The organism is Amorphus sp. MBR-141, assembly GCF_053628695.1.
On the sequence record NZ_JBRJGW010000011.1, the window covers coordinates 1 to 56,367 of the forward strand.

Below are 56,367 nucleotides of genomic sequence, written 5' to 3' on the forward strand. Positions count from 1 at the left end.
GTCTCCGCCGCTTGCTCAACCCGCGCCCTATGGCGTAGCAGAAACGACCGAGGCTCTAATCGCAGCTGGATGACAGTTCAGTGGCAGGTCAGCGGAACCGGATTTTGAGTGAATCGCGGATTCCAGCGGGCTGAAAATTCCACGGGCGGCGGCGCTTCAAACAAGAGCCGAAGGGTCGGCCGACGCTCCTAACCGACATTTGCCCTTTGAGACCACCCGTCCGATTTACACGCTATAGCCCGATATTACCGCACACGTTCACGCATGGGCTTCAAAGCGGAAGATCTATCGCCTTCTATCTCCACCAGATCAAAGAAGTGGAGATACGGTATGAGCGCTGCCCCGCATGTCGCCCGCAGAACAATTCGCCGGCAGCAGCTACGAGAGATCGTGCCGCTTGCCGACAGCACGATCTACGACATGGAGCAACGAGGAGAATTCCCGCAGCGCTTCTATCTCACCTCACGCTGCGTCGTCTGGGACTTGGCAGAGGTCGAAGCCTGGCTCGACGCTCGACGCCATGCCTCTCGGGCTAACACTGTTAAACGCGCTCCCAGTCCCGACGTAAGATTGCGCCGTTCGCGGCCTGTCAAACACTAGGCTCGAGCTCAAGCAACTCCATTGTGGCCGGGAGCAGAGTCGGGACATACTTCCGCCCCAAGACCCATGCTTCCACCAGATTGGACCACTCCTGCATCATATGCCGGCGCTGATGCTCGTACTCCGCCTTGTTGTAGACGCCACGCGAGGATCGGCCGTCCTCGTGCGCCAGGCACTTTTCGATCCAGTCACTGTTGAAGCCGAGCTCATTCAATAAGGTCGAGCCTGTGCGCCGAAGATCGTGAACAGTGAAGGGTTCGAGTGGCAACCCCTCCTTTTTTGCTCTGACAACGACTGCGGTCGTAATACGGTTGAACGTCGCCCGCGACATCGGCGCGTCAGCGTCATATCGCGACGGAAGGACGTAGCGCGAATTGCCTGCGCAGGTTTTCAGCGCGATGAAGATGTCGACGGCCTGCTGTGACAGATAGACGTTGTGCGCCTTCGACCGCTTCATCCGCTCCTTGGGTATCGACCAGACGGCGTTCTCGAAATCGACTTCATCCCACGTCGCGTCTTGCAGCTCGCTTTTCCTGACCATCGTTAGGAGGAAGAGCTTCATTCCCAGCCGTATAGTCGGCAACGTCGGCACATGCTCGAGCTGACCGAGCATGACGCGGATCTCCGCAGGAGACAGCGAACGGTCTTTGGGAACGAACGTCGCAATCGACGCGGGCCCAACTTCGTCCGCCGGATTCGCGACCTTCTCGCCATGCAAGATCGCGAACGCGAAGATCAGCTTCACGATATCCCGCACATGGACGGCCGTGGCTGGAGCCCCGCGCTCTTTCACTTTCCCGCACATCATGCGGAGATCGTCAGGCGTGATCTCTGTCAGAAGCCTGTTTCGGAACGTTGGCAAGATGTCGCGCTCGTAGATCGAGCGCCGCATGGCGCGCGTGCTGTCCGCCATACGCGACTCCTGGAACCACTTCTCGCCGAACTCGCCGAACCGCTTCGCCTCCTTCAGCCGCCGCTTGTCGTGCTGCTTCTCTTGAGCAGGCGACCGGCCCTCAGAAATGACCCGCTTCGCATCGATCAGCTTCTCGCGAGCCCTGGCAAGCGAGAGGCCATCTGGGCCGTATCGGCCGAGCGTCAGCGTCTCGCGACGTCCGTTGAGGCGGTAGTCGTACCGGAACACGACCGCCCCCGACGGCTGCACCACCACGTACATACCGTCACGATCGCTCACCTTGTACAATTTCTTCTGTGATCTCAGGGCCTTAATCGCAGTATCAGTAAGCATGAGTGCCTCCAAACCGTCTTAAAAACCGGGGAGAGGCGCCGATTATACCGTCAGGCAAAAACAGGCGATGCTGGAAGCACGATTCCCGTTATGAATCAGCCTGTTAACACCAAAAATAATACCGTCATCAGCTCTCTCAGCTGTGACGGTATAGAGAAATTCGCGATCGAACAAGTTGGCCCGTACCGTCTGCTATACCGTCAAATCGGAGCGCTGCCCCTCGATAGACGGCGATAGATGGCATCATAATTATCCTGATATTTCAATGCGTTATAGCGTATCGGAGCGTACAAACGGATACTGTCGGAGGGGTAAAAATCATTCCCACTCGATCGTCCCCGGCGGCTTCGACGTGACGTCGTAGACGACGCGGTTGATGCCTTTGACCTCGTTGATGATGCGGGTGGCGGCGCGGCCGAGGAAGGCCATGTCGTAGGGGTAGAAGTCCGCCGTCATGCCGTCCACCGACGTCACCGCGCGCAGCGCGCAGACGAAGTCGTAGGTGCGGCCGTCGCCCATCACGCCGACGGTCTGCACCGGCAGCAGCACGGCGAAGGCCTGCCAGATCGCGTCGTAGAGCCCCGCCTTGCGGATCTCGTCCAGATAGACCGCGTCGGCGTTCTTCAGGATCTCCAGCTTCTCGCGGGTGATGCCGCCCGGGCAGCGGATGGCGAGCCCCGGCCCCGGGAACGGATGCCGGCCGACGAAGCTGTCGGGCAGGCCGAGCGTGCGACCGAGCGCCCTCACCTCGTCCTTGAAGAGTTCGCGCAGCGGCTCCACCAGCTTCATGTTCATGCGGTCCGGCAGGCCGCCGACGTTGTGGTGGGACTTGATGGTCACCGACGGACCGCCGGCGAACGACACGCTTTCGATCACGTCCGGATAGAGCGTGCCCTGGGCGAGGAAGTCCGCACCGCCCAGCTTCTTCGCCTCGGCCTCGAACACGTCGATGAACAGCCGGCCGATGGTCTTGCGCTTCTGCTCGGGGTCGGAAACGCCCTCGAGCGCACCGATGAACAGGTCGGCCGCGTCCACGTGCACCAGCGGGATGTTGTAGTGCTCGCGGAACATCGACACGACCTCCTCGGCCTCGCCCTTCCGGAGCAGGCCGTGGTCGACGAAGATGCAGGTCAGCTGGTCGCCGATCGCCTCGTGCAGCAGCACCGCGGCGACGGAGGAATCGACGCCGCCGGACAGCCCGCAGATGACCCGCGACGTGCCGACCTGCTCGCGGATCTTCTCCTTGGCCTCGTCGCGGAACGCCGCCATCGTCCAGTCGCCCGAGCAGTTGGCGATCTTGCGGACGAAGTTCTCCAGCAGCTTCGCGCCGTCGGGGGTGTGAACGACCTCCGGGTGGAACATCAGCCCGTAGGCCTTGCGCTCCGGGTTCGCCAGCACCGCATAGGGCGCGCCGTCGGACCTGGCATAGACCGAGAACCCCTCCGGCAGGCGCACGACGCGATCGCCGTGGCTCATCCACACCTGGTGGTGCTCGCCGGTCTCCCAGACGCCCTCGAACAGCGGGCAGTCGGCGACCACCTCCACCGTGGCCCGGCCGAACTCGCGATGGTCGGACGGCTCCGCCTCGCCGCCCATCTGCACGCACATGGTCATCTGGCCGTAGCAGATGCCGAGGATGGGGATGCCGGCATCGAACACCGCCTGGGGCGCGCGCGGGCTGCCGATCTCGGCGGTGGAGGCCGGACCGCCGGACAGGATCACGGCGTTCGGCTGCGTCCGCTGGAACGCCTCCTCGGCGGACTGGAACGGCGCGATCTCGCAATAGACGCCCGCCTCGCGCACCCGGCGCGCGATCAGCTGGGTCACCTGGCTGCCGAAGTCGATGATGAGGATGAAGTCGTGGCGGTCGGCGGGGCGTTCGGTCATGAGCGGGTCATCCCGTAGGCGGGTCGCGGGGAGATCGGATGTTATCCTTCGCGCCGTTCCATCACGGCAACGAAAAAGCCGTCGGTGCCGGTGGTCGCCGGCGAAAGCACCATGCCGAACGGCACCTCGCGGGCCGGCACCGCGGTCAGCGCTTCGCCCTTCGCCCGGTCGGTGGTGAGCGGTGCGAAGGCGGGCGCCCGGGCCAGGAACGCCTCGATCTGGCGGCTGTTCTCATCGGCGAACAGCGAGCAGGTCACGTAGACCAGCCGGCCGCCGGGCCGCACGTAGGCCGCGCCCTGATCGAGCACGCCGGCCTGTTCGGCGATGCGGGTGGCCAGCGCCTCCGGCGAAAGCCGCCACTTGGCGTCGGGCCGGCGCCGCCAGACCCCCGAACCGGAGCACGGCGCATCGACCAGCACCCGGTCCATCTTGCCCGCAAGCCCCGACAGGTCCCCGTCGGCGGCGTGGACCTGGACGTTGCGGGTGCCGGCCCGGCGCAGGCGCTCGAAGATCGGCTGCAGGCGGGAGCGGTCGCTGTCGAAGGCGTGGACCTGGCCGCGGTTGTCCATCTCGGCGGCCAGCGCCAGCGTCTTGCCGCCGGCGCCGGCGCAGAAATCCAGGATCTGCTCGCCGGGCGTGGCCCCGGCCAGCATCACGGCGAGCTGGCTCGCCTCGTCCTGCACCTCATACCAGCCCTTCTGGTAGCCCGGCTCGCGAATGACGTTCGCCTGGCGCTCGAACTCGCGGCCGACGCCGATGCGCACGCCGAGTGTCGAATGGGGTGTCGGCACGGCGCCGAAGCGCGACAGCGCCTTCAGCACCTTGTCCCGGGAAGACTTCAAGGCATTGGCGCGCAGGTCGATCGGCGCCCGGGCGGCAAGGGTCGCCGCCTCGATGATCCAGTCGCCGCCGAAGGTGGCTTCCAGATGCGGCACGGCCCACTCGGGAACGTCGGCGTGGGCGGCTTCCGGCGCGGTGCTCAGATCGACGTTGGCAAGGGCCGCGCGTTCGTCGGCGTCGAGCGCACCTGGTCCGAAATCGCCATCCTGCAGGATCGCGTCGAGGGCCTCGATGTCCCAGCCCCAGCGGCGCACCAGCACCGACAGCACCACGGCGCGGGCGCTGGAAGCCCCCATCAGCCAGGACGAGGACGCCCGCCAGCGCAGCGCGTCGAACACCAGATTGGCAATCGCCGCCCGGTCGCCGGAGCCCGCGAACCGATGGGCGTTGCCCCAGTCCTTCAGGACCTCCGTCACCGGCCGATGCTGGGTTTCGATGGTCTCTAGAACGTCGATCGCAGCCTGGATGCGTCCGCCAGCGCGCATTGAACCTCAGCTCTGGTTGTCCGGGCCGTCGGCCCGCACGGACCGCGCGGGCTCAGCCAGTGGGGTAGCGCGCCGTCGCTCAGGCGTCCGTCGGATAGTTCGGGCTCTGGCGGACGATGGCGACGTCGTGGACGTGGCTTTCGCGCAGGCCGGCATTGGTGATGCGCACGAACCGGGCGCGTTCCTGCAGGAGCGGGATCGTCTCGGCGCCGACATAGCCCATCGCCGAGCGCAGGCCGCCGGCCAGCTGATGGAGGACGCTGGCGATCGGCCCCTTGTAGGGCACCTGCCCCTCGATGCCCTCGGGCACGAGCTTCAGGGTGTCGCGCACCTCCGCCTGGAAGTAGCGGTCGGCGGAGCCGCGGGCCATGGCGCCCACCGATCCCATGCCGCGATAGGCCTTATAGGAACGGCCCTGGTGCAGGTAGACCTCACCCGGGCTTTCGTCGGTGCCGGCGAGCAGCGAGCCGATCATGGCGCAGGAGGCGCCGGCGGCGAGCGCCTTGGCCAGATCGCCGGAATACTTGATGCCGCCGTCGGCGACGACCGGAACGCCCAGGGCGGAGGCGACTTCCGCCGCCCCCATCACCGCGGTGAGCTGCGGCATGCCGACGCCGGCAACGACGCGGGTGGTGCAGATGGAGCCCGGTCCGATGCCGACCTTGACGGCGTCCGCCCCGGCGTCGATCAGCGCCCGGGTGGCCTCCGGCGTGGCGACGTTGCCGGCCAGCACCTGGACCGAATTGGAGAGCTTCTTCACCCGGCGGACCGTGTCGAGCACGCGTTCGGAGTGGCCGTGGGCGGTGTCGACGACGATCAGGTCGACCCCGGCATCGATCAGGCGCTCGGAGCGCTCCATCGCCGCATCCTCGACAGAGGTCGCCGCGGCGGCCCTGAGCCGTCCCTGCTCGTCCTTCGAGGCGTTGGGGTTCAACTGCGCCTTCTCGATGTCCTTGACGGTGATCAGGCCGATGCACTTCTGCGCGTCGTCGACCACCACCAGCTTCTCGATCCGGTGCTGATGCAGGAGCCGCTTGGCCTCGGCCTGGGTGACGCCATCGCGCACCGTGATCAGGTTTTCCTTGGTCATCAGTTCGTGGATGGGCGTGTCCGGGTCGGAGGCGAAGCGCACGTCGCGGTTGGTGAGAATGCCGACCAGCCGGCCGACGATCTGGCCTCCGGTCTCGCCGTTCTCGACCACCGGGATGCCCGAGATGTGAAAGCGCTCCATCAAGGCGAGCGCATCCTTCAGGCGGGCGTTCGGGCCGATCACCACCGGATTGACCACCATGCCGGATTCGAACTTCTTGACCTGGCGGACCTGCTCGGCCTGCTCTTCCGGGGTCATGTTCCGGTGGATCACGCCGAGGCCGCCGGCCTGGGCCATGGCGATGGCCAGCTTGGCCTCGGTCACGGTGTCCATCGCCGCGGAGATGATCGGCAGCGACAGGGCGAGCGACCTGGTGACGTAGGTCGACAGGTTCGTCGCGTTCGGCATCACCTCCGAGTGCCCCGGAATCAGGAGCACGTCGTCAAAGGTGAGCGCCTCGCGCCCGCTGTGGGTCTCAATGATTTGTGCCATCCGCCGCCTCGACGATCAGGGAGGAAAGGGGCGCACATCGAGCGGGCAATGAGCCCGCCCGCGTGAACAGTTCACGCTTCTATGCGGTGGCGCAGGTCTTTACCATGACGGAACGCGCCACGCAAAATGCCGATCACGCATAGCTGCCAATTGTCCCCCGCTCTCCACATTCGGGGTAGACTGTATGGGTTTGTTGGCTTCGACGGCGCGGCACGCCTCCCTGCCCGGCTCAAAAATCCCTTCAAAATCAATCAGCTGGAATTGCCTCTCGTGGCCCGCCCCAATGTCACTGCCCTGATCGTCGCCTCGGCGCTGTTCATGGAGAACATCGATTCCACGGTGATCGCCACGTCGCTTCCGGCTGTCGCGGCCGATCTCGGCACCGATCCGATTCGCCTCAAGCTGGCGCTGACCTCCTATCTCCTCAGCCTCGCCGTGTTCATTCCGATATCTGGCTGGGCGGCCGACCGGTTCGGCGCCAAGACGATCTTCCGGTCGGCCATCGGCGTGTTCCTGCTCGGCTCGATCTGCTGCAGTCTGTCGTCCACGCTGCCAGAATTCGTGCTGGCGCGGATCCTCCAGGGCGCCGGCGGCGCGATGATGACGCCGGTCGGCCGCCTAGTCGTTCTGCGGACCACGCCCAAGGACCAGATCCTGTCGGCGCTGGCGTGGCTGTCGATTCCGGCCCTCATCGGCCCGATGATCGGGCCGCCGCTCGGCGGCTTCATCACCACCTATTTCGACTGGCGCTGGATCTTCTGGATCAACGTGCCGGTGGGCGCGGTCGGCGTCCTGCTGGTCACCTTTCTCATCGACAACATCCGCATGCCCGAGGTGGTGCCGCTCGACCGCACCGGCTTCGCCCTGTCCGGGGTTGGCCTGTCGGCGCTGATCTTCGGGCTGTCGGTGATGGGCCAGCGCATGATGCCGTTGCCGGCCTCGCTCGCGCTCGTCCTCGGCGGGCTCGCCTGCATCGCCCTCTATGTGCGCCACGCGCGGCAGGTGGCGCACCCGCTGCTGGACCTCGACCTGCTGAAAGTGCCGACCTTCCGGGCCAGCGTGTTCGGCGGGTTCTTCTTCCGGGTGGGCGTCGGCGCGATCCCGTTCCTGCTGCCCCTCACCCTGCAGCTCGGGCTGGGGATGAACCCGTTCCAGGCGGGCTCGCTGGTGTTCGTGACGACCATCGGCGCGCTGCTGATGAAGTTCACCGCGCAGCCGATCGTCCGCCGCTTCGGCTTCCGCCGGGTCCTCATCGTCAACGGGCTGGTCAGCGCCACGATCCTCGGCAGCATGGGGCTGTTCGCGCTCGGTCCGGCCACCGCCGTGATCATCACGGTGCTGCTCGTGGGCGGCTTCTTCCGCTCGCTGCAGTTCTCCTGCATCAGCGCGCTGGCCTATGCCGACATCCCCCAGAAGCACATGAGCCGCGCCACCAGCTTCGCCAGCGTCGCCCAGCAGGTCGGCCTGTCGACGGGTGTCACCGCGTCGGCCTTCATCCTGGAATTCCAGCGCGCCGGCCGGCCAGACGGCGCGATCATCCCCGGCGATTTCCTGACCGCGTTCGTCGTCGTCGCCGGAATTGCAGCCCTGTCCATCCTGGTGTTCCGGCAGCTGTCGCCAGCCGCCGGCGGACAGATGTCCGGCCATGTCGCACGTACCCCGGCACCGGCACGGCCCTGAGACCCAGCGCTACACGGTCCGTGGGTCTTCGCGGTCCCAGTCCTCCGGGTCGCGCGGATCGCTGTCGGCCTCGTCGTCCTGCGCCTGGCCGTGCGGCCGGGCAGCGAGACCGCGGAAGCCAGTCGCCAGCACGTACTGCTCCGCCGATTCCGAGCGGCTCGCCTTCGGCTTGATGTGCCGCACCTTCTCGAAGTTGCGGTGCAGTTCGGCCAGCAGCGTCGCCTCGGTGCCGCCCTGGAACACCTTGGCCAGGAAGCTGCCGCCCGGGTCCAGCACGGTGCTGGCGAAGTCGGCCGCGACCTCGCACAGATGCATGATGCGGATGTGGTCGGTCTGGCGGTGTCCGGTGGTGGGTGCCGCCATATCGGAGAGCACGCAGTCGGCCTTGCGGCCGCCGAGGGCGGCGATCAGCGCCGCCGGCGCATCGTCGTCCAGGAAGTCCTTCTCCAGCAGCGTCACGCCCGGCAGGTGGTCGACGTGCAGATAGTCGATGCCGACGACGCTCGGCGCCTCGGGCCGCGAGCCGACGCGCGCCGCCGCAATCTGCGACCAGCTGCCCGGCGCGGCCCCCAGATCGACGACCCGCATGCCGAGCTTCAACAGGCCGTAGCGGTCGTCGATCTCCAGCAGCTTGTAGGCCGCGCGCGAGCGGTAGCCCTCCGCCTGGGCGCGGCGGACGTAGGGATCGTTGAGCTGGCGCTCGAGCCAGCGCACCGACGAGGCCCGCCGTCCCCGCGCGGTCTTCACGCGGGTCTTGAGGCCGCGGCTGCCATCGCCGCCGGAATTGCGGGTCATCGGGCCGGCCCGGCCGAAGAGGTTGCCGGCGTCGGTGGGCGGCCGGTGCGATCCTGCGCCATCAGTTCCATCAGTATTCCTTCACGCAGGCCCCGGTCGGCAACGCGCAGCCGCCGGCAGGGCCAGCGGCGTCGGATCGCCTCCAGGATTGCACAGCCGGCCAACACGAGGTCGGCCCGGTCCGCGCCAATGCAGGGATTGGCGACGCGCTCGTGGAACGGCATCGCCAGGATGCGTCCGATCATCGCGTCCACATCCCGCTCATGGAGCCAGGTGCCGTCGACGCGGCGTCGGTCGTAGCGCTCGAGCCCGAGGTGGACCCCGGCGAGCGTGGTGACCGTACCCGAGGTGCCGAGAAGATGCACGCGCCCGCGACCGACCACCTGGTCGAGGGCGCCGCCCTGATCGAGCCGCTCGAGCAGGCTCGAGACGTCGTCGACCATCGCCTCGAACTTGGCGGCATCCACCTCGACCCCGCCGTGGCGCTCGGCGAGCGACACGACGCCGACCGGCAGCGAGGTCCACGCCCGGATGCAACGGGTGATCGCCACGCCGGTCAGCCGGTGACGGCCCGACAGGTCGACCCAGACGATCTCCGACGAGCCGCCGCCGATGTCGAACAGGACGACGCCCTCGGAGCCGCGGTCGATCAGCGTTGAGCAGCCGGCCACCGCGAGCCTCGCCTCTGTCTCGCGGCTGACGATCTCCAGGCTGAGACCGGTCTCGCGCTCCACCCGGTCGACGAACTCAGGGCCGTTGGCAGCCATGCGGCAGGCTTCGGTGGCGATCAGGCGAAACCGGTCGACCCGGGCATGCTCGAGCTTGCGGGCGCAGACTTCCAGGGCTTCCATCGCCCGCGCCATCGCCGGCTCGCTGATCCGTCCGCAGCCGGACACCCCCTCGCCCAGCCGGATGATCCGCGAAAACGCGTCGATGACGCGGTAGCCGCCGCCGCGCGCTTCGGCGACCAGCAGCCGGCAATTGTTGGTGCCGAGATCGAGCGCGGCGTAGCGCCGCCCCGACGCCGCCCCGGGCGCGCCGTGGCGGGCAGCCGGTCCTGCAGCCGGTTGCTGGTCCCTGTCACGCTTGTATCCGCGACGGCGACGCGTCCCGCCCTGATCGGGATCGGCCGGAACGCTGCAGTGGCGAAGCTCCGCCTCGCGCGAGGGCATATCCGTCGCGCACGGCCTCTCGGCAGGTCCCTGCGGCCCCGCCACCCGCAATCTTGCGGGAGGCGCGCCGACGTCGTCCGTGCCATCCATCCTTCATCCGCTCCCGGCGGAGCAGTGCGCCCGTTCCCCACCGGCAAGGAGACCGCAACCGACACGGCCGGTTCCGGCGGCTCCTTGCAGCACGGCGCTGCGTGTTCCGCCTTTTGTTGGAACAAGTGTAGCAATCCGCGGGCCAACGGCCAAACGTTGCTTGCATGGCGACCTGGCGGCAGAGGCGCACCAGGCGCGGCCGCGCTGCGACCCGCCCGGATGCGGGGCCGGGTATTGCACCCGTTTCGTCCCAGGCCCTGGTCCGGCCTCCGGACGGCGAAGCGGTCACCAATCGGCAGGAAACCTGCCTACGCTGGCCGGCCCGGCGGGCCGCTGGTCAGATGGTCGATGAGGATGCCCAGCGCACGCCCGCCCTCGCTCGCCTCGCGGCGGATCACGCACAGCTGCCGGTCCGCCCATGGCTCCGCCAGCGGCCGCCCTTCGATCTCCAGCGCGGCGAGATAGCGGGTCACGCCGCTTTCGCGGATGAAGCCGATGCCGAGGCCGACTTCCACGAGGCGCCGCAGCGAATCGTAGCGCGACACCTCGAAGTGCTTGCGCACCGAGCGCTCGATGGTGGTGGCCGCGGCCGCCAGCAGCGATTCCGTCGAGGCGCCGCCCATCATGGAGATCACGTCGTACTCGATCGCGCGCTCGAAGCGGATGCCTTCGCCGGGCGCGACGCCGTCGAACAGCGGATGGCCCTTGCGGCCGATCACCCAGACCGGATCGCTGGCATAGGGAAACTTCAGAAGGCCGGGCGGCAGATGATGGTCGACGACCACGCCCACCCCGGCGGTTCCGTCGGCGACGGCGCGCGCCGCGTCGAAGTTCATCCCTTCGGCCAGCATGATGCGGATGCCGGGGTAGGTCCGCTCGAAGACGGCAAGGTCGTCGGCAAGCCGTCCGCTGACGGCCGCGGCGACGGCGGCCAGCCGGATCTCGCCGCGTTCGCCGGCCGCGTGGGCATCGAGGTCGGCGCTCAGCGACTTGGCGATTTCCAGCATGTGCTCGGCGCGGCGCAGCACGGTCTCGCCTGCCGACGTCAGCCGCACGCCCGCCGCGCCCCGCTCCAGAAGGGTCTGACCGACGGAGGCTTCCAGGTCGGCGAGACGCTTGGAGACGGCAGAGGTCGCCAGGTCGAGTCGGCGCGCGCCGGCGGCGATGCCACCGGCATGGGCAACCGCGACGAAGCAGCGAAGGGTGGTGAAGTCGGGATCTCTCACGGCGCAGGACTATTGAACGCGCGCGACAAAAAATCCAGCCGGAAGGACCGTTTTCGGCCCGGCACGCCCGCCCGGTCGATCCGAAGCGACCCCACGTCGGAACGGCCGGGTGCATTCGTGCCCGGACGGATCGGGATGGCCGTAGGTATTGATCTGGTGCGAACGCCTGCGGATCGACCCGACCGGTGCGCCAGGGACGCACCGGTCGGGGATGCAGCTCGGGCTTGGGAGGAACCGGAGCGGCGTGGCGGCAGCCGGCCGGGCGGGGCCGGGCTTACAAGGTCGTAGAGTATGGGAGCCGGCAGATGCCGTGATCCGGCATCCTCGGCAGAAACGTGTCAGCGGCGCAGGTAGGCGCGCTTCCCCATCACCACTTCGATCGCGTCCTGGGGCAGCGCGTCGCCTTGGTCGGCGGCCACCGACAGGCGCCGCGCCGCGCGGAGAATCTCGAAGAACGAGGCTTCGGTGCGCGGGGTGGTGGCGGACCGGGTGTCGGCGATGGGAGCGGTGTCGGTGATGAAAGCCATGGTGCGTCTCGTGCGTGGGAGGCCGGTGCGATTGCTGTGACCCCAAGATGGGCAGGAATTTTGCATCGCACAATGCGAAGTCTGTGAAAGCCCCTTTCTCCATTCGCGATGGCATGACATCCGACCCGGGAGAGATGGCATCCGACCCGGGAGGGGCTGGCTGCGGTCAGGTCGAACATCTCCCCGGTCGGCAATGGCTTCAGGGTCAGGCCCTCGAGTGATCCCGCGGCGCGACCGCGGGACATCTCCGGTGCGCCGCAGCGGCCCGTCCACAGGCATCGCGCACAGGCCCTTGCCTCATTTTCCAAGAAGGCTTATGGGACACCCTCTGACGGCGGGGGCGTGTAGCTCAGCGGGAGAGCGTTCCGTTCACACCGGAAAGGTCACAGGTTCAATCCCTGTCACGCCCACCATTGTTTCCAATGGCCTGACCGTCAGACATCCCCAAAAGCAGACCCTGCCCGTTCAGCCGGCGATCACGCTGACATGGGCCGCGATCACCTTCCAGCCGTCCGGTGTGCGCATCCAGGTCTGGCTCTGACGACCGGTTCCATTGGTCCCTTCCCGTTCGAACAGCGTCATCGCCGTGGCCATGTCGCGGCCGTAGGTCGTGATGGCGGTCCGGCGCAGCGTGCGATCCAGGTTCTTGCTGCTGCGCCCAGCCCGGAAGGCCCTGATCTCGTCGTAGCCGTAGAGGTTCTCGCCGGCGCCGTAGCGGATCGTGTGCGGACTGTCCCAGAACAGCGCGTCGAGGACCCCGACGTCGTTGGTGACCAGCGCGGTCTCGTAGCGCGCGAAGGCCGCTTCGACCTCCGCCTTCACGTCGGGAAGGTTGATTTCCATGGCAAGACTCCTGGTCAGAACGCGGCGACGGAGCCGTCGCTGCGCGGATCGGCTGCGCCCTCGATCAGCCCGTCCGGGTGGTGCACGATGGCGCCGGCATGGCCCATCGTGTCGGAGAAGGCCGCCACCAGCTCCACGTCGTGGCCGGCGCCACGCAGGGCCTCGACGACCTCCGGGGCGAAGCGCGCCTCGAGCTTGAGGTTGGTGCTGTCGGCGCCCCAGGTGCGGCCGAGAAGCCAGCGCGGTTCCGTCACCGCCTGCTGAAGGCCGAGCCCGCCCCAGGCATAGCGGGCGAAGATCGCCGCCTGGGTCTGCGGCTGGCCCTCTCCGCCCATCGTGCCGTAGGTCATGGTGCGGCCGTCCTCGAACAACGCCATGGCGGGATTGAGCGTGTGGAACGGCAGCCGCCCCGGCGCCAGGCGGTTGGCATGCGCCGGGTCGAGCGAAAAGCTCATACCGCGGTTCTGCCAGAGCACGCCCGTCGCGGGCGACACCACGCCAGAGCCGAACTCCCAGTAGATGCTCTGGATGAACGACACCGCGCGTCCCTCCCGGTCCACGGCGCCCATCCAGATGGTGTCGCCGGGTGCCGCCGGCTGCGGCCACGGCGCCGCCCTGTCGCGATCGACGGCCGCCGCCATGCGGGAGATCGCCTGGTCGCTCAGGAGGCTGGCGGGCTCGACCTCCATGTAGGCCGGGTCGAACACCGCCGCGTTGCGCACCAGGAAGGCCTGCTTGGTCGCCTCGACGGCGTCGTGGACGAACGCCGCGCCGCAGGTGTCGCGCCGCCCGAGACGGTCGAGGATGCCGAGAATGGCAAGCGACGAGACGCCCTGCGTCGGCGGCGGCATATTGAACAGGCGCGCCCCGCCGATGGCCAGCGACAGCGGCGCAACGCGCTGCGCCCGGTAGCTCTCCAGATCGCCGAGCCGCAAAGGGCTGCCTGCCGCCTCAAGATCCGCGGCCAGCGTGCGTGCGATGTCGCCGCGATAGAAATCGTCGAGGCCGGCTTCGGTGAGCCGTTGCAGCGTTGCGGCGAGCGGCAGGAACCGCTGGCGCGCGCCTTCGCGAGGGACCGCGCCATCGGCGAGGAACGCACCGGCGAAGCCGGAGACGTCCTTCAGCTCGGCCAGCTTGGACGCGGTGAGCTGGACCTGGCTGGCGCAGACCGCCGCGCCGTCGCGGGCGTGACCGATCGCATCGCCGAGAAGCGCGGCCAGCGGCAACCGCCCGCCATATTCCCGCGCCAGGGCAAGGGCCTCCTGCCAGCCGCCGATGGTGCCGGCGACGGTGAGGGCTGCAGGTCCTCCGCGCGCGGGAATGGCGTCCGCGAAGCCGAGCTCGCCATAGTGCTCCGGTGTCGCCAGCCGCGCGGCCGGGCCACAGGCCTGGATGCCGACGGGTTCCGTCCCCGGCGCGTGGACGATCCAGAAGCCGTCGCCGCCGATGGCGTTCATGTGCGGATAGACGACCGCGATGGACGCGGCCATGGCGATCATCGCTTCGATGGCATTGCCGCCCTGCTCCAGCACCCTGGCGCCGGCCCGGCTGGCCAGGTGGTGCGGCGCGGTCGTCATGCCGCCGTAGGCGCGTGGCGTCTTCAGCACGTCGGTCAGCCTCTCACAATGTTGGTCAGCGGAACGGCGGGCGCCTCAGTTGCCGCCGATCCCCTGGTAGACCTGGGAGGGCAGCCACAGGCTGACCTCCGGCACGTAGGTAATCACCGCCAGCGCCACGAGGGCCACCAGGATGAAGGGGGCCGAACCGATCACCGCCTGGCGGTAGGTGACGCCGAGCGTGCTTGCGACGAAGAGATTGAGACCGAAGGGCGGAGTGAACATGCCGATCGCCGCGTTCACCGAGAGCACCACGCCGAGATGCACGGGGTCGATGCCGGCATTCGTGGCCAGCACGAAGAGGAACGGAACGAGGATGATGATGATCGAGTTGGGGTCGAGGAACATGCCGGCGATCAGCACCACGACGTTGATCACCATCAGGACCTTCACCGGGTTATCGCCGATGTCGGAGAGCAGCGACTGAACGGCGACGGAAAAGCCCGATGTGGTGAGATACCACGCGAAGGCCGAGGCGGCGGCGACGACGATCATCACCTGCGCGGTGGTGACGGCGGACTCGAGCAGGACGGCGAGCAGCCCCTTCATGTCGAGTTCACGGTAGACGACCATCGTCACGAAGGCCGCGTAGGCGACGGTGACGGCCGCGGCCTCCGTCGGAGTGAACAACCCGCCATAGATGCCGCCGAGCACGATGACCGGGATCGCGATGCCCCAGGCCGAGGCCTTGAGGTTGCGCAGGATCTCGCGGCCCGACCAGGACGCGCCGCGCGCCAGGCCGACGCGCCAGGCGTAAATCATCGACATCGCCATGAAGGCAGCGCCGTAGATCAGTCCCGCTCCCAGCCCCGCCATGAACAGTGCGCCGATCGAGACGCCGGTGACGGCGCCGTAGACGATCATGAAGATCGATGGCGGGATGACGATGCCAAGCGAGCCCGCGCTCATGAGCAGGCCGATCGAGAACGGTTTGCGGTAGCCCGCCTCGCCCATCGCCGGCAGCATGATCTTGCCGACGGCGACCACGGTGGCTGGGCTCGATCCGGAGATCGCGCTGAAGAACATCGAGCTGGCAACCGATGTCATGGCGAGCCCGCCCGGCAGCGCACCGACCAGCGAGACGGCGAGCGCCGTGAGGCGCCGCGACAGGCCGCCGCTCGCCATCAGGTTGCCCGCCAGGATGAAGAACGGGATTGCCATCAGCGGGAACTTGTCGACCCCGGAGAAGAGCCGCTGGATCACCAGCTCCGGCGGCGTCGAGGTGGTGGTTGCCAGGAAAACGATCACCGGCAGGCAGAGCGCGACGAAGATCGGCACGCTCAGGGCCAGCAGGACGGACACGGCGGCAGCGAAGCCGAGGGGCATGCGGGGAACTCCTGGCGGCTCAGGGGGCCGAGCCGGCGTGGTGGGCGGGCGGCCGGTAGGCGGCCTGCGCGAAGCGCACCGTCATCAGCGCGAAGCCGATGGGCAGCGCCAGATAGATCCACCACATCGGGATCTCGAGGGACGGCGAGAGCTGGCGGAACATCATCATCTTCATCACCAGGCCGATGCTGAACCAGGCAAGCACCGCGCAGGAGAGCGACGACACGACGAGACCGATCCGCGTCACCGCGAGCGCCGCGCGTGGCGGCAGGAATTCCGGGAGGGCATCGATGGTGATGTGTGCCCCCACGAGGGCGGCGCGGCTGCCGCCGATGAAGACGAGCCACACGATCGCGTAGCGGGTCGCCTCCGCCGCCCACGGAAGCGCGATGTTGGCGACGACCCGCAGGAAGATGTCAGCCACCAGGAAGATCACGGATGCGGAAAGCGCGCCGACGAGGAGCACGATCTCGATGCCCGTCAGCGTCCTGGCCGCCACGCGCACGAGCGCCCGGGCGCCGCCCCTCTTGGCGGCACCCGGGTTGCTCGCGTCCTTCTCGGCGGGGCCGCCGTTCATTCGGCGCTGAGCTCGTCGATCTTCGTGTAGGTGCGCTCGAGCAGGTCCGGGCCGATCTTCTCGGCGAACCGGGCGTGCACCGGCTTCATCGCTTCGGAGAAGCTCGAAATCTGCTCCGGCGTGAGCTCGACGATCTCTGTCGTGCCGGCGTCGGCGATCTCCTGCAGATAGCCTTGCTGCAGCTCCGCGGACTTTTCGCGCTGATAGACGCCGGCCTCCTGGGCCGCTTCCATCAGGATGTCCTGCGTCTTCTCGTCGAGCCCGTCGAACCAGACCTTGGAGAAGATCATGGCGGTGCCGAGATAGCCATGGTTCGACAGCATCATGTAGTCCTGAACCTCGTAGAACTTCATCTTGAGGATCGAGACGATCGGGTTCTCCTGGCATTCCACCACGCCCTGCTGCAGGGCGGAGTAGGTCTCGGAGAAGGCGATCGGGATGGCGGTGGCGCCGAGTTCTTCGAACTGGGCGATGAGGAGCGGGCTTTCCATCACCCGGGCCTTGTGGCCGTCGAGATCCGCCGGGCTGGTCACCTTGTGATTGCAGGTGAGCTGCTTGAAGCCCGACTCCCAGAACATCGCGCCGACGAAGCCCGAGTCCTCGAGGTCCGCGAGGACCTCCATGCCGACGTCCGAGTCGAGGAACTGGTAGGTGACCTCGGGGCTCGGGAACAGGAACGGCAGGTCGATCAGCTGCAGGCTCGGCGCGAAATTCGACAACTTCGCGGTGGGAATGGGCGCGGCCTGGACGGCGCCGAACTGCATCTGCTGGGCGACTTCGACATCGTCGCCCAGCGCATTGTTGGCGTAGATCTGGACGTCGATCGCCCCGCCCGTACGCTCCTCGACAAGCTCTTCGAACCGCACCGCCGCCATATGCTGCGCGGAGTCTTCCGGGAGGTCGTGATGGAATTTGAGGACCTCCTGCGCCTGAGCTGAAGGGCCGGCCGCCAGCACGGCGACCAGGGCAAGGCCCGCGGTCGTTGCGCCTCGGCCTTCGGCAAGAAATGGGCGGAGCATGACGATATCCTCTCGTTGGGGCCCGGCGGGTGCGTTTTCGCCGCCGCTCAAGATGCAAGTAAATGCTTACATGCATACTCGGCCTGATCAACTATTCTGCATGATTAAAATTTGTGCAGAATGCTCGGCGGCGCCGGGACGGCCGCGAGCCCTTTCGCCAGAATCAGAGGGCTACGGCCAGCGCCAGAAGGTCGACGTCGCTCCCGCGCGGCCCAACGATGGAGAGCCCGAGCGGCAGGTGTCCGTGCCGGGCAAGCGGCAGCGAGACCTGCGGAAGCCCGGCGAGACCCGCGACGCAGAGCAGGTTGATGGCCTTGTTCCGATACGCCACCTCGATGTCCCCGGCGTCGCCGCCACGCTTCGGCGCCACGCGCGGGACGGTCGGCAGAACCATGACCGTCCCGGGCGTCAGCAGGGCGATGAGGCGTGCGACGATCGACTGGCGGTGTGCCTTTGCGCGTTCCAGACTGGCCGGCTCGACGGTCCTGGCCGCCGCGAAGCGCTCCTTCACGCCGGGGCCGAACTTCGGCCCGACGCCCTCGATCCAGCCGCCCATCGACTGCCAGATCTCGCCTGCCTGAACAGTGCGGAACGTTTCCGACCAGGCGTCCAGCCCCTCCTCCGCAAGGACGATCCGCTCCCCCGGCGAAACCAGTGCCTCGACGCGCTCTACCGCCGGGCTGAGCGCGGCCTGCAGCTCGGCATCCAGCATCGCGAAGGCATCGAGCGGGATCACCAGCCGCGTCATCGGGTGCGCCGGTGCCCCGTCGCCCAGCAGCACGCGGCCGACGCGCTCGAAGATTTCGGCATCGCGCGCGAACCAGCCCGCGCAGTCGAAGCTCGGAGCGAAGGGCACTGCACCCTCGAGAGAGATGCGACCATGGGTCGGCCGCATCCCCAGAATGCCGCAATAGCTCGCCGGCACGCGCACCGACCCGCCACAGTCCGAGCCGAGGGAGAAGTCGACCGCCCCGGCCGCGGCGACCGAAGCGGAGCCGCTCGACGACCCGCCCGGCACGCGCGCGGGATCGGCCGGGTTGACCGGCGTGCCGTAGTGGAAGTTCTCGCCGGTAAGCGAATAGGCGAGTTCGTCGCTGATCGTCTTGCCTACGAGATCGGCGCCGGCGGCAAGCAGGCGCTCGACCGCAACGGCCGACCGTTCCGCCGGCGCGTGGGTCCTGAGCCAGTCCGGATGACCGTTGCCGGTCACGGCGCCGGCGATGTCGAAGACGTCCTTGGCGGCGAAGCAAAGGCCCGCCAACGGCCCATCTCCCGAACCGCGTACCGCGATCTGGTTGTCCGGGCAGAAGGCGCCGAGGCAGTCGTTGGTGGGCGTAGCGGCAGAAAGGTCGGTCAAGGTCATGCGTGTTCTCGGTTGGGAAAATGAAGCTGAGCGGGTTGGCGGGTCAGTGTCCGGCGCCCCCGCTTGAAGGCGTGTAGGACGGGTGCCAGCTCGGCGACCGCCGCCTGTGGCGTCGCCCCGTCGATCACCACCAGATCGGCCGACTTGCCGACCTCCAGGCCATAATCGGTCAGGTTCATCAGCCTGGCCGAGCGGGTGGTGACCATGTTGAAGCATTCGGCGACGTCGGCGGCGGCGCCGACATGGCAGATGTTGGCGTTGAGATTGGCCATCCGCAGCAGCGAACAGTCGCCGAACGGCGTGAACGGATTCAGGACGTTGTTCGTCGAAAGGGAACAGTTCACGCCGTGGTGCAGGAGCTCGTGGGCATGCGCGACGCCGCGGGTGCGGGCATGGTCGCGGTCGCGGCCCATCAGGAAGAGATCGGTCGACGGCAGGACGGTCAGCGCGACGCCCGCGTCGGCCATCCGCGCCGCCACCGCCGCGAGCCGCTCGGGAGCGATGTAGGCGAGCTTGGTCACGTGGCCGATCGCCGTGCGTCCGCCCCGCCCGGTGCGCTCGGCCAGGTCGCAGACGTACTCGAGGTCGAGGCTGGAGCCATCGGTGCCGAAATCGAGATGCATGTCGATGTCGGCGTCGAATTCGCGCGCGATCTCGAAGACCCGGTCGATCTGGCCGTGCGGATCGGTGTCGGTGTAGGGCGCCGCGCCGACCACCTTGGCGCCGCGCTTCATCGCCTTGACCATCAGCTCGTCGGTGCCGGGATAGTTGAGCAGCCCCTCCTGCGGGAACACGCAGATCTCGATGTCGATCGCCCAGGCGTAGTCCTCGGCGAGCTTCATGACGCCCTCGAAGCTGCGCAGGCCGACGACCGGGTCGACCTCCAGGTGGGTGCGCATGTGCGTCGTGCCCTGCAGCAGGCACTTCTCCACCGTCCGGCGGCCCCGCGCGTAGACGTCCTCGGCGGTGAAGTCCTTCTTCACCTTCGCGACCTCGCTGATCGCCTCCTCCAGGTCGCCGCGCCGGGAGGAACAGCGGTCGAGGATGCAGGACTTGTCGAGATGGATGTGGGTCTCGACGAAGCCCGGCGAGACGAGCCGTCCGCCGATGTCGATCGTCTCGCCCTCGGCCGCCAGGTCCGGCTCGATCGCCGCGATGCGCCCCTCCGCGATGCCGATATCCACGCTGCGGGTGGCGTCGCCCGGCAGGCGCGCGTCCTTCAAGATGAGATCCATTGTCCGCTCCTCACTGGTCTTGATGGTCTCGTTCAGGACACGGCGGTCGCCGCGCCGCCCAGATAGGCCTCCTCCAGAAGCCGGCTGTCGCGAATCTCTGCCGCCGTCCCACCCGCGACGATCGCACCGGACGACAGCACATAGGCGCGGTCCGCGATCGCGAGCGCCATCTCCGCCATCTGATCGACCAGCAGGATGGTGGCGCCGTCGTCGCGCAGCTCCGCGAGGATCGTGTAGAGTTCCTGGATCAGAGCCGGCGCCAGGCCGAGCGAGGGCTCGTCGAGGAGCAGCACCTCGGGTCGCGCGACGAGGCCCCGCGCGATCGCCAGCATCTGCTGCTCGCCGCCCGACAGCAGTCCCGCACGTTGCCTCGCGCGCTCGCGCAGGCGCGGGAAGCGCTCGAGCATCCGCTCGACCTGGGCATCGAGATCATCCGGCGGTCGGCCGTAGGCACCCAGCCGGATGTTCTGCACCACGGTGAGCTCGGGGAAGACCTGCCGGCCCTCCGGCACCAGCACCAGGCCGCGCCGGGCGATCCGATCCGCCGACACGGTGGCGATGTCCGCACCCTGGAAGGTGACGCGGCCGCCGACCGGCCGGTGCAATCCGCTGACGGCCCGCATCAACGTCGACTTGCCGGCCCCGTTGGCGCCCAGCACGGCGACCAGTTCGCCGCTTGCGACCTCCAGATCGATCCCGTGCAGCACTTCGCTGGCGCCGTAGGAGGCGGTCAGCCCCTCGACGCGGAAGGCGACGTCGCCCCGGCGCGCCGGACCGGTGCGGACCGGCATCGCGGCCGCCCCCTCGCCCAGATAGGCGGCCAGCACCAGCGGGTCCTTGCGCACGACGGCCGGCTCGCCCTCGGAGATCTTGGCGCCGGAATCGAGCACGAGCACATGGTCGGAGATGCCCATGACGAGGGTCATGTCGTGCTCGATCAGGATGACCGTGATGCCGGCATCCGCCAGCCGCCGCAGCAGCCGCGCGACATGGGCGGTATCGTCGTCGCCCAGCCCCGCCGCCGGCTCGTCCAGCAGCACGATCTCCGGATCGAAAGAGAGCGCCCGGGCGATCTCGACGAGGCGTTTGTCGATGTGGGCGAGCGTCCCGGCGGGTGTGCGGATATCGCCGCGGTAGCCGACGAAGGCCAGCAGCTCCTCCGCCCTGGCGCGCCGCTCCGGCGTCTCCAGCGATGCGGCGAGATCGCGCGCTGCAACCCGGCCGCGCACCATCGCCATCAGCAGATTGTCGAGCACGCTCATGTGCTCGAAGAGCTGCGTCGTCTGGTAGGTCCGCGCGATGCCGGCGCGTGCCACACGATGCGAGGCGCGCCCCGTCAGGTCCTCATCGCCGAGCATCACCCGGCCGCTGTCCGGCGCGTAGAAGCCGGCGATGAGGTTCAGCGCCGTGGTCTTGCCGGCGCCGTTAGGGCCGATGATGCTGGTGATGCGGCCGGGCTCCGCCGTGAAGCTCAGCCCCTGCACCGCCCGCACGCCGCCGAACGAGATCGACACGTTGTCGACCTCGAGCCGCCTGCCCACGCCCTCTCTCGGCGACAGGGCAGTCTCCCCGGCGACCGCGGCAGGAGCGCTCGCGGGCCGGCTGCGGCGCAGGCGCGCGAGGACGCTGCCGACGATGCCGCGCGGGGCGATGCGGAGCACGACCAGCAGCAGCATCCCGACGAACAGCAGGCGATATTCGGCGAGGGAGGAAAAGACCTCGGGCAGCAGCACGATGATCACCGCGCCGATGACCGGCCCGAGGATCGTGTCGGCGCCGCCGATCATGACGACGAGCAGGAACAGGATCGATTCGAAGAACGGGAAGCTCTCCGGGCTGATGAAGCCGCTCATGGTCCCGTAGACGCCGCCCGCGACACCGGCGAAGACGGCCGACAGCGCGAAGGCAACGCAGCGCAGCAGGATCGGATTGAGCCCGATCGACTGCGCGGCGACCTCGGAGTCGCGCAGCGCCCTCAGCGCCTTGCCCCACGGGCTCTTGCTGATGCGCGCATAGACGAACAGCGAGGCGAGCATCAGCACGAGCACGAGGATCGCGATCTCGCGCTGGCTGAAGCTCAGGCCCAGGAGCTGCGGCGGGCGGATGCCCATGATGCCGTTCCAGCCGCCGGTGAGCCCGTCGAGCTCGGCCGCGCTCTGCTCAACGATGAAGCCGAAGGCGATGGTGATCATCGCCAGGTACGGCCCCCGCACCCGCAGCGCCGGCACCGACAGCAGACCGCCCGCCACACCCGCGAGCAGGCCGGCGATGGGCACCGCCACCCAGAAGCTGACCCCGTGGTCGACGGTCAGGATCGCCACCGTGTAGGCGCCGATCGCGTAGAAGCCGACATGGCCGAGCGAGATCTGCCCCGACATGCCGACCAGGATGTTGAGGCCGATGCCGACGATCGCCGTCAGCCCCATCAGCGAGAGGATGTAGAGCTGGTAGCCGTTACCGCTGAAGATCGCGGCAAGCGCCAGGGCGACGAGGACAACGCCGGGGATGAGAGTGGAGAGCTTCATACCTTCTTGACGCTCGCACGTCCGAACAGGCCCTCCGGCCGCAGCGCCAGCGCCACGATGACCAGCGAGAAGGCCGTGATCTGCGTATAGGTCGAGCCGAAGCTCGCGGTGATCAGCGCCTCGGCGACGCCGTAGAGCAGCCCCGCGCACATCACCCCCCAGGGGTTGGTGATGCCGCCGAGGATGGCGACCGCGAAGGCCTTGATGCCGAACATCGTCCCCATGGTCGACGAGATGGTGAACAGCGGCGCGATCAGGATGCCGGCGACGCCCGCGAAGAAGCCCGACATGGCGAAGGCGGCCGAGACCGCCACGCCGACATTGATGCCCATCAGGCGGGCTGCCGCCTCATTCTGGACGACAGCCAGCATGGCGAGCCCGTGACGGGTGTGCCGGGAGAACACGGTGAAGGCGATGGCAAGCCCGATGCCCACCAGCGGGATCAGGACCTGCTGCGGCTGAACCCGCACGCCCGCGACCAGAAACGTGTCGGTGACCAGCGAGGTCGGCGGCATGCCGCGCGGATCGCGGCCGAAGGTGAAGAGGACGACGTTGTCGAGCACGATGCCGAGCGCGACGGTGGCCATCAGCCAGGCCTCGGACTGGCGACGCACGAACGGTCGGACCGCGATCCGCTCGACCGCCACGCCCCAGAGGGCACAGCCGATCAGCGCGACCCCGATGGCGAGCGGCGCCGGCCAGCCGAACGTCACCCAGAGGGTGAAGCACAGCACCGCGCCCAGCATCATCGTCGAGCCCTGGGCGAAATTGACCGTCTTGGAGACGACGTAGGTCACGTAGAAGCCCAGCGCGAGCAGGCCATACATGCTGCCCAGCCCAAGGCCGGTGATCAGTGCGGATAGGAAGAGCATCGGTGTTCCAGCTGCCGCCTTGCGTGTCGCGAATTCCGAAGGCGGCCGGACGACATGCGTCGCCCGGCCGCGTCCCGCGTCACTCGGTCGGAACGACCTTGTCGCCCTCGTAGCGGACCATGACGTAGTCGTCCGGTCCGAGCGCGTCGTGGTCTTCGGCGGAGAAGGGCTTCTCGTAGGTCTTGATCAGACCGACGTAGGTGCCCTTCAGGTTCTCCAGCGCCTCGCGGATGGCGTCGCCGTCGGTGGAGCCCGCCTGCTCGATGGCCATCGCCACCAGGTGCATGGCGTCATAGGCGTTGGCCGTGCCCACCGGCGAGAACACGTCCTCGGGTCCCTTGATCTCGGGATACTTCGCCATAAGCTTTTCGAGGAACGACTTGCCGACGTCGCTCTGCTCGCCGAAGAACGAGTAGGTCTGCACGAAGTGGGCGTCGCCCGCCGTCGGTCCGGCGAGCTCGGGGAAGCGGCCACCGGAGATCCCCCAGTGCGAGATCACCGGCGCGTCCCAGCCCATGCGCTCGCGCGACTTCATCATCTGCGCGCCGGGAGGGGCGTTGACGACGAGGATGATCGCCTCGGCGCCCGCATCCTTCAGGCGGGTGAGCTGCGGCGTCATGTCGACGTCGGCACCCTCGAACTTCTCGACGCCGACGATCTCCACCGCGTCGTTGGCCTCGTCGGCCGCGATGAGGCCCTTCTCGTTCGATTCGCCCCAGGGGTTGTTGATCAGCATCAGGCCGACCTTGGAGGCGCCGAACTTGTCGCTGGCGTACTTCAGGAGCTTCACGTCGACGAGCGCGTCAATCGCGGAGACCCGGAACACGTAGTTCGGCTCGGCGCCGTTGCGGGTGATGCCGGTCGCCGCGGCCCAGACCGCCATGAACGGCGTCTTTTCCTGGTTGGCGAGCGGCACGATGGCGAGCGATACGGGCGAATCGATCCCGCCGAAGAACGCCGCGACGTCCTCGTTGAAGATCAGCTCGCGCGCGGCAATCAGGCCCTTCGGGGGCTTGGATTCGTCGTCGCGCTGGATGAGTTCGATCATCCGGCCGTCAAGGAGCCCGCCGGATGCGTTGATCTCGTCGATTGCAATCTGCAGGCCGCGGGTGATCGCCTCTCCCGACTGCGCCGATGCGCCCGAGAGGGCGGCGACATGGCCCACCTTGATCGGATCGGCCGCCTGCGCCGTGCCTGCGGGCCCGGCAAGCGCAAGCGCGGCAATGGACACACCGACCATGGCCGGCAGCATTCTGAGCCTCGAGGTCGTCTTCATGTCGACTCTCCCCTTTTGGATTGGTGTTCACAGGCGTGATGGCGCCTGCTACCCCGGGAGACGTTGCAACGGTCGGGCCAGATTGCCCTCGGCTCGCCCGTCGCGAGCGGCGGACGCGGGCGAAATCCAGCGTGTAAGCAAATTTTTACATACCTATTTGCACGATCGGGCCCGCATCGGGCATGCGCACGTCACCCCGGACGGAATGCCGGTCTGTTCAAACAGGCGCCACGTGCCTTATTTGCGGGCATCGGCGGACGTCAGCTGATATCGAGAGTCGCCTACCGCGGAGGAAGTGGACCTCGTGACGATCAAGGAATCGAGACCATCCAGGCGTGTGCCGCACAAGCGCGATGCCGAAGCGACGCGGCGACGCATCCTCGATGCGGCCCGCCACGCCTTTGCACAGCATGGACTGAGCGGCGCCCGGATCGACCAGATCGCGCGGGCGGCCGAGGCCAACGTGCAGATGATCTACCGGTATTTCGGGGGCAAGGAGGAGCTCTACCTCGCCGCCCTCGAAGACACCTATGCCCGGATCCGGGCGCACGAGCGCCAGCTTGACCTGGGCAATCTGCCGCCGGAAGGCGGTATGCGGCGGCTCGTCGAGTTCACCTTCGACTACCTCCGCGACAATCCCGACTTCGTGGCGATCATCCGCAATGAGAACATGGCGTCCGGCCGCTTCGCCCGGGAGCTTCCCATGGTCTCCGACACGACCCTGCCGCTGCTGGAGGCGATCGACGACCTGCTCGCCCGCGGCCGTGCCAGTGGAGCCTTCAAACCCGAAATCGATCCGGCGCAGCTCTATGTGACGATCCTGTCGCTGTGCATCACCCACCTCGCCCAGCGCCACACCCTGTCCGCGATGTTCCAGCGCGATCTCGGCGACGCCGAATGGCTCACGCAGCGACGCACGCACGCGATCGACGTGGTGATGACCTATCTCACCGCCGCACGGCCAACCGCCTGAGAGCACTCGGCCGGGCGGACGCGGCCCGTGTTCCCGGCCACCTCCGTCGGGGCGCCACGTTCACCCTGTTCGGTACCGCCGTGTCCCTGCCCGGCGCGAAACGCGGCCTACTCCGCCGCCCCTTCGCCGGCGGGGGCCGGGGTCGCTCGGCGGGCAGCAATCTCGATGGCCAGCACGGTCGCGACCAGCGCCAGCCCGATGCCGTTGGCGATCGCCGCGTGGTGGAACATCTCCAGCGGGATCAGCAGCAGCCCGCCGCCGACGACCGACGCGATCCGCAGTGGGACCGCCATCGGCCGCAGGGCGTAGCCGATGGCCCCCGCCGACACGAACCAGACCCCCACCGAGGCGGTGGCAAGCGACAGGATCGTCCCCGTCCAGGACGGGCTCTGCAACAGCAGCGTCGGCGAGAACACGAACAGGAACGGCACGATGTAGGCCGTCCATGAGAACCGCATGGCAACCCAGCCGGTGCGCACCGGTGCGGCCCCCGCCAGGTTCGCCGCGAAGAAGGCGGCGATCGCCAGCGGCGGCGTCACGAACGACATCATGCCGAGATATAGGATGAACATGTGGGCGGCGAGCGGCGAGATGCCGACCTCCACGAGGCTCGGCGCGATCAGCACCGCCAGCAGCACGTAGACGCCGAGGGTCGGCATGCCCATCCCCAGCACGATGCACATCAGCCCGGCGATGACGAGCAGAAGGAAGATGCTGCCGGCGCCGAATTTCACCAGGAACAGCGTCAGCGCGAAGCCGAGCCCGGTCAGTTGCAGGATGCCCATGATGAAGCCGGCGGCGGCCGAGATCATGATGATGTCCACCGACGAGATGCCGGTGCGCACCAGCGCATCCCAGATGCCGCGCAGGGTCAGCCGGTGGCCGGAGTAGCCGAACGCCAGCCCGACGATCACGACGCCGAGGCAGGCGAAGACGGCGGCGTTCTCCGCCTCGCGGTTCAGCCAGAACAGCGCGTAGATGAGCACCGCGAACGGCAGGATGAAGAACCACCCCTTCATCAGCACCGCCACGATTCTCGGGATCTCCTTCACCGGCACCGGCAGGATGTGGGCCTTGGCGGCTTCCAGGTCCGCCTGGATGAACAGCGCCAGGTAGTAGAGGAGCGCCGGCACCAGGGCGGCGAGCGCCACCTCCGCGTACGAGATCTGCAGGAAGTCGGCCATCAGGAAGGCGACGGCGCCCATCACCGGCGGCATCAGCTGGCCGCCGTTGGAGGCGCTCGCCTCGATCGCGGCGGCCTGTTCCGGCTTGAAGCCGGATTTCTTCATCATCGGGATTGTGATGACACCGGTCGCCAGGATGTTGGAGACGACGATGCCGGAGATGGAGCCGAACAGCGTGGAGGCGAGGATGGAGATCTTCGCGGCCCCGCCGCGATAGCGCCCCATCAGGCCAAGCGCCAGATCGTTGAAGAAGAACGAGCCGCCCGAGGCCTGCAGCAGGTTGCCGAAGAAGATGAAGGGGATCACCACGGTGACGCCGACCAGCAGCACCAGACCGAAGAGCCCGCTGGTGTCGACGCCGAGATAGAAGACCATGTTGTTGAGGTCGACGTTCCGCGTCTGCAGCTCGCCTTCGACCAGATGGCCGACCAGCGCGTAGACGGTGAAGGCCAGCACGACGATCACCAGCGACCAGCCGGAGGTCCGCCGGAGCCCTTCGATCACCAGCAGGAAGAACAACCAGCTGACGATCAGCCCGTCGGTCGGCTGGCCGAAGAAGTCGGAAAGGATGGTCGGATACTCGAAGGCGGCGTAGATGCCGGCGCCCAGCGATATCAGCGCAAGCAGGCTGTCGTACCAGGTGAGCTGCTTGGGGCGCGGGTCGGAGCGGCGGATCGGCCGCGTCACGAAGACCAGGGCAAGGCTGAGGCCCAGGACGGCGGCCAGGAACTGCTCTGTGAGAAAGGTCCAGCCGACCAGCCGGTAGAGGTCCGCGCCCCACGCGAGCCCGGCAAGCGCGATCAGCGCGCCGAGCACGATGGTGGCGATCCGCAGCAGCGGGGCGGACGGAACGGAGGCTTCGACGCCGGTGGTTTCGACGCTCATCAGGCGGATCCTTGCCGATCGCGGCACCTGTCGGGCGTGGGGCACGCCGGAAGCGCGGCTGATCCTTCGCGGTGGAAAGACGGGCGCGGCGGAGAGACCGGCGGCCGGTCCGTGCAGGACGGCTCCGACCGCCGGCAGTCGCTGCCGGTCGGGCAACCGCGCCCGGCCGGCATGGCTGCAGGGTCAGGCGATCACTCGCCCTTCCACAATCCCTTGTCCTTGAAGAACTTCACCGCCCCGGGGTGATACGCGACCCGCGGCTGCGGGGTGGCGAGACCCTCCTGGCTCATGGCGTTGAACGACGGATGGCCGGCGACGAGGCCGTCCTTCTTGTCGTACATCGCTTCCAGGAACGTGTAGACGACGTCGTCGGAAACCGCCTCGTTGGTCAGAACCACCATGGCGTACTCCATCAGCGTCGTGTCGCCGATGATGCCGGCCAGATGCGGCGCCGGCTTCTGCACCGCCATGTGATACTCGGGCCGCACGGCTTCCATCTTCTTCGCTGTCTCGGGCGTGTCGGTCAGGCTCAGAAAGCGGATGCCGCCCGGGATCGCCGAATTCAGCTCCGCCATCTTCGGTGCGCCCACCGCGAACTGGGTGACGTCGAGCCGGCCGCTCTTCAGGTCGTCCGCGCCGCGCAGGAGATTGGCCGTGGGAACGCCGTCCTCCGCCTCGTCGAGGCTCATGTCGGCCGTCGCCAGCATTCCGTTCATCAGGAAGATGCCCTGCTGGAACCCCTGCCAGCCGGTCGGGACCCGTTTGCCCTTCAGATCCTCGACGCTCTTGATGTCGGAGTCGTTGGGAACGACCAGCCCGACCTTGAACGGAAACACTGTCGCGACGAGGCGCAGGTCGCCCATCTTCTTGCCGTCATAGGGGACGGCACCGGAGGCGGCCGCGCCCGCCTCGTCGTTGGAGATGAACGAGAACTCGGCCTGGCGCGCCTGGGTCGCGCCCATGATCGCGCCCGGCGAGTTGAAGGTCACGACCCGCATCTGCAGGTCGGAATTCTCCTGCACGACCTTGGCGATCGCCTGGGCCTGGACGTTGTTGATGGCGCCCGGCGGCAGCGTCGAGATCGAGACGGTCTCTGCGGCCGCCGGCGTGGCGAGCACGGCGGCGGCGAGAAGCCCGGCGGTCAGGCCGAGTAGTGCTTTCATCTGGTTTTCCTCCCTCGACGGCCCCGATTTTCCGGGGCCTTGTTGTTAGATCACGGTGACGGCGGGCCTCGATGACCCGACGTCATGAACCGTGACCGATTCCAGTAGGCTGGGTCGGGATGCGGACGGCAAGCCCGTTCCCGCCTTGCCGCGCTCCGCCGCGCGGCCGCAAATCCCGGCCGGTCCCGCCATCAGACCGCGGCTGCGGCGACCTCCTGCCTTTCCGCCGCGAACGCCATCTGCGCGCACGCGAACCGGACGACCTGTTCGGCCACCGTCGCCAGCTGTTCCTCCACGTCGACGCCCGTCGGCCGGCCGTTCTCGAAGGGCCGGGTCTGGGCGTTGAGACAGGCGGCGTAAGGCGTCGGCCAGCCCCGCAGCGCGTGCACGATCGAGCGCACCCCGGAGAGCGTCGTGCCCAGCGCCTGGGCGCCGTGGGCGGTGACCACGATGCCGACGGCGCGGCCGTCGAAATAGGGCCGGCCATCGCTCCGCATGTCCTCGGCGTAGTCGATGGCGTTCTTGATCACGCCCGACATGCCGCCGTGGTAGCTCGGCGTCGACACCACGATGCCGTCGGCCCGGCGCAGCGCCTGCACGAGCCGCAGGGCGGACGGGCTGCGGTGGTCGCTCGCCGGGTCGTAGGGCGGCAGGTCAAGCAGTGGACCGGAGATCAGCTCGGTCGACGCGCCGAGGCCGGCGGCGATCGACAGCGTCAGCCGGAGCGCGGCCTCCGACGTCGAGCCGAGGCGCGTGGTGCCGCCGATGCCCACGATGTGAGGGCGGGTCGGATCGGCCGGGCCGGAGCGGATGGTGTCGAGCCGGTCGAGCATGGGGTCTCCTCGTGCGGCCTACTCGGCGGCCTGGTCGGGTGCGAAGCCGGGCGACCGCATCCGGTCGAAGCCGGACTTGATGTCGGCGTGGCGCGCGTCGATCCAGGCTTCGGTCTCGGGATGGGTGAAGATGTAGAAGCCGCCGTCCTCGATGGCGCCGACGACGCGGGCGCCGATCTCCTCGGGCCTGGCGCCGTCCTTGATGAGCTCGCCCATGAAATGGTTCTCGGGCCGCACGTAGGCGCCGCCGAGGCGCTCGGGGCGGCTGCGCTCCGACAGGTGGATGGCCGTGTCGACGGCGGCGGGCGCCAGCACCGACACGCCCACGGCCGTCTCGGCGAGCTCGTTCCGGAGCCCTTCGGAGAGCGCCACGACGGCGTACTTGGTCATCGAATAGGCGCCGGTCAGGAAGTCCGCGTTGACCTGGAAGCCGCCGATCGAGGCGGTGTTGACCACATGCGCCGGCTTTCCTGCGGCGAGAAGCCGGGGAACGAACGTGCGGATGCCGTGAATGACGCCGTAGACGTTGACGCCGATCACCCACTCCCACTCAGCCGGCGCGATCTCGTGCAGCGGCACCCCGTGCATGGCGACGCCGGCATTGTTGCAGACGATGGACACCGGCCCGAAGGCCTCCTCCAGAGCGACCGCAGCAGCCTCGACCGAGGCGAGATCGGAGACGTCGGTGGGCAGCGCGAGCGCCTTGCCGCCGGCAGCCTCGATCAGCCGCACGGTCGCCGCCGCATCCTCCTCGCGGATGTCGGCGACGCCGACCTTCACGCCACGGCGCGCCAGCGTCAGCGCGATGCCGCGACCAATGCCCGATCCCGAGCCGGAAACGTAGGCAACCTGCCCTGGGGTGATCTTCATGCTGGCCTCCCGACCGCGGCGCGCCGTGATCCGGCGCTTATGGTATGCACTTTGTTGCGGGCCGCTGCTGGTCCGTCAGCGGCAGAAGCCCGCAGCCCAGTTGCCCCACTCGGTGTTCGATGCCACAACGCGGCTGATCCGGCGGGCATCCGATTGTATAACCCTCCCCGACCGGGCCGAAAGTCCGAAGACCGCTTCCGGAACCCGGCGCATGGAGAACGGAGCCGATGGGCGACACCCCTGGAACGAGCAAGACCACGCCCGAGGGCAACGGTGCCGTCGACGTGGCCTACCGGTTCATCCGGGCGGCCATCATCTCCGGCGACCTGCGCTCCGGCGAGACGCTGCAGGAGGCCAGGCTCGCCGAACGGATCGGCGTCAGCCGCACCCCCGTCCGCGAGGCGCTCAGCCGGCTGAGCAACGAGGGGCTGGTGGTCCTGGAGCGCTATCGCCGCGGCCAGGTGGCGTCGTTCTCCCATGCCGACGTCGCCGAGATCTTCCGCCTGCGCGCCAAGCTCGAAGGCCACGGCGCAAGGCGCGCGGCAAGCCGCATCACGCCGGAGCAGATCGCCCACCTGGAGCAGGTCGAGGCGGAGATGGAGGCCCACTTCAACGAGGTCGGCTGGCACAAGCACCTCGCCCGCTTCGACGAGCTCAACAACGTCTTCCACGCGACGATCGCCGCCGCCGCCGACAGCCCCAGGCTGGAGCGGATCCTCGCCTCGTCGCTGGAGCTGCCCGCGTCGATCTTCAACATCTATTCCGAGCCGGTCGACGACCGGACGCGGCGCACCCACCGCCAGCATCACGAGATCCTGTCGGCACTCAGGGCCCGCAACGCCGACTGGGCCGAGGCCGCGATGTCGGCCCACCTGCTGTCGATCCTGGTCGAGCCCGACCCCGCCCGCGAAGACTGAGGCGGCCGGCCTCGATCTCCCCGGCGCCGGGCGATGCTGCGGCCCCATCACTGCGCCGCGGCGACGGCCGCCCCCTGCCCGAGGTTTGCGCGCAGCGCCGGGATCACCTCCCCGGCGTAGAGCTCCATGTTCTTGCGGGTGAGATCGGCCGGCAGCGTGCCGAACTGCAGCAGCGTCAGCAGGTGGCCGAAGCCGATTTCCTTCTGGTAGTGCTCCAGCTTCTGGCGGACCGTCTCCGGGCTGCCGCAGATGAACATGCCCTTGTCGATGACGTCGTCGATGGTCTGCTTGCTGCCGATCGACGACTTCGCCTTCATGACGCCCAGCATCGACTTCAGCGACAGGTAGCCGGGCGGCAGCAGCATCTCCTTCGGCATGCGCAGGAACTTGTTGAGGAAGGTCTCGATGTGGGGCTTCGCTTCGCGGCGGGCGATCTCGTCGGTCTCGCCGACATAGACCGGCACCGACCAGCCGAGGTTGTCCTCGCTCGCCTCGTAGCCGAACTCCTCGGCCTTGTCCTTGTACATCTGCATGTACCTGGCGAGCATCGCCACCGGCGTGAACGTCTGCAGATAGGTGTAGCGCCGGTCCGGGTGCGCCGCCCAGTCGATGGTCTCGCTGGAGCCCTGGGACGGGATCCACACCGGCGGATGCGGCGTCTGGTAGGGCCGCGGCCACAGGTTCACGTACTCGAACTGGTAGTGCTTGCCCTCGAAGGAGAACGGCCCCGTCTCGGTCCAGGCGCGGATGATCAGGTCGTGCGCCTCGTGGAAGCGGTCGTGGGATTCCGCCGGATTGGAGCTCCAGGCGTGATATTCCGCGCCGATGCCGCGCACGAAGCCGGCGATGAACCGCCCCTCGGTGATGTTGTCGACCATCGCGAATTCCTCGGCGACGGTGACGGGGTTGTTGAGCAGCGGCAGCGCCCGGCCGAGGATGGCGATCTTCACGTTCTTGGTGCGCCGCGCCAGCGCGCCGGCCATGACGCCCGGCTGCGGCATCAGCCCATAGGCGTTCTGATGGTGCTCGTTGACGCAGATTCCGTCGAAGCCGAGCTGGTCGGCGTATTCCAGCTCGTCCAGGTAGCGGTTGTAGAGCTTCGCGCCCTTCTTCGGGTCGTAGTAGCTGTTCGGCAGCGTCACCCAGGCGGAGTTGTAGGTCTTGTCGTAGTCCAGATCGAGGTCCGCGTAGGGCATCAGGTGCATCATGTAGAATTTCATCGGGCGGCTCCCTCGATGAAGCTGGCGACCTTGGCGGTGAATTCATGCGCCTTCTCGACGTGAGGCAGATGCCCGCAGTCGGGAATGATCTCGAGCTCGGAATTGGGGATGAGGTCGCGGTAGGCCGGCCCGTATTCCACGGGCAGCAGCTTGTCGTCGTCGCCCCACAGGATCAGTGTCGGCACGTTCACCCGGTGCAGCCACTTCTTCAGATGCGGATTGTGGAAGCGCGGGTTCCACGAGAGCTTGGCCGTGGTGAGCCGGTTCTTGAGCACGACCTTGAGGGCTTCCTCGTCGGCCGGCTGCGGCATGGCCCTGGCGATTTCCTGATTGTGGAAGAGGTTCTCAGCCATTTCCTCCGGCGACCACATGAACATGTCGCCGCGCTTCACCCCCTTCACCTGGATGCCGGCGGGGGCAACGAGGGTCAGCGTCTTGATCCGCTCGCAGCTGCGGGTCGCCATCTCCGCCGCGATCCATCCGCCGAGCGAGGTGCCGACCAGATGCACGCGCTCGAGGCCCATCTGCTCGAGGAAGTCCATGTAGAAGAACGAGAGGTCGGCGACATTGTCGAGCCACTCGGGCGTCTCCGAGGCGCCGAAGCCCGGATGCTCCGGCACGATCACGTCATAGCGCTCGGCCAGCATGTCCATGAATGGCAGCCAGCGTTCGGCGCCCGCGGCGCCATGCAGGAACAGCAGCGGCTCGCCGCTTCCCGCGCGCATGACGCGTACCTGACAGCCCGCGACCGTCTCGGTCGTCTCCGTATGCGCCATCGCGCCTCGCCTCCCTTGTCTTCCTCCACCGGACGTTCGATTGCGCCGCCGGTGATTTTCCGAAAGTGTACACCTAACCGCTGGATCCGCGTCAAGCTGTCACGTGCGTCGATTTGCTAAATCGCGCCGGAAAACTTATTAACACGATGAAATAATTCGATAAAAATCGGAAACTGCGCTATTGGCTCACTCCTGCCGCCGCGCTAGATTGCATACCAAAATAGGGAGAGCGCACATGAAGGTTCAGGCGGGGCTGGTTCTGGACGGTCAGGTCGGAGTGGTGACGGGAGCGGCCAGCGGCCTTGGTTTCGCGATCGCCGAAGCGCTGGCAGAAGCCGGCGCTACGGTGGTGCTGACCGATATCGACTCGGAAGGACTTGAGCGGGCGGTGGCGACGATTCGCGACGGCGGCGGGTTGGCTGAGGCCGCCGTGTGCGATGTCGCCGATCGCCAGGCGGTGCGCGACTGCTTCGACGGCGTCGCCGAGCGCCACGGACGTCTCGACATCGCGGTCGCCAACGCCGGCATGACCGCCGGGCCCGGCTATCTCACCGAGATCGGCCAGATCAACGCGGTCGACGACGACCAGTGGGACCGGGTGCTTCAGATCAATCTCAGCGGCGTCTTCGCCACCATCCAGGCAGCGGCGAAGCACATGAAGACGCGCCGCGCCGGCCGCATCGTGGCCGTTGCCTCGGTCGCTGGGCTGAAGTCGGAGGTGATGTGCGGCTACGCCTACACGGCGACCAAGGCCGGCGTGGTCAACCTGGTGCGCCAGGCGGCGATGGAGCTCGCCGGCTACGACATCATGGTCAACGGCATCGCGCCGGGTCCCTTCCGCACCAACATAGCGGGCGGGCGGATCCGCCAGCCGGAAATCGAGGCTGAGTTCGCCTCCATGGTGCCGCTTGGCCGGATCGCCGATCCCGACGAGATCAAGGGGCTGGCGCTGCTGCTGTCGTCCCCCGCATCGAGCTTCATGACCGGCGTGACGATCCCCATCGACGGCGGGATCATGGCGCGCTGACCGCGCGCCCGGCGTCGCCTCACTCGCAGGTGGTCAGCGTCACCGGGTCGACGTCTTCGGGCAATAACGCGCCCATGGGCTGGCAGGCCCCATCCATGCACACCCGCCAGTCGGCGGTGGCGCCGGAGCGGCGCAGCACGATTTCGCGCTGGGGGCCGAGCTTGGGGTGCGCCACGTAGAAGTCTCCCACGCGCACCGCGCCCTCCGGCGGCTCCATGCCGGCACCGGAGCCCTGCACCCGAACCTCTTCAAGCACAAGCCCGGCCGGCGTCGCCCGCCAGTCCTCCTGCCACTCGATCTTCTCGACCGAATGGGTCCAGGCAAGGGTGAAGCTGGCCGCGAGCTTGATCGCAACCGTCCCGGCGATGAGGCAGCCAATGGCCATCGATCAGGCTCCGGCGGCCGCCTTCTGCTGGCGGGTCCGCCAGAAGTGCCAGGCGACGAACGCCCCCGCCAGAGCGAAGCCGATCTCGTCGGTCATCGGCATGGCGAGGATCAGCGTCGCCGCCGCGGCGAACGCGACGATCCGCTCGATCACGTTCAGCCGGCCGAACAGGTAGCCGGTGGCCGTCGCCGCCCACAGCACGATGGCGATCAGCGCCTTCACCACCACGAAGATCACCGCCGGCCAGAAACCGATCGCCGCCGCCATTGGATCGCCCGGCTGCAGCATCAGCGCCGGGGCGTAGACCGCCATGAACGGCACCACGTAGCCCGCCAGCGCGATCCGGGTGGCGTTGAAGGCGATCGACAGCCCCTGCGCCTTGGCGATGGGGGCGGCCGCAAATGCCGCCAGCGCCACCGGCGGCGTCAGGTCGGCCATGATGCCGAAATAGAAGACGAACATGTGCGAGACGATCAGCGGCACACCCAGTTCCAGGAGCGCCGGCCCGGCGATCGCCGACGTGATGATGTAGTTCGGGATGGTCGGCAGGCCCATGCCGAGGATCAGGCAGGCGACCATGGTCAGCAGCAGCGACAGGAACAGCGAGCTTTCGCCGACCTGGACCACGAACGCCGCGAACGAGGTGGCGATGCCGGTCAGCGTGAACACGCCGATCATCGTGCCGACCAGCGCGCAGGCGATGCCCACCGGCAGCGCGTTGCGGGCGCCGTCGGCCATGCTCTCCAGGCTGATCTGCAGCGTCTCGCGGCCGCCCTTGATGAAGAACAGGAGGACGACGAGCGCCAGCACGCAATAGGCGATGCCGTCGATGCCGTACTTCAGGAAGCTCGACGCCGCGATGCCGAGCGCGATCCAGAACACGATCTTCAGGCCGTAGGGGCCGATGGCGCGCGCCACCGGGGCGCCCAGCACGATCAGCGCCGTCAGCGCCAGCCCGACGGTGCCGGCGAACAGCGGCGTGTAGCCGGAGAACAGCAGCCAGACCAGCACCGCCAGCGGCAGCAGCAGGTACCAGCCCTTCCTCAACGCCGCCAATGCGTTGGGGCAGTCTTCCTTGGAAAGGCCGAGAAGCCCGTGGCGGCCGGCCTCCAGATGCACCATCGCGAACACGGTGAAGAAGTAGAGCAGCGCCGGGATGATCGCCGCAGTCGCGATGGCCGAGTACGGCACGTCGATGGTCTCGGCCATGATGAACGCCACCGCGCCCATCACCGGCGGCATGATCTGCCCGCCCATGGACGAGGTCGCCTCCACCGCGCCGGCGAAGGCGGGCTTGTAGCCGAACCGCTTCATCAGCGGGATGGTGAACTGGCCGGTCGTCACCACGTTGGCGACGCCGGACCCGTTGATGGTGCCCATCAGCGCCGAGGAGACGACCGACACCTTGGCCGGCCCACCCTGGGCGTGGCCGACGGTGCCCATGGCGAAGTCGGTGAACAGCTTGACCATCCCGGCGCGCTCCAGGAAGGCGCCGAACAGGATGAACAGGAAGATGTAGGACGACGACACGTAGGTCGGCGTGCCGTAGATGCCCTCGGTCCCGAGGAACATCTGGTCGACCACCTGGGCGTAGTCGTAGGGCCGGTGGTCGAAGGGCGCCGGTAGATACTCGCCGAACAGCGCATAGGCCAGGAAGGCCGCGCAGAGAATCGGCAGCGACAGGCCCATCAGCCGGCGCGCGCCTTCGAAGACCAGCACCACGGCGATGGTGCCGACGACGATGTCGAGGGTGTTGGGATCGCCGGCCCGCTGGATGAGCTCCACATGGAACACCCAGTGATAGAGGCCCACCACGAACGACAGTATGCCAAGGCCCCACAGGACGTAGCGCGTCATCCCGCCCTTGTGGTTGCCGGCGATGGCGAACATCACCAGCAGCAGGAAGCCGACGTGGACCGAGCGCACGATCTGGCTGGCGAGCGGGCTCCAGGCGGCCGTCGTGACCTGGAAGGCGGAGAAGATGATGGCGATCCAGAAGACCGCCTTGCCCCAGCCGCCCTCACCCCAGGTCAGCTGGTGCATGCCGTCGGTGACCACCACTTCCGCGCCGTGGTCGTCGTCGGCGCCGGGCGCGTTGCTGGCCGGATGGGGAGTCGCGGTCGAGGCGGTCGACATCGTCGGATGACCTTCAGGAGGATGTTCGATCCCGCATTACCCGGCGGCCGGATGGGGCGGACAACAGGCCGCTCGGACCGACGGTCGTGTCGTTGCGGCGGTCATGGACGGCGACAGGCCGTCACAACGCGAACGCGCCGCCTGCCTTGCGGAGACGGCGCGTTCGGTGTCGATCAGGCCGGAAATCAGGGCGTCACGCCCTTTTCCTCGAAGTACTTGGCGGCGCCCGGATGGAACGGCACCGGCGAGCCCTTCATGGCGCTTTCAAGCTTGATGCCCTTCGCCGCCGAGTGGGCCGCCACCAGTTCCGGCAGGTTGTCGTAGATCGCCTTGGTGATGGCATAGACCTCTTCGTCGCCGAGATCGGAGCGGGTCACCAGGAAGTTCGGCACGGCGGCCGTCGCGACGTCTTCGGTCTGGCCGTCATAGGTGTTGGCCGGGATGGTGGTGGCCAGATACGGCGCGCCGATCTTCTCGATCACCGCCGCCGGGATCTCCACCACGACGATCGGCACCGAGTTGGCGAGATCCTTGATGGAGGCCACGCCGAGGCCGGCCGACTGCAGGGTGGCGTCGAGCTGGCGGTTCTTCATCAGCTCGACGGATTCGGCGAACGGCAGATATTCGACCTTGCCGAGATCCTCATAGGTGATGCCGGCCGCGCCCAGGATGGCGCGGGCGTTCAGCTCGGTGCCCGACTTCGGCGCGCCGACCGACAGCCGCTTGCCCTTCAGATCGGCGATCGACTTGATGCCGGATTCCTCGGAGGCGACGATCTGGACGTAGTTCGGATAGATGCCGCCGAGCGCCACGACCTTCTTCAGCGGCGCCTTGAAGCCGGCTTCCTCGTTGCCCTGGGCGCCGTTGGCCAGGCTGTCGGCCAGGGTGAAGGCCACTTCGCCCTTGCCCTGCTCGATCAGGTTGAGGTTCTCCACCGACGCCTTGGTCGACTGGACCGACGGGCGGGCGTCCGGCACGTTCTCGCCGATCACCTTCGAGATGGCGACACCGAGCGGATAGTACACGCCGGACGTGCCGCCGGTGAGCACACCGACGAACTCGGCCTTGGCCGCCACCGGCGCCAGCGCCAGGGTCGTCGCCAGCGCCACCGCGCCGAGGCGCACCGCTTTGAAACGTTGGGCAGTTTCGATCAGTCGCTGCATGGGCGTTCTCCCTTCCGGTTTCCGAAAATCATGCCGGGAGGCCGAGCGCTCCCGGTCAAAGGCCAATTTTCTTGTCCTCTTGTTCGACAGCATCCACAGGACGCGCGCCAGGGGCAAGTGACAATCCGCGGAAAGCCCCCCAAAGGTTGAGCAACAGACCTTCGCCGGCCCGCTTGCGCCGAGCCTCTTCCGTTGCGGGCAGACCTCGCACTACGATGGCGGACGCACCGATCCTGCCCGCGCGTGGAGGCCGCCCTGTCCGACGATCCCGACACCTCCGACGCGCTGCGCGCTGGCGTCACCCTGAGGGACTGGGTGGCGCGCTGGGCAGCCGAAAAGCCTGGCCATCCGGCGCTTCAGTCGCCGTCGGGCACGATCACCTACGCCGAGCTGCACGCGCGTGCGCAGCGGCTTGCGGCGGGACTGCGCGCAGCAGGGATCGCGCGCGGCGCGCGCGTCTGCGCACAGCTGCCCAACGGCCCCGAATTCGTCACGGCGTACCTGGCCTCGGGCTACGCAAACTGCGTGTTTCAGACCCTCCACATGCCCTATCGCGCAGCCGAGATCGCACCCTTGCTTGCGCACGCACAAAGCGCGGCCCTAATTGCGCTATCGCGCGCAAAAGGCTTCGAACCGGCCGCGTACGGGCTCGCTGCGCGCGCGCACCTGCCGGACCTGAAGCTGGTGGTCGCCGTCGGCGATCCGGTGCCGGATGGGGCGGTCGCCTACGACGCCCTGGCGGCCACCGAGGGCGAGATCGATACCCGTCCCTCCCCCTCCGACCCCTACGTGCTGCTCTATACCTCCGGCACCACCTCGGCGCCGAAGGGGGTGATGGTCGCCTACGAGAACTTCCTGCCCAACGCCGCCCGCAGCGCCCCGGAACTGGGCGTCGACGGCGACTCCGTCCTGCTGTCGGCCGCCCCCTTCACCCACCTCTACGGGATCTTCTCCATCAACCTGGCGCTCGCCGCCGGCGCCACCATCGCGCTGCTGCCGGTCTACACCCCGCCGGCACTGGCCGAGGCGCTGGCGACTTACCGGCCCACCCATCTGTTTTCCGCCCCTGCCCACATGGCGGCGGCGGAGGCGAACGGGCTGCTGACGCCCGACCTGCTGGCATCGCTGAAGCTGCTGCAGATCTCCGGCACCGCCTGCCCGCCGGCGCTTGCCCGCACCGTCCAGGAGCGGCTGCCGCACGGCGTGGTCGGCCAGCTGTGGGGGATGAGCGAGCTGCAGGCCGGCGCCTTCACCCGGCCAGACGACCCGTTGGAGGCCCGCACGAGCTCGGCCGGGCGGGCGAGCCCCGGCACCGGGCTCCGGGTGGTGGAGGGCGGCGTCCCCTGCCCGGCCGACATCGAGGGCGAGCTGCAGGTGCGGGGGCCGTCGCTGTTTTCCGGCTACCTCGACAACGCCGCCGCCAGCGCCGACGCGTTCACCGAGGACGGCTGGTTCCGCACCGGCGACCTGGCGGTGATGGATGCGGCGGGCTTCATCCGCATCACCGGGCGCTCCAAGGACGTGATCAACCGCGGCGGGGTGAAGTTCAATCCGGCCGACGTGGAGGACCTGCTGGCGGGCCATCCGGCGTTTGCCCAGTGCGCCATCGTGCCGGTCCCCGACGCCACGCTCGGCGAGCGCGCCTGCCTGGTGGCGATCCTGCGGCCCGGCGCCGAGCCGCCGACGCTGGACCACCTGCGCGCCTTCCTGACGGAGGCCGGCGTCGCCAAGACCAAGTGGCCGGAACGGCTGGAATTCGTCGACGAGATGCCGATGACGCCGACCCGCAAGGTCAAGAAGGCGGAGCTGGCAAAACTGATGCGGGAAAGGGAGCCCGGCTGACTGCCGGCAGACTTGACCGCGATCAGCACGAAGCCGGAGCCAGACTGCCCTGCATGATCGCTGCGAAAGTTTCGGACGCTTCGGCTTCGCTGCACTGGCCACGTACCATGGCGGCTGAAAGCGCCTCACCCGCACCGACCAAGCCGACGCATCGCCGCTCCAGCTCGGCAGGCGCCAACGGGGTGTGCGGCCTGAAGGTCGACGCGAAAAACCGGACCTGCTCAGCGAGTAGCTCCTGGTGGACGGCGTCCATTTCGTCGTCTCCGGCGAGCGCGGCCCGGACGGCGTGAAACTCTCCGCCCGTATCGACCGAGCAGCGGATATACGCCGCAGCGAGCACGCCGACGATCTCCTCGAAGCTGCGTTCCCCCGTGGCCAGCGCGGCGTGAACCGCCCGGGACTGCTCCAGATCCAGCGCCTTGTAGAGCGCAATCAGAAGTCCCGAACGGGTGCCGAAATGGTCGTAGGCGATCGGCTTCGAGACACCGGCGAGGGTCGCGAGATGGCCCAGGGTCAGGCGGTCTGCCCCTTCATCCCGCACGATCGAGAGCGCCGTATCGAGGAGCTGGCGCCGGCGTTCCGCCTTCGGGAGTCTGTGCTGCCCCCTCCTCTGCTTCGTCTCGCTCATGCCCACCTCTGCATCGCCCCGCCTTGCGTAAGTTACCAATCGTAGCTAGTTAAGTTACCAATGGTAATTTAACGCGAAGTGATCAAGGAGATCCAGACATGTCAACAGACCCCATCCTGCTCGTTGGAGGGTCCGGCGTCGTCGGAGGCTGGACGGCGCGGCACCTGCGTCACGCGCACCCGAACGTACCGCTCCTCATCGGTGGACGTGACCGCACCAAGGCCGACACCGCAGCAGAGGTCGTCGGCAATGCCGAAGGCGTCGCACTCGACCTCTCTGCCGACGACCTCGGGCTGGGCCAGCGCGCGGTAAGTGCCGTCGCCGTTCTCCTGCCGGACGAGACGCGGGCTGGATTGAGGTTTGCCGATACGCGACGCGTCCCGCACATCAGCATCGCATCCGGCGTCGAGCAGATCGGTCCCGACGTCGCGACCTATATGCACAATCCACAAAGCGCGGCGGTCGTCCTTGGCACCGAATGGCTCGTCGGCGCCACGATGATTCCCACGCTCAATGCCGCTCGCAGGTTCAGCCGGCTCCATGACATACGAATTGGGGCGGTCTTTGACGAGGAAGACCTTGGTGGCGCGGCGCACCTTGCCGACCTGAAAGGTCTCACAGACGAGAGGGCCTCCGCGCTGACCCGTCGCGACGGCGCTTATTTCTGGCGCCATGGCGCGGATATCGGCGCCACGGTGCACGCCGCCGACGGAACGCCGATGGAAGCCTTCGGGCTGTCGATCAACGATGTCGTCGCGCTGTCGGCGGCGACGGAAGCGCAGAATGTCGAATTCAATCTTGCCCTCGGCGTCTCCTCAAGCCGCCGCCGAGGAGAAGCCATGTCGACCGAAATCATCATCGAGCTGAGCGGAACGGATCACGACGGAAAAGCGCTTCGCACGCGTCACGCGGTGATCCATCCCGATGGCCAGTTCCCCGTGACGGGGCTGGGTGTCGCCATGGTCCTCGAGCGGCTTGTCGGCCTCGACGGCAAGCCGGCGGTGAAGCCCGGCCTCTATTTCCCCTATCAGCTTCTCGATCCCGCGACCTACGTCGCGCGGTTCGAAGCAATCGGCGGTGACATCATGGAATTGGCCGTGCTGTGACGAAAGCGATGGGCGGGCCGGGTTCGCCGCTCGGCGCGGCCGCCCCGCTCCCCCTACCCCTCGGCGCGCTTCTTGTCGTCGGCGATGCAGCGGATCTGGCCGTCGGTGAGACGGTAGGCCCAGCCGTGGACGTGGAGATCCTGCCCCCGGTCGAGCGCGTCGCGGACGATCGGGCTTTGCAGGACGCGGTCGCACTGGCCTTCGACGGAAAGCTCGCACAGCCGGTCGAAGCGCTTCTCCTCGTCGGTGATCGCCTCCAGCTCGTCCCGGTTGAGGCGGGCGATGTCGCGGATCGGCTGCAGCCAGTGGTCGACCATGCCGCTCGGCGAGCGTTCCATGGCAGCCCGGATGCCGCCGCAGCCGTAGTGGCCGCAGACGATGATGTGCTGGACCTTCAGGACATCGATGGCGAACTGCAGCACCGACTGGCAGTTGAGATCGGCGTGGTGCACCAGGTTGGCGATGTTGCGGTGTACGAAGACCTCGCCGGGTGGCAGGTCGGTGATGACGTTGGCCGGAACGCGGCTGTCGGCGCAGCCGATCCACAGATACTCGGGCGCCTGCTGGTGGACGAGGCGGTCGAAATAGCCCGCGTCGCGCTCGATCTGCTTCCGCGCCCAGTCCTTGTTCTGCTTCAGTAGGTGCTCGAGCACGCCGTCTCTCCCTGTTCCACGCCGGCCGACATGACCGGGCGCAATTTGATGAGACGGGACACAGAAATCCAGTGCCGAACGGCCCCAAGCCGGCAGAATCGCCACCTCACACGCTCAACTTGTCGAAACCGGCGCGATTTCTCGTCGCTGGGTCATCCGGCCCGGCCAAACGGGACGGCGTCCTCAGGCGGCGGTGCCGGAGGCCGCACCCGGGGCCGGCTCGGCCGCGGCAAGCTGCGCCTTCAGGTGGAAGTGCTGGACCTTGCCGAGGGCGTTCCTGGGCAGCGTGTCGACGAAGCGGATCTCGCGGGGCACCTTGAAGCGGGCGAGATGGGCGCGCAGGTGGGCAATGAGCGCCTCGCCGCCGATCTCGGCACCGGGACGGGCGACGATGAAGGCCACCGGCACCTCCTGCCACTGGGGGTCCGGCCGGCCGATGACCGCGGCCTCGGCCACGTCCGGATGCTCGTGCAGCACGCGCTCGATCTCGGCCGGATAGACGTTCTCGCCACCGGAGATGATCATGTTCTTCTTGCGGTCGTGGACGTAGAAATAGCCGTCCGCGTCGCGGGTGCCGATGTCGCCGGTGTGGAACCAGCCATTGCGCAGCACGTCGGAGGTGGCGGCCTCGTCGCCCCAGTACTCGTAGAGCACGGTCGGGCCGCGCACGATGATCTCGCCGGCAACGCCCGGCGCCACCTCGCGGCCGGCGTCGTCCACCACCCGCGCCTCGCAGGCGAGGCCCGGCAGGCCGACGGTGCCCTTGCGCATGACCGCGTCGACGCCGCCGATGCGGGTGTAGATGCAGATCGGTGCGGTCTCGGTGGAGCCGTAGACCTGCAGCACCTTGATGCCCTTCGCCTGGAACGCCTCGATGAGCGGCTGCGGCACGATGGTCGAGCCCGCGCCCACGGCGCGCAGCGACGAGATGTCGGCGCCGGTCTTCGCCGCCTCGTCGAGGATGGCCGCCATGGTCGCCGGCACCACCACCGTGAGCGTCGGCCGGTCGGCGGCGATGGCGCGGACCGCCGCCGCCGCATCGAAGCGGTCATGGAGGGTGAGCGTCGCGCCGACCTGCAGCGCCGGTGTCGACTGGATGTTGAGGCCGCCGACATGGAACATCGGCAGCGTCGTCAGCACGTGGTCGTCGGAGGTCAGGTTGTGCAGATGGGCGGAATGGATGGCGTTCCAGACCAGCGCGTCCTGGCGCAGCACCGCGCCCTTGGGGCGGCCCGTGGTGCCCGAGGTGTAGACGATCAGCAGCGGACAGGTGGTGTCGATGTGGGGGTTGCGGCCATCCCCCTCGATCCCGGCAAGCGCGTCGTCGAGGCGGACGCCGCCGGCGGGCGCGAAGTCGAGGCCGATCACGCGGCAGTCGGGCACGGCATCGGGCATCGTGTCCAGCACGCCCGCGAACGCCTCCTCGACCACCAGGAGCTTCGCCGAGGCGTGCTCGAGGATGTAGAGGTGCTCCGGCACCGCCAGCCGCCAGTTGACGGGCACCAGCATCGCCCCGAGCCGGGCGCAGGCATAGAGCAGCACCAGGTAGTCCGGCCGGTTGAGCGACAGGATCGCCACCCGATCGCCGCGCCCGATCCCGAACCGGCTCTTGAGCAGGCGGGCGGTGCGGTGGATGCGGTCGGCGAAGGCGCCGTAGGTGAGGACCTCGCCGTTGAACCGGATGGCCGGCTTGTCGGGCGTGAACGCGGCGTTGCGGTCGATCAGGTCGGAGAGATCCATGGGCACATGTCCGTGAGCTGCCGGTCGGAGCACGGTCGCCGCGGACGGCAGCGGCCGTGCCGGTTCGTAAGCTCGAACGATCAGTCGTCCGTTTCGCCGTCCTCGTACAGCGTGGCGCGGCCGAGGCGATCGAGGCAGAGTTCCGCCGTCCACGGCAGCATCAGCGCCCCGCAGCGGCTGTCGCGGTAGATGCGCTCCAGCGGCAGCGTCTTCAGCATCGACTGGCCGCCGCAGGTGCGGATGGCGAGGCGGGCGATGTCGTTGGCGAACTCCATCACCGTGTACTGGGTGGCGTAGGCGCGCATCACCTGATCCTTGCTGGGATTGGCGCACGCCTCGGTGACGGTCTGGAACCACAGGGCCTTCAGCTGATCGAGCTTGATGCGCATCTCGGCAACCGCGATCTGCTTGGTCGGATACATGCGCCGCTTCACCGGCGGGGTGCCCGGCACCTCGCCGCGCAGGTAGGAGACGGTGAAATCGTAGGCCGCCTGGGCGAGGCCGACGTAGCTCGGCGCCAGCGTGAGGAACATGTGGGGCCAGTTGGAGGCCGCCTGGAAGTAGAGGCCACGCGGCATCAGTGCGGCGTCCTCCGGCACGAACACGTCGTCGAAGATCAGCGTGCGCGAGACGGTGCCGCGCATGCCGAGCGGGTCCCAGTCGCCCACCACGGTGACGCCCTTGGCGTCGGCCGGCACGGCCAGATAGAGGGTGTTGCGGCGGCTCTTCTTGCCGTCGGCCTCGGTCTCGGTGCACAGCACGCCGTAGTAGTTGGCGCTGCCGGACAGCGAGGCGAAGATCTTCTTGCCGCGCACGATCCAGCCGCCCTCGGTGGGCACCGCCTCGGTGGAGAAGGCGACGCCGCCGGCCGCCGCTGCCCCGCCCTCGGAGAATGGCTGGGCGTAGATGGCGCCGTCCTCGATGATGCGCTTGTAGTGGATGGCGCGCCGGCGCTCCTGGTCGGCGCGGTCCTCCGCGCTCATCTCCAGGTCGTCGGCGAGCGGCCCCGACCACAGCGTCGAGCAGACGTGCATGTTCCAGGTGAGCGCGGTGGCGCCGCAGTAGCGGCCGATCTCGGCGGCGACCAGCGAATAGCTCTGGTAATCGGCGCCGCCGCCGCCGAAGCGCTCGGGAATGCACAGCGCCAGCAGGCCGGCCTCGTGCAGGTCCTTGTAGTTCTCGGTCGGGAACTTCGCCTCGCGGTCGTACTCGAAGGCACGGGCGGCGAACTTCGACTTGCCGAGCGCGCGGGCGGTGCGGCACCAGGCCGCCTGCTGGTCGGTCAGCCGATAGGCGACCGGATCGAACATCGGCGCATCGAGGTCGACAGCGCTCACGTCGACGGCGGGCATGTTCATGGGTCGGTCCTCCTGGTCAGGCTCGGGGGGCGCCGTCGAGGCCGGCGAGAAAGCCGCGCATGGCCTCGGTAAAGGCATCGGGATGGTCGAGATTGGCGAGATGGCCGGCTCCGTCGAGCTCGACATAGGTGGCGCCGGCGATCTTCTCCGCCATGCGCTTCATCATCGGCGCCGGCGCGCTGGTGTCCTCGGTGCCGGCGATCAGCAGGGCCGGCACGGAGATGTTGGCGAGATTGGCGCGCTGGTCGAAATGGACGAGGGCATGGACCATGGCGCGGAAGCTGTCCTCGCTGGTGGCGGCGAGCGCGTCGCGGCCGAGGCGGAAGCCCTCCGGGTCCGGGTTCGGGCCGGTGAGCCCCTTCATCATGCCGTCGGCGAGGTCGGCCATCTTCCCGCCCGCATCCAGCGGGGCGAGGCGGCCCTTGATGAACGCTTTCTGGAAGTCTCCGTCGGGCCGGCCGAAGGCGGGGCTGGTGCCGGTGAGCACGATGGCGCGGGGCGAAACGAGCCCGGCGGCGAGCGCTTCCTGCACAATCATCCCGCCCAGCGACTGGCCGATCAGGATCGCGTCCTTTGCATCGACGGCGGCAAGGAAGTCGGCGAGCGCCTTCGCCAGCGCCGGCAGCGTGGCCTCGGCCAGCGGCGCCGAAGTGCCGTAGCCGGGCACGTCCCAGGAGATGGCGCGGTAGCGGTCGGCGAAGGCGGCGAGCTGCGGCGTGAACACCTCGCCCGCCCCGCCGATGCCGTGGATGAACACCAGCGCGGGCGCGGACGGATCGCCAGCCTCGACGTAGCCGAAGCGGCCGTCGGAGGTCGCCTTGCGCGCGATCGCGGATGCACCGGCCATGCGGATCTGTCTCCCGAAGATTGCCCCTCCGGCGGAGGATAGCACACAGAAATTACATGAAAAGGAATAGTTTTAAGAGGAAGGACGGGCGCCCGGAGGCACGAAAAGGCCCCGCCCGCCGTGTCAGCGGCGCGCGGGGCCTGGGAGTTGATTGCCGGATGGGACGGGCGGGACGCGGCGCAGATCAGTCGTAGGGAAGCCCGACATAGTTCTCCGCGAACACCATCTTGGCGGCGCGGGAGTGGGCCAGGAAGTCGAGCTCGGCGCGCTTGACCCGGTTGTCGAACGGCTCCTCGTCGAACTTGTGGAGCAGCGTCGTCATCCACCAGGAGAAGCGTTCGGCGAGCCAGATGCGGCGCAGCGCCTTGGCGGCGTAGCCCTTGACGCCGGCCTCGTCGCCGCTGCGGTAGAAATCGATGAGGGCGTTGGAGAGGTAGAACACGTCGGAGGCGGCGAGGTTGAGCCCCTTGGCGCCGGTGGGCGGCACGATGTGGCCGGCGTCGCCGACCAGGAACATGCGGCCATGCGACAGCGGCTCGGCGACGAAGCTGCGGAGCGGCGCCACCGACTTCTCGATGGACGGGCCGGTGACCAGCTCGGCGGCCACATCGGACGGCAGCCGGCGCTTCAACTCTTCCCAGAAGCGATCGTCGGGCCAGTCCTCGACCTTCTCGTCGGCCGGCACCTGGACGTAGTAGCGGCTGAGGACCCGCGAGCGCAGCGAGCACAGCGCGAAGCCACGCGGATGGCCCGAGTAGATCAGTTCGTGGGAGACCGGCGGGGTTTCCGACAGGATGCCGAGCCAGCCGAATGGGTAGACCTTCTCGTAGACCTTCAGCTTGTCGGCCGGGATCGCCTTGCGGCTGGGGCCGTGGAAGCCGTCGCAGCCGGCGATGAAGTCGCAGTCGACGCGGTGGGTCTCGCCGTCCTTGACGTAGGTAACGTAGGGGCTGTCGCCGTCGACGTCGTGCAGCGCCACGTCGGCGGCGTTGTGGATGACGGTGCCGCCCATGGCGTCGCGGGCCTCGTAGAGGTCCTTGGTGACCTCGGTCTGGCCGTAGACCATCACCGTCTTGCCGCCGGTAAGCTCGCCGAACGGGATGTGGATGCGCATGTCCTCGACGGCGATCTCGACGCCGTCGTGGATCTCGCCCTCCGCGTCCATGCGGTCGCCGACGCCGGCATCGCGCAGCATGTCGGCGAGCCCCTGCTCCAGCACGCCGGCGCGGATGCGCGACAGCACGTGGGCGCGGCTCTGGCGCTCCAGCACGACGGTCTCGATGCCGGCCAGATGCAGGCGCTGGGAGAGCAGCAGGCCGGACGGGCCGGCGCCGATGATTGCGACTTGGGTCTTCACGCGCTTGCTCCCAGGTGGGTCGGTCGGAGGTTCGATCGGGTGCCGGATCAGACGGCACGGCCGCGGGCTTGCGCCGCTGACCGGTCCGGATGCGGATACGTGGCCCGGCCGCGTCCGGATCGGCGCGGACCGGGAAAGTTTGCAGGCAAACCGGCTGCCACGCCACCGGCCGCGGACGCAAGGCCCGTGTCCCGGATCGACGGACCCGGGACACGGAAGCGATCAGACGTCGAGGAAGACGGTCTCTTTCGGTCCCTGCAGGTGGATGTCCAGCCTGTAGGTGGCGGTGCCGCTGCCCGGCTGGCGCTCGGCCATCAGCGTGCCGCGGCGCCCCGGCGGCACCATCTTCAGGATCGGATCCTCGGCGTTGCAGTCCTCGTCGGCGAAGTAGACCCGGGTGTTCAGGTGGATGTTGATGCCGCGGGCGAACAGCGCCAGCGACACGTGCGGCGCCATCAGCGTTCCGTCGACGTTCTTCACCCGGCCCGGCTTCACCGTCTCGAAGAAGTAGTAGCCGGACTTGAGGTCGGAGGCGGCGCGGCCGAGGCCGCGGAAGTCGCCGGCGATCTCGCCGACGCGCGGGTCGAGCGGATGGCGGTAGCGGCCCTTGCCGTCGGCCTGCCAGAGCTCGACGACGGCGTCGATCACCGGCGCACCGGTGCCGTCCCACAGGTTGAACTCCAGCTTGATCGTCTCGCCCTCGGTCTGGGGGCCGGCGACGACGTGGAGGTTCTCCTGGGTGCGGACCGGGAGGCCCGCGACGGACGGCACCATGCCGAGGTGGACGTAGGGGCCCGCCGTCTGGGACGGCGTTTCACGAAGCAGCGTTACCGGCATTTCAAAGTCCCTCCGGCCTGTTTTCGAAGAAGCTCTGCCGCGAACCGCGGAGCACGATGTCGAAGCGGTAGGCGAGGCAGTCGTGGGGCGTGTTGGCGGTCATGTCGAGGAGCGCCGTCATCGCGTCGACGCCGGCCTTGTCCGGCACCGCGTTGACGATCGGGCAGATCGGGATCAGCGGATCGCCCTCGAAGTACATCTGGGTGACGAGCCGCGTCACGAAGGCCGGACCGAACAGCGAGAAGTGGATGTGGGCCGGGCGCCAGCTGTTGCGGTAGTTGCGCCACGGATAGGCGCCGGGGCGGATGGTGCGGAAGTGATAGTAGCCCTGGTCGTCGGTGACGCAGCGCCCGCAGCCGCCAAAGTTGGGATCGAGCGGGGCGATGTAGTCCTCCAGCGCGTGGCGGTAGCGGCCGCCGGCGTTGGCCTGCCAGACCTCGACGATGGTGTTGGGGATGGCCCGGCCGTTCTGGTCCATCACCCGGCCGTGGACGATGATGCGCTCGCCGATCGGCTCGCCGTCGACCTGGGCGTTGACGATCATGTCGTCGTCGTGGGGCGCCAGGTCGTTGTGGCCGAACACCGGGCCGGTGAGCTCCGACATGGTCTGCGGGATCGACAGCAGCGCCTGCTGGGGCGAGCGCGCGACGGTGGATTTGTAGCCCTGGTAGAAGGCGGCCGGGTGCAGCGTGCGGTCCCGCGGCTGGAAGCCGGTGGGCAGCGCCGACCGGTCGTTGAGCCGGTCCGTCAGCGGACCCGCCCAGCTGAGCGTGGCTTGCTCGTTCATGTGTCCTGTTCCTCCCTCGATTGAGGACCCTCGCCCGCGGCGAGAACTTGTTTTGCGATACCGTAAGCGGTGTTGGCGGCCGGCACACCGGCATAGATGGAGACGTGCAGCAGAAGCTCGCGCAGATCCTCGATGGTCGCGCCGGTCTGGCGCATCGCCCGCACGTGCATCGCGAACTCGTCGTGGTGGCCGCCGGCGGCGAGCAACGTGAGCGTCACCATGGAGCGCTCGCGCTTGGTCAGTCCCGGCCGGTCCCACACCGATCCCCAGGCCATCTCGGTGATGAACTGCTGGAAGTCGGTGTCGAAGCCGGTCTTCCGCGCCTCGGCGCGGTCGACGTGGGCGTCGCCCAGAACCGAGCGGCGGACCGTCATGCCCCGTGCGTGGCGCTCGTCCATGCTCATTGCGTTCCTTCCCCTTGCCGCCAGGACAAACGGGCCGCGTGGTGCGGCCGCCGGTGCGGCATGCGTGCGCTCACCGTGCCGTTGTGGACGGCGGCGTCCAAGTTCGTCTTTGACATTGGTCAAAGCTAAGTATTGTCAATCGGTCATGTAAAATGACTTTTTGAATGAGATAGATAATCAGAACGATATGATTCCGGCCCGCGTCAAGTTCCGCCACCTGCAGTGCTTCCTCCAGACCGCCCGCCTCGGCGGGGTGGCCAGGGCCGCCCAGAGCCTGGGAGTCAGCCAGCCGGCCGTCTCCAAGGCGCTGGCCGAGCTGGAGGAGATCCTCGGCGTGCAGCTGATGGAGCGCAGCCGCGCCGGGGTCGCGCTGACCCCGGTCGGCGAGATGTTCCTGCGCTACGCGGGCGCCAGCATCGCGGCGCTGCGCCAGGGCCTCGACGGGGTGTCGCGCGCGACGATGGCGCAGGAGGCCCGGCTCACCGTGGGCGTGCTTCCGTCGGTCGCCGGGCGGGTGGTGCCGGCCGCCGTCGACCGCTTCCGCCAGGCCCAGCCGGGCGTCACCCTGAAGATCGTGTCGGGACCCAACCTGCATCTGCTCGACCAGCTGCGGCTCGGCGCCCTCGACCTGGTGCTCGGCCGCCTCGGCGCGCCGGAGACGATGATGGGGCTGAGCTTCCAGCATCTCTATTCGGAGACGGTGACGTTCGCCGTGCGGCCGGGCCACCCGCTCGCCGCGAAGCCGGACCTCGCCCGCATCGTCGACTACCCGGTGCTGTTCCCCGACGAGGAGGCGGCGATCCGCGGCATCGTCGAGCGCTACCTGATCGCCAACGGCATCGGCCACATCCCCGACCGCATCGAGACCGTCTCCAACGACTTCGGCCGCGCCTACACCCGCCGTTCGGACGCGGTGTGGATCATCTCCTCCGGCGTGATCGCCATCGACGTGGACGAGCGGACGCTGGAGGTGCTGCCGTTCGACGTCTCCGACACCTCGGGCCCGGTGGGCGTGACCACCCGGGCGGATGCGGAAGTCCCGCCCTCGACGCGCTTCCTGATCGACGCCATCCAGCGCGTCGCCAACCTTGCCGAGACCTGACGCTTTACATCAAATATTAACCATAAATAATTGATAAATATACTACATCGAGAACAATCTAATACAACTTGTGAAATGCCTCCTCATGCACTGCGGGGTGAAGACCACCCTGCCACGCGGACCGACACCAAAGCGTTACCGGCCCGACAGCTTGCCGGCCGGCCGGCGCGCCGGATCAGGACGACGACGTCGCCGAAGGTCCGAGATGTGCCGCCTCGGGTGGGGCGTCGAACACCCGGACCCGGTTGCCGCCGGCGAACTTCGCCTCGTACATCATCTCCGACACCCGGCGGATGAGATCGACCACCGGCTCCCCGGTGCCGAGATCGCCGACGCCGATCGACACCGACATCATCACCTTCTCGCCGTCCCGATCAAAGGGCGTTTCCGCGATGCTGCGGCGAATGCGGTCGGCGATCAGGGTGGCCTTGTCGCGGGTGACGTCGGGCAGCAGGAGGATGAATTCGTCGCCGCCCCAGCGCACCAGATAGTCGTAGGGACGGCTGAGGTCGTGCAGGCGCAGGGCGACGGCGCGCAGGAGCCCGTCGGTTGCGACATGGCCGTGCACGCGGTTCAGATCCTTCAGGCGGTCGATGTCGATGAACAGCGCCGATACGGGCGTGCCGAGGCGAAGGCTGCGGGCCGTCACCTCCTGCTCGAGACGCCGGAGGCCATGGCGGTTGAAGGCGCCGGTCAGGGCATCGTGCTCGACGCGCGTTTCCAGCGCCACCAAGCCGCGATGAATGTCATCGAGCTCCGCCCGCAGCTCGGACAGCGTCGCGGCGTCGTCGGACGCGAGCAGCGCTTCGAGGCGCGCGGACAATGTCGGCTGAACCGGTATGCCGGCCTTCTGCGGATGCACGCCCGCAACCCCTTTCTCCGCCCACCGATCGGCTGACCGTCTGCCCGGTCACCTGCCGAAAAGGCATATCAGCTGCGGCCACGTCGCCAAAGAGAATGGCCGACGGGCCGAGCGCCCTCCAGCGTCCCGTACCCATCAGCCGCAGTAATGGCGACGAGAAAAATTCGTCATACAGGCAAGCTGGCCTGCCGCCCGTGCCCCGAAATCAAGTAGCCTTGCGCTTCTATACGACACCAAACACCCTGCCCAGCCAGCGTGGCAGGATTTAAGCGGACACGCATATGCGCTACTCGCTGACTTCCCTTCTCGCCAACGCCCTGACCGGCAACCGGGCGTGGCCGCTCGCGTGGCGCAAGGCCGTTCCCAAGCCGGCTTATGACGTCGTCATCGTCGGCGGTGGCGGCCACGGCCTCGCCACGGCATATTATCTCGCCAAAGAACACGGAATTACGAACGTCGCCGTGCTCGAAAAAGGCTGGCTGGGAAGCGGCAACATCGGCCGAAATACGACGATCATCCGCTCGAACTACATGCTGCCGGCCAACACTCATTTCTACGAGTGGTCGCTGAAACTGTGGGAATCGCTGTCGCGGGAGCTGAACTTCAACGCGATGGTCTCCCAGCGCGGCGTCATCAACCTCGCCCATACACCTTCCCAGCTGGACGCCTATGCCCGCCGCGGCAACGCCATGCGGCTGGCCGGCGTCGACGCCGAACTGCTCGACCGCGACGAACTGGCGCGGCGGGTGCCGGGCATGGACCTGTCTGACGGCGCCCGCTTCCCCATCCTTGGAGGCCTCTGTCAGCCGCGCGGCGGCACCGTGCGCCATGACGCCGTCGCCTGGGGCTACGCCCGGGCGGCCGACATGCTTGGCGTCGACATCATCGAGAACTGCGCGGTGACGGGCTTCACCTTCGAGGGCGACCGCATCACCGGCGTGGAAACCACGCGCGGCGCCATCACCGCCGGCAAGGTCGGGGTGGCGGTGGCAGGCTCCACTTCCGACGTCATGCGGATGGCGGGATTCGACCGCCTGCCCATCGAGAGCCACGTGCTGCAGGCGTTCGTATCGGAAGGGCTGAAGCCGTTCATCGACACGGTCATCACCTACGGTGCCGGCCACCTCTACATCTCCCAGTCCGACAAGGGCGGGCTGGTCTTCGGCGGCGACATCGACGGCTACAACTCCTATGCCCAGCGCGGCAACCTGCCGATCGTCGAGGACGTGGCCGCCACCGCGGTCGCCATGTTCCCCTCGCTCTCCCGGCTGCGGCTGCTGCGCTCGTGGGGCGGCATCATGGACATGTCGATGGACGGCAGCCCGATCATCGACCGGACGCCAAAGCCGGGGCTCTACCTGAATGCCGGCTGGTGCTACGGCGGCTTCAAGGCGACGCCCGCCTCGGGCTGGTGCTTTGCGCACACCATCGCCCGGGACGCGCCGCACGCGCTCAACGCCGACTTCACCCTCGACCGTTTCCGCACCGGCGCGCTGCTCGACGAGCGCGGCGCCGGCGCCACCCCGCGCTTGCACTGAGGCGACCCCATGCGACTTCCCTGCCCCATCTGCGGTTCCCGCTCGGTGAGCGAATTCGCCTACGAGGGCGACGCCACCGTCGTCCGCCCGCCGCTCGAGGCCGACGCGGACGCGTGGTTCGCGGCGGTCTATCAACGCGAGAACCCGCGCGGACCGCATGCGGAGCTCTGGCACCACATCCAGGGCTGCCGCGCGTTCGTCCGCATCGAACGCGACACCACCACCCACGAGATCCTCGGCGCGCGCCTCGCGTCGCCGGCCGGAGACGACGCATGAGCGGCTTTCGGGTTGCCGACGGCGGCGCGCTGATCGATCGCTCGCGCCCGGTGTCCTTCACCTTCGATGGCCGGGCCCAGACCGGCTTCGCCGGCGACACGCTGGCCTCGGCGCTGCTCGCCTCCGGGCACCGACTGTTCGGGCGATCGTTCAAGTATCACCGGCCGCGCGGCCTGCTCGGCGCCGGCCCGGAGGAGCCGAACGCGCTGATGACGCTGGGCAGCGGCGCCAGCCGCGAGCCCAACATCCAGGCGACCATGGCGGAGATCTTCGACGGGCTCGGCGCGGTCAGCCAGAACCGCTGGCCTTCGCTGAAGCTCGACCTCATGTCCGGGCCGCTTTCGCTTTTATCTCCGGGACTTAAGGCAGGCTTCTACTACAAGACATTCATGGGCCCGGGCCGCAAGGCGTGGGACTTCTACGAGCCGTTCATCCGCCGTGCGGCCGGTCTCGGCGCCGCCAGCACCGACGGCGATTTGAGCCGCTACGAGAAGACCAACGCCTTCTGCGATGTCCTTGTCGTGGGTGGCGGGCCGGCAGGCCTCGCGGCCGCGCTGACGGCCGGCCGCGCCGGAGCCAGGGTGATCCTCGCCGACGAGATCGCGGCGTTCGGCGGCTCGCTCTACGAGAGCCGCGCCACCATCGACGGCCAGACGGCACTGGCCTGGATGCGCGCCGCCATCGATGAACTGTCGCGGATGGACACCGTGCGGCTGCTCCCCCGCACCACCGTCTACGGCTACTACGACGGCAACGTGCTCGGCGCCGTGGAACGGGTGCAGGATCATGTCGCCGCGCGCGACCCCGACCTGCCGCGCCACCGGCACTGGACGATCCACGCGGGGCGGGTCGTGCTGGCCACCGGCGCCATCGAGCGGCCGCTGGTGTTTGCCGGCAACGACCTGCCGGGCGTCATGCTGGCCTCCGCCGTCGAGCGCCATCTCGCCCGCTATGGCGCCGCACCCGGCCGCACGGCCGTGGTGGTCGGCACCAACGACGGCATCTACCGGACGGCCGAGATGCTGCTGGCCGCCGGCGTGGAGGTGCGCGCAGTCGTCGACACGCGGGCGAAGCCGCCGCAGGCGTTCGCCCACCGGATCGCCAGCGACGGCATTGCGCTGCACGCCGGCACCGTGGTCAGCCACGTGACCGGCGGCACCCGGATCCGCCAGATCCATCTCGCCCGCGCCGACGCGGCCGGGCAGCCGAAGGATGGCTGGCGCGAGGCGATCACCGCCGACGTGCTCGCCGTCTCCGGCGGCTGGACGCCGACGCTGCACCTGGCGAGCCAGGCCGGCGGCCCGCCCGTCTGGCGGCCGGAGATCGACGCGTTCGTTCCCGGTGCGCCGCGCGAGGCGTGGATCGCCGCGGGCGCGGTCGGCGGGACCACGGGGCTGGGCGAGATCCTTGCCGACGGCGCGAAAGCGGCCGGCGCGGCGCTGTCGGCGCTCGGCCTCGGCCACGCCGCCATCGACCACCCGGCCGCCGACGATCCGGACGCGCCGTCGGGGACGTCGACGATGGCGGTGCGCGCCATAAAGAGCACCAAGGCGCGCGGCAAGGCGTTCGTCGACTTCCAGAACGACGTCACCACGTCGGACGTGAAACTGGCCCACCAGGAGGGCTACCGCTCGGTGGAGCACCTGAAGCGCTACACCACGCTGGGCATGGCCACCGACCAGGGCAAGACCTCGAACATGAACGCGCTTGCGCTGATGGCCGACGCGGAGCGCCGGACCATCCCCGAGGTCGGCACCACCCGCTTCCGGGCGCCCTATACGCCGGTGTCGCTGGGCGCGCTGGCGGGCCGCGAGGTGGGCTCCCACTACCGCCCCGTCCGCCGGACCCCGATGCACGACTGGCACGTGGATCACGGCGCCGACATGCTGGCGACCGGCGCCTGGATGCGGCCGCGCGTCTACCGGCAGCCGGGCGAGAGCGTCACCGACGCCTACATCCGCGAGGCGCGGACGGTGCGCGAGGCGGTCGGCATCGTCGACGTGTCGACGCTGGGCAAGATCACCGTGCAGGGACCGGACGCGGCCGACTTCCTCAACCGGGTCTACGTCAACGGCTTCGCCAAGCTGGAGGTCGGCAAGGCCCGCTACGGGGTGATGCTGCGCGAGGACGGCTTCGTCTACGACGACGGCACCAGCTGGCGGCTCGGCGAGGACGACTTCCTGATGACCACCACGACGGCCAACGCCGCCGGCGTGCTGGCCAGGCTGGAGCGCCATCTCGCCATCGACTGGCCGGAGATGCGGGTCGCCGTTGCCACGGCCACCGACCAGTGGGCGGGGCTGGCCATCGCCGGGCCGGAGAGCCGGGAGGTGTTGGAGTGCGTCGTGCGCGACGTCGATCTCTCCGACGCAGGCACCCCCTACATGGGCGTGCGCCGGGGCCGCGTCGGCGAGGCACCGGTGCTGGTCGCCCGCCTCTCCTTCTCCGGTGAACTGGCCTACGAGGTGCATTGCGGCGCCCGCGACGGGCTGACGGTGTGGGAAGCGGTCCACGACGCCGGCCAGCCGTTCGGGCTGATCCCCTACGGCACCGAGGCGCTGGGCACGCTGCGGATCGAGAAGGGCCACGTCTCAGGGCCGGAACTCGACGGGCGCACGACGCTCGGCGATCTCGGTCTGGGCCGGATGGCGTCTTCGAAGAAGGCGTTCGTCGGCAAGGCGCTGATGGACCGCCCAGCGATGGTGGCCGCCGACCG

Annotated in this window: 48 protein-coding genes and 1 tRNA gene (1 of these 49 only partly in view); 12 read left to right on the plus strand and 37 right to left on the minus strand. The window is 68.2% G+C overall.

All coding sequences use genetic code 11. The annotated features are described in order from the left end of the window. Positions 1 to 330: 330 nt before the first annotated feature. Positions 331 to 600: a helix-turn-helix transcriptional regulator gene (locus ACSSVZ_RS15415; protein ID WP_453971426.1), complete on the plus strand. Its 270-nt coding sequence runs from the start codon at positions 331 to 333 to the stop codon at positions 598 to 600. Here the strand turns inward: ACSSVZ_RS15415 and ACSSVZ_RS15420 are convergent. The 4 genes from ACSSVZ_RS15420 to guaB all read right to left on the minus strand — a co-directional run bounded on the left by ACSSVZ_RS15420 (position 590) and on the right by guaB (position 6,640). Next, a complete protein-coding gene (locus ACSSVZ_RS15420; RefSeq protein ID WP_453971427.1) occupies positions 590 to 1,846 on the minus strand; it encodes a tyrosine-type recombinase/integrase in 1,257 nt (418 codons plus the stop codon). The genes ACSSVZ_RS15415 and ACSSVZ_RS15420 overlap by 11 nt on opposite strands. Positions 1,847 to 2,164: 318 nt before the next feature. After that, complete coding sequence (guaA, locus tag ACSSVZ_RS15425; protein WP_453971429.1) at positions 2,165 to 3,733, minus strand: glutamine-hydrolyzing GMP synthase; 1,569 nt, start codon at positions 3,731 to 3,733, stop codon at positions 2,165 to 2,167. A 41-nt stretch (positions 3,734 to 3,774) separates the two neighbouring features. Further along, positions 3,775 to 5,058, minus strand: coding sequence for an RsmB/NOP family class I SAM-dependent RNA methyltransferase (locus ACSSVZ_RS15430; protein ID WP_453971431.1), 1,284 nt, complete (start codon positions 5,056 to 5,058; stop codon positions 3,775 to 3,777). Positions 5,059 to 5,137: 79 nt separating this feature from the next. Then, positions 5,138 to 6,640, minus strand: a complete 1,503-nt coding sequence (guaB, locus tag ACSSVZ_RS15435; protein ID WP_453971433.1) for an IMP dehydrogenase — start codon at positions 6,638 to 6,640, stop codon at positions 5,138 to 5,140. A 270-nt stretch (positions 6,641 to 6,910) separates the two neighbouring features. On the opposite strand from guaB, the gene ACSSVZ_RS15440 reads away from it, so the two are divergent. After that, the gene (locus tag ACSSVZ_RS15440; RefSeq protein ID WP_453971435.1) at positions 6,911 to 8,320 is read left to right on the plus strand and encodes an MFS transporter; all 1,410 of its coding nucleotides are present in this window, start codon (positions 6,911 to 6,913) and stop codon (positions 8,318 to 8,320) included. 9 nt (positions 8,321 to 8,329) lie between these two features. On the opposite strand, the gene ACSSVZ_RS15445 is transcribed toward ACSSVZ_RS15440, so the two are convergent. The 4 genes from ACSSVZ_RS15445 to ACSSVZ_RS15460 all read right to left on the minus strand — a co-directional run bounded on the left by ACSSVZ_RS15445 (position 8,330) and on the right by ACSSVZ_RS15460 (position 12,130). Beyond that, positions 8,330 to 9,115 carry an RlmE family RNA methyltransferase gene (locus ACSSVZ_RS15445; RefSeq protein WP_453971437.1) on the minus strand — a complete coding sequence of 262 codons (786 nt, stop codon included), beginning with the start codon at positions 9,113 to 9,115 and terminating at the stop codon, positions 8,330 to 8,332. Further along, positions 9,112 to 10,377 carry a Ppx/GppA phosphatase family protein gene (locus ACSSVZ_RS15450; protein ID WP_453971438.1) on the minus strand — a complete coding sequence of 422 codons (1,266 nt, stop codon included), beginning with the start codon at positions 10,375 to 10,377 and terminating at the stop codon, positions 9,112 to 9,114. Before ACSSVZ_RS15450 ends, ACSSVZ_RS15445 begins: the two co-directional genes overlap by 4 nt. A 308-nt stretch (positions 10,378 to 10,685) precedes the next feature. Beyond that, positions 10,686 to 11,603 (minus strand): LysR substrate-binding domain-containing protein, encoded by a 918-nt coding sequence (locus ACSSVZ_RS15455; RefSeq protein ID WP_453971440.1) that lies wholly within the window; start codon positions 11,601 to 11,603, stop codon positions 10,686 to 10,688. A 338-nt stretch (positions 11,604 to 11,941) separates the two neighbouring features. Continuing rightward, positions 11,942 to 12,130: a hypothetical protein gene (locus ACSSVZ_RS15460; RefSeq protein ID WP_453971441.1), complete on the minus strand. Its 189-nt coding sequence runs from the start codon at positions 12,128 to 12,130 to the stop codon at positions 11,942 to 11,944. A 338-nt stretch (positions 12,131 to 12,468) separates the two neighbouring features. On the opposite strand from ACSSVZ_RS15460, the gene ACSSVZ_RS15465 reads away from it, so the two are divergent. After that, positions 12,469 to 12,543: transfer RNA gene (locus ACSSVZ_RS15465), tRNA-Val, on the plus strand. A 52-nt stretch (positions 12,544 to 12,595) separates the two neighbouring features. Here ACSSVZ_RS15465 and hpxZ read toward each other — a convergent pair. The 10 genes from hpxZ to ACSSVZ_RS15515 all read right to left on the minus strand — a co-directional run bounded on the left by hpxZ (position 12,596) and on the right by ACSSVZ_RS15515 (position 24,782). After that, positions 12,596 to 12,973, minus strand: coding sequence for an oxalurate catabolism protein HpxZ (hpxZ, locus tag ACSSVZ_RS15470; protein ID WP_453971443.1), 378 nt, complete (start codon positions 12,971 to 12,973; stop codon positions 12,596 to 12,598). Positions 12,974 to 12,987: 14 nt separating this feature from the next. Further along, positions 12,988 to 14,580 carry a gamma-glutamyltransferase family protein gene (locus ACSSVZ_RS15475; protein ID WP_453971444.1) on the minus strand — a complete coding sequence of 531 codons (1,593 nt, stop codon included), beginning with the start codon at positions 14,578 to 14,580 and terminating at the stop codon, positions 12,988 to 12,990. A gap of 45 nt (positions 14,581 to 14,625) precedes the next feature. After that, the gene (locus ACSSVZ_RS15480; protein ID WP_453971446.1) at positions 14,626 to 15,915 is read right to left on the minus strand and encodes a TRAP transporter large permease; all 1,290 of its coding nucleotides are present in this window, start codon (positions 15,913 to 15,915) and stop codon (positions 14,626 to 14,628) included. Between the two features lie 19 nt (positions 15,916 to 15,934). Further along, positions 15,935 to 16,492, minus strand: a complete 558-nt coding sequence (locus ACSSVZ_RS15485) for a TRAP transporter small permease (protein ID WP_453971447.1) — start codon at positions 16,490 to 16,492, stop codon at positions 15,935 to 15,937. Beyond that, positions 16,489 to 17,511 (minus strand): TRAP transporter substrate-binding protein, encoded by a 1,023-nt coding sequence (locus tag ACSSVZ_RS15490; protein ID WP_453971449.1) that lies wholly within the window; start codon positions 17,509 to 17,511, stop codon positions 16,489 to 16,491. The genes ACSSVZ_RS15485 and ACSSVZ_RS15490 overlap by 4 nt, the downstream gene beginning before the upstream one ends. Positions 17,512 to 17,674: 163 nt before the next feature. Then, the gene (locus ACSSVZ_RS15495) at positions 17,675 to 18,874 is read right to left on the minus strand and encodes an amidase (protein ID WP_453971451.1); all 1,200 of its coding nucleotides are present in this window, start codon (positions 18,872 to 18,874) and stop codon (positions 17,675 to 17,677) included. After that, complete coding sequence (locus ACSSVZ_RS15500) at positions 18,871 to 20,109, minus strand: amidohydrolase family protein (protein ID WP_453971453.1); 1,239 nt, start codon at positions 20,107 to 20,109, stop codon at positions 18,871 to 18,873. Before ACSSVZ_RS15500 ends, ACSSVZ_RS15495 begins: the two co-directional genes overlap by 4 nt. Before the next feature lie 32 nt (positions 20,110 to 20,141). After that, positions 20,142 to 22,634, minus strand: a complete 2,493-nt coding sequence (locus ACSSVZ_RS15505) for a branched-chain amino acid ABC transporter ATP-binding protein/permease (RefSeq protein WP_453971454.1) — start codon at positions 22,632 to 22,634, stop codon at positions 20,142 to 20,144. After that, a complete protein-coding gene (locus ACSSVZ_RS15510) occupies positions 22,631 to 23,506 on the minus strand; it encodes a branched-chain amino acid ABC transporter permease (RefSeq protein WP_453971455.1) in 876 nt (291 codons plus the stop codon). Before ACSSVZ_RS15510 ends, ACSSVZ_RS15505 begins: the two co-directional genes overlap by 4 nt. A gap of 79 nt (positions 23,507 to 23,585) precedes the next feature. After that, positions 23,586 to 24,782 carry an ABC transporter substrate-binding protein gene (locus tag ACSSVZ_RS15515; protein WP_453971457.1) on the minus strand — a complete coding sequence of 399 codons (1,197 nt, stop codon included), beginning with the start codon at positions 24,780 to 24,782 and terminating at the stop codon, positions 23,586 to 23,588. A gap of 304 nt (positions 24,783 to 25,086) precedes the next feature. Between ACSSVZ_RS15515 and ACSSVZ_RS15520 the strand changes: the two genes are divergently transcribed. After that, positions 25,087 to 25,755, plus strand: a complete 669-nt coding sequence (locus ACSSVZ_RS15520; RefSeq protein ID WP_453971459.1) for a TetR/AcrR family transcriptional regulator — start codon at positions 25,087 to 25,089, stop codon at positions 25,753 to 25,755. Between the two features lie 107 nt (positions 25,756 to 25,862). Here the strand turns inward: ACSSVZ_RS15520 and ACSSVZ_RS15525 are convergent, their stop codons facing one another. From ACSSVZ_RS15525 to ACSSVZ_RS15540, 4 genes are all read right to left on the minus strand, one after another. Next, on the minus strand, positions 25,863 to 27,824 hold the full coding sequence (locus ACSSVZ_RS15525; RefSeq protein ID WP_453971460.1) for a TRAP transporter permease: 1,962 nt from the start codon (positions 27,822 to 27,824) through the stop codon (positions 25,863 to 25,865). Positions 27,825 to 28,015: 191 nt separating this feature from the next. Then, on the minus strand, positions 28,016 to 28,987 hold the full coding sequence (locus ACSSVZ_RS15530) for a TAXI family TRAP transporter solute-binding subunit (RefSeq protein ID WP_453971462.1): 972 nt from the start codon (positions 28,985 to 28,987) through the stop codon (positions 28,016 to 28,018). Positions 28,988 to 29,178: 191 nt separating this feature from the next. Continuing rightward, positions 29,179 to 29,820: an NADPH-dependent FMN reductase gene (locus ACSSVZ_RS15535; protein ID WP_453971464.1), complete on the minus strand. Its 642-nt coding sequence runs from the start codon at positions 29,818 to 29,820 to the stop codon at positions 29,179 to 29,181. An 18-nt stretch (positions 29,821 to 29,838) separates the two neighbouring features. Continuing rightward, the gene (locus ACSSVZ_RS15540) at positions 29,839 to 30,690 is read right to left on the minus strand and encodes an SDR family NAD(P)-dependent oxidoreductase (RefSeq protein WP_453971465.1); all 852 of its coding nucleotides are present in this window, start codon (positions 30,688 to 30,690) and stop codon (positions 29,839 to 29,841) included. A 227-nt stretch (positions 30,691 to 30,917) separates the two neighbouring features. Here ACSSVZ_RS15540 and ACSSVZ_RS15545 point away from each other — a divergent pair, with 227 nt between their 5' ends. Then, entirely contained in the window at positions 30,918 to 31,607 is a 690-nt protein-coding gene (locus ACSSVZ_RS15545) for a GntR family transcriptional regulator (RefSeq protein WP_453971467.1), read from the plus strand. A gap of 47 nt (positions 31,608 to 31,654) precedes the next feature. Here ACSSVZ_RS15545 and ACSSVZ_RS15550 read toward each other — a convergent pair whose 3' ends face one another. Both ACSSVZ_RS15550 and ACSSVZ_RS15555 read right to left on the minus strand, forming a co-directional pair. After that, positions 31,655 to 32,827 carry an LLM class flavin-dependent oxidoreductase gene (locus ACSSVZ_RS15550; RefSeq protein WP_453971469.1) on the minus strand — a complete coding sequence of 391 codons (1,173 nt, stop codon included), beginning with the start codon at positions 32,825 to 32,827 and terminating at the stop codon, positions 31,655 to 31,657. Then, positions 32,824 to 33,603 (minus strand): alpha/beta fold hydrolase, encoded by a 780-nt coding sequence (locus ACSSVZ_RS15555; RefSeq protein WP_453971471.1) that lies wholly within the window; start codon positions 33,601 to 33,603, stop codon positions 32,824 to 32,826. The genes ACSSVZ_RS15550 and ACSSVZ_RS15555 overlap by 4 nt, the downstream gene beginning before the upstream one ends. A 235-nt stretch (positions 33,604 to 33,838) precedes the next feature. Between ACSSVZ_RS15555 and ACSSVZ_RS15560 the strand changes: the two genes are divergently transcribed. After that, complete coding sequence (locus tag ACSSVZ_RS15560) at positions 33,839 to 34,630, plus strand: SDR family NAD(P)-dependent oxidoreductase (RefSeq protein WP_453971473.1); 792 nt, start codon at positions 33,839 to 33,841, stop codon at positions 34,628 to 34,630. A gap of 19 nt (positions 34,631 to 34,649) precedes the next feature. On the opposite strand, the gene ACSSVZ_RS15565 is transcribed toward ACSSVZ_RS15560, so the two are convergent. The 3 genes from ACSSVZ_RS15565 to ACSSVZ_RS15575 form a co-directional block, all read right to left on the minus strand. Next, positions 34,650 to 35,015: a DUF1850 domain-containing protein gene (locus ACSSVZ_RS15565; protein ID WP_453971475.1), complete on the minus strand. Its 366-nt coding sequence runs from the start codon at positions 35,013 to 35,015 to the stop codon at positions 34,650 to 34,652. A 3-nt stretch (positions 35,016 to 35,018) separates the two neighbouring features. Beyond that, complete coding sequence (locus ACSSVZ_RS15570) at positions 35,019 to 37,058, minus strand: TRAP transporter permease (protein ID WP_453971675.1); 2,040 nt, start codon at positions 37,056 to 37,058, stop codon at positions 35,019 to 35,021. A 278-nt stretch (positions 37,059 to 37,336) separates the two neighbouring features. Continuing rightward, positions 37,337 to 38,314 carry a TAXI family TRAP transporter solute-binding subunit gene (locus tag ACSSVZ_RS15575; protein WP_453971476.1) on the minus strand — a complete coding sequence of 326 codons (978 nt, stop codon included), beginning with the start codon at positions 38,312 to 38,314 and terminating at the stop codon, positions 37,337 to 37,339. A 243-nt stretch (positions 38,315 to 38,557) separates the two neighbouring features. Here ACSSVZ_RS15575 and ACSSVZ_RS15580 point away from each other — a divergent pair, with 243 nt between their 5' ends. Further along, on the plus strand, positions 38,558 to 40,156 hold the full coding sequence (locus ACSSVZ_RS15580; protein WP_453971478.1) for a class I adenylate-forming enzyme family protein: 1,599 nt from the start codon (positions 38,558 to 38,560) through the stop codon (positions 40,154 to 40,156). 22 nt (positions 40,157 to 40,178) lie between these two features. On the opposite strand, the gene ACSSVZ_RS15585 is transcribed toward ACSSVZ_RS15580, so the two are convergent. Beyond that, positions 40,179 to 40,784 (minus strand): TetR/AcrR family transcriptional regulator, encoded by a 606-nt coding sequence (locus ACSSVZ_RS15585; protein ID WP_453971480.1) that lies wholly within the window; start codon positions 40,782 to 40,784, stop codon positions 40,179 to 40,181. Positions 40,785 to 40,882: 98 nt separating this feature from the next. Between ACSSVZ_RS15585 and ACSSVZ_RS15590 the strand changes: the two genes are divergently transcribed. Then, positions 40,883 to 41,890, plus strand: coding sequence for an NAD(P)-dependent oxidoreductase (locus ACSSVZ_RS15590; protein ID WP_453971482.1), 1,008 nt, complete (start codon positions 40,883 to 40,885; stop codon positions 41,888 to 41,890). A 53-nt stretch (positions 41,891 to 41,943) separates the two neighbouring features. On the opposite strand, the gene ACSSVZ_RS15595 is transcribed toward ACSSVZ_RS15590, so the two are convergent. From ACSSVZ_RS15595 to pcaC, 8 genes are all read right to left on the minus strand, one after another. After that, entirely contained in the window at positions 41,944 to 42,543 is a 600-nt protein-coding gene (locus tag ACSSVZ_RS15595; RefSeq protein ID WP_453971484.1) for a carbonic anhydrase, read from the minus strand. A 183-nt stretch (positions 42,544 to 42,726) separates the two neighbouring features. Further along, the gene (locus ACSSVZ_RS15600) at positions 42,727 to 44,283 is read right to left on the minus strand and encodes a class I adenylate-forming enzyme family protein (RefSeq protein ID WP_453971486.1); all 1,557 of its coding nucleotides are present in this window, start codon (positions 44,281 to 44,283) and stop codon (positions 42,727 to 42,729) included. Between the two features lie 80 nt (positions 44,284 to 44,363). Continuing rightward, complete coding sequence (locus ACSSVZ_RS15605; protein WP_453971488.1) at positions 44,364 to 45,641, minus strand: acyl-CoA dehydrogenase family protein; 1,278 nt, start codon at positions 45,639 to 45,641, stop codon at positions 44,364 to 44,366. Between the two features lie 16 nt (positions 45,642 to 45,657). Beyond that, on the minus strand, positions 45,658 to 46,488 hold the full coding sequence (locus ACSSVZ_RS15610; protein WP_453971489.1) for an alpha/beta fold hydrolase: 831 nt from the start codon (positions 46,486 to 46,488) through the stop codon (positions 45,658 to 45,660). Positions 46,489 to 46,672: 184 nt separating this feature from the next. Beyond that, positions 46,673 to 47,845, minus strand: a complete 1,173-nt coding sequence (gene pobA, locus ACSSVZ_RS15615) for a 4-hydroxybenzoate 3-monooxygenase (RefSeq protein WP_453971491.1) — start codon at positions 47,843 to 47,845, stop codon at positions 46,673 to 46,675. A 222-nt stretch (positions 47,846 to 48,067) separates the two neighbouring features. Then, the gene (gene pcaG, locus ACSSVZ_RS15620) at positions 48,068 to 48,682 is read right to left on the minus strand and encodes a protocatechuate 3,4-dioxygenase subunit alpha (RefSeq protein ID WP_453971493.1); all 615 of its coding nucleotides are present in this window, start codon (positions 48,680 to 48,682) and stop codon (positions 48,068 to 48,070) included. A 1-nt stretch (position 48,683) separates the two neighbouring features. Beyond that, a complete protein-coding gene (pcaH, locus tag ACSSVZ_RS15625; protein WP_453971495.1) occupies positions 48,684 to 49,469 on the minus strand; it encodes a protocatechuate 3,4-dioxygenase subunit beta in 786 nt (261 codons plus the stop codon). Continuing rightward, positions 49,466 to 49,867, minus strand: coding sequence for a 4-carboxymuconolactone decarboxylase (gene pcaC, locus ACSSVZ_RS15630; RefSeq protein ID WP_453971677.1), 402 nt, complete (start codon positions 49,865 to 49,867; stop codon positions 49,466 to 49,468). The genes pcaH and pcaC overlap by 4 nt, the downstream gene beginning before the upstream one ends. A gap of 193 nt (positions 49,868 to 50,060) precedes the next feature. Here pcaC and pcaQ point away from each other — a divergent pair, with 193 nt between their 5' ends. Continuing rightward, positions 50,061 to 50,975: a pca operon transcription factor PcaQ gene (gene pcaQ, locus ACSSVZ_RS15635; RefSeq protein ID WP_453971497.1), complete on the plus strand. Its 915-nt coding sequence runs from the start codon at positions 50,061 to 50,063 to the stop codon at positions 50,973 to 50,975. A 175-nt stretch (positions 50,976 to 51,150) separates the two neighbouring features. On the opposite strand, the gene ACSSVZ_RS15640 is transcribed toward pcaQ, so the two are convergent. Beyond that, the gene (locus ACSSVZ_RS15640; RefSeq protein WP_453971498.1) at positions 51,151 to 51,837 is read right to left on the minus strand and encodes a GGDEF domain-containing protein; all 687 of its coding nucleotides are present in this window, start codon (positions 51,835 to 51,837) and stop codon (positions 51,151 to 51,153) included. A gap of 281 nt (positions 51,838 to 52,118) precedes the next feature. On the opposite strand from ACSSVZ_RS15640, the gene ACSSVZ_RS15645 reads away from it, so the two are divergent. The 3 genes in view from ACSSVZ_RS15645 to ACSSVZ_RS15655 are tightly spaced (at most 9 nt apart) and all read left to right on the plus strand, a layout consistent with a single transcriptional unit that may run on beyond the window. After that, positions 52,119 to 53,375, plus strand: coding sequence for a sarcosine oxidase subunit beta family protein (locus ACSSVZ_RS15645; protein WP_453971500.1), 1,257 nt, complete (start codon positions 52,119 to 52,121; stop codon positions 53,373 to 53,375). 9 nt (positions 53,376 to 53,384) lie between these two features. After that, a complete protein-coding gene (locus ACSSVZ_RS15650) occupies positions 53,385 to 53,651 on the plus strand; it encodes a sarcosine oxidase subunit delta (RefSeq protein WP_453971502.1) in 267 nt (88 codons plus the stop codon). Then, positions 53,648 to 56,367 carry the 5' portion of a sarcosine oxidase subunit alpha family protein gene (locus ACSSVZ_RS15655; RefSeq protein WP_453971503.1) on the plus strand. 286 nt of this gene lie beyond the right edge of the window, so the window shows 2,720 of its 3,006 coding nt (coding positions 1-2,720); the start codon lies at positions 53,648 to 53,650; the stop codon falls past the right edge of the window. The genes ACSSVZ_RS15650 and ACSSVZ_RS15655 overlap by 4 nt, the downstream gene beginning before the upstream one ends.

Excerpts from the sequence above, each read along its gene's own strand:
- ACSSVZ_RS15415 (WP_453971426.1), top strand. The coding sequence starts at position 331 with ATGAGCGCTGCCCCGCATGTCGCCCGCAGAACAATTCGCCGGCAGCAG.
- ACSSVZ_RS15420 (WP_453971427.1), bottom strand. The coding sequence starts at position 1,846 with ATGCTTACTGATACTGCGATTAAGGCCCTGAGATCACAGAAGAAATTG.
- guaA (WP_453971429.1), bottom strand. The coding sequence starts at position 3,733 with ATGACCGAACGCCCCGCCGACCGCCACGACTTCATCCTCATCATCGAC.
- ACSSVZ_RS15430 (WP_453971431.1), bottom strand. The coding sequence starts at position 5,058 with ATGCGCGCTGGCGGACGCATCCAGGCTGCGATCGACGTTCTAGAGACC.
- guaB (WP_453971433.1), bottom strand. The coding sequence starts at position 6,640 with ATGGCACAAATCATTGAGACCCACAGCGGGCGCGAGGCGCTCACCTTT.
- ACSSVZ_RS15445 (WP_453971437.1), bottom strand. The coding sequence starts at position 9,115 with ATGACCCGCAATTCCGGCGGCGATGGCAGCCGCGGCCTCAAGACCCGC.
- ACSSVZ_RS15450 (WP_453971438.1), bottom strand. The coding sequence starts at position 10,377 with ATGGATGGCACGGACGACGTCGGCGCGCCTCCCGCAAGATTGCGGGTG.
- ACSSVZ_RS15460 (WP_453971441.1), bottom strand. The coding sequence starts at position 12,130 with ATGGCTTTCATCACCGACACCGCTCCCATCGCCGACACCCGGTCCGCC.
- hpxZ (WP_453971443.1), bottom strand. The coding sequence starts at position 12,973 with ATGGAAATCAACCTTCCCGACGTGAAGGCGGAGGTCGAAGCGGCCTTC.
- ACSSVZ_RS15480 (WP_453971446.1), bottom strand. The coding sequence starts at position 15,915 with ATGCCCCTCGGCTTCGCTGCCGCCGTGTCCGTCCTGCTGGCCCTGAGC.
- ACSSVZ_RS15485 (WP_453971447.1), bottom strand. The coding sequence starts at position 16,492 with ATGAACGGCGGCCCCGCCGAGAAGGACGCGAGCAACCCGGGTGCCGCC.
- ACSSVZ_RS15490 (WP_453971449.1), bottom strand. The coding sequence starts at position 17,511 with ATGCTCCGCCCATTTCTTGCCGAAGGCCGAGGCGCAACGACCGCGGGC.
- ACSSVZ_RS15495 (WP_453971451.1), bottom strand. The coding sequence starts at position 18,874 with ATGACCTTGACCGACCTTTCTGCCGCTACGCCCACCAACGACTGCCTC.
- ACSSVZ_RS15500 (WP_453971453.1), bottom strand. The coding sequence starts at position 20,109 with ATGGATCTCATCTTGAAGGACGCGCGCCTGCCGGGCGACGCCACCCGC.
- ACSSVZ_RS15505 (WP_453971454.1), bottom strand. The coding sequence starts at position 22,634 with ATGAAGCTCTCCACTCTCATCCCCGGCGTTGTCCTCGTCGCCCTGGCG.
- ACSSVZ_RS15510 (WP_453971455.1), bottom strand. The coding sequence starts at position 23,506 with ATGCTCTTCCTATCCGCACTGATCACCGGCCTTGGGCTGGGCAGCATG.
- ACSSVZ_RS15515 (WP_453971457.1), bottom strand. The coding sequence starts at position 24,782 with ATGAAGACGACCTCGAGGCTCAGAATGCTGCCGGCCATGGTCGGTGTG.
- ACSSVZ_RS15525 (WP_453971460.1), bottom strand. The coding sequence starts at position 27,824 with ATGAGCGTCGAAACCACCGGCGTCGAAGCCTCCGTTCCGTCCGCCCCG.
- ACSSVZ_RS15530 (WP_453971462.1), bottom strand. The coding sequence starts at position 28,987 with ATGAAAGCACTACTCGGCCTGACCGCCGGGCTTCTCGCCGCCGCCGTG.
- ACSSVZ_RS15535 (WP_453971464.1), bottom strand. The coding sequence starts at position 29,820 with ATGCTCGACCGGCTCGACACCATCCGCTCCGGCCCGGCCGATCCGACC.
- ACSSVZ_RS15540 (WP_453971465.1), bottom strand. The coding sequence starts at position 30,690 with ATGAAGATCACCCCAGGGCAGGTTGCCTACGTTTCCGGCTCGGGATCG.
- ACSSVZ_RS15545 (WP_453971467.1), top strand. The coding sequence starts at position 30,918 with ATGGGCGACACCCCTGGAACGAGCAAGACCACGCCCGAGGGCAACGGT.
- ACSSVZ_RS15550 (WP_453971469.1), bottom strand. The coding sequence starts at position 32,827 with ATGAAATTCTACATGATGCACCTGATGCCCTACGCGGACCTCGATCTG.
- ACSSVZ_RS15555 (WP_453971471.1), bottom strand. The coding sequence starts at position 33,603 with ATGGCGCATACGGAGACGACCGAGACGGTCGCGGGCTGTCAGGTACGC.
- ACSSVZ_RS15560 (WP_453971473.1), top strand. The coding sequence starts at position 33,839 with ATGAAGGTTCAGGCGGGGCTGGTTCTGGACGGTCAGGTCGGAGTGGTG.
- ACSSVZ_RS15565 (WP_453971475.1), bottom strand. The coding sequence starts at position 35,015 with ATGGCCATTGGCTGCCTCATCGCCGGGACGGTTGCGATCAAGCTCGCG.
- ACSSVZ_RS15570 (WP_453971675.1), bottom strand. The coding sequence starts at position 37,058 with ATGCACCAGCTGACCTGGGGTGAGGGCGGCTGGGGCAAGGCGGTCTTC.
- ACSSVZ_RS15575 (WP_453971476.1), bottom strand. The coding sequence starts at position 38,314 with ATGCAGCGACTGATCGAAACTGCCCAACGTTTCAAAGCGGTGCGCCTC.
- ACSSVZ_RS15585 (WP_453971480.1), bottom strand. The coding sequence starts at position 40,784 with ATGAGCGAGACGAAGCAGAGGAGGGGGCAGCACAGACTCCCGAAGGCG.
- ACSSVZ_RS15590 (WP_453971482.1), top strand. The coding sequence starts at position 40,883 with ATGTCAACAGACCCCATCCTGCTCGTTGGAGGGTCCGGCGTCGTCGGA.
- ACSSVZ_RS15600 (WP_453971486.1), bottom strand. The coding sequence starts at position 44,283 with ATGGATCTCTCCGACCTGATCGACCGCAACGCCGCGTTCACGCCCGAC.
- ACSSVZ_RS15605 (WP_453971488.1), bottom strand. The coding sequence starts at position 45,641 with ATGAACATGCCCGCCGTCGACGTGAGCGCTGTCGACCTCGATGCGCCG.
- ACSSVZ_RS15610 (WP_453971489.1), bottom strand. The coding sequence starts at position 46,488 with ATGGCCGGTGCATCCGCGATCGCGCGCAAGGCGACCTCCGACGGCCGC.
- pcaG (WP_453971493.1), bottom strand. The coding sequence starts at position 48,682 with ATGCCGGTAACGCTGCTTCGTGAAACGCCGTCCCAGACGGCGGGCCCC.
- pcaH (WP_453971495.1), bottom strand. The coding sequence starts at position 49,469 with ATGAACGAGCAAGCCACGCTCAGCTGGGCGGGTCCGCTGACGGACCGG.
- pcaC (WP_453971677.1), bottom strand. The coding sequence starts at position 49,867 with ATGGACGAGCGCCACGCACGGGGCATGACGGTCCGCCGCTCGGTTCTG.
- pcaQ (WP_453971497.1), top strand. The coding sequence starts at position 50,061 with ATGATTCCGGCCCGCGTCAAGTTCCGCCACCTGCAGTGCTTCCTCCAG.
- ACSSVZ_RS15645 (WP_453971500.1), top strand. The coding sequence starts at position 52,119 with ATGCGCTACTCGCTGACTTCCCTTCTCGCCAACGCCCTGACCGGCAAC.
- ACSSVZ_RS15650 (WP_453971502.1), top strand. The coding sequence starts at position 53,385 with ATGCGACTTCCCTGCCCCATCTGCGGTTCCCGCTCGGTGAGCGAATTC.